Annotated in this window: 46 protein-coding genes and 3 tRNA genes (2 of these 49 cut by a window edge); 26 read left to right on the top strand and 23 right to left on the bottom strand. The window is 58.0% G+C overall.

The window, feature by feature from the left end; genetic code table 11:
• The 3 genes from OXE05_04370 to OXE05_04360 form a co-directional block, all read right to left on the bottom strand.
• A protein-coding gene (locus tag OXE05_04370) for a hypothetical protein (protein ID MCY4436549.1) crosses the window boundary here: on the bottom strand, positions 1–408 show its 5' portion. 273 nt of this gene lie to the left of the window's left edge; the window shows 408 of its 681 coding nt (coding positions 1–408); it begins with the start codon at positions 406–408; its stop codon lies off the left edge, out of view.
• A gap of 913 nt (positions 409–1,321) precedes the next feature.
• The gene (locus OXE05_04365) at positions 1,322–1,636 is read right to left on the bottom strand and encodes a heavy metal-binding domain-containing protein (GenBank protein MCY4436548.1); all 315 of its coding nucleotides are present in this window, start codon (positions 1,634–1,636) and stop codon (positions 1,322–1,324) included.
• Entirely contained in the window at positions 1,633–1,875 is a 243-nt protein-coding gene (locus OXE05_04360; protein MCY4436547.1) for a hypothetical protein, read from the bottom strand. The genes OXE05_04365 and OXE05_04360 overlap by 4 nt, the downstream gene beginning before the upstream one ends.
• A 213-nt stretch (positions 1,876–2,088) precedes the next feature.
• On the opposite strand from OXE05_04360, the gene OXE05_04355 reads away from it, so the two are divergent.
• Positions 2,089–2,385 (top strand): hypothetical protein, encoded by a 297-nt coding sequence (locus tag OXE05_04355; GenBank protein ID MCY4436546.1) that lies wholly within the window; start codon positions 2,089–2,091, stop codon positions 2,383–2,385.
• A gap of 156 nt (positions 2,386–2,541) precedes the next feature.
• Here the strand turns inward: OXE05_04355 and OXE05_04350 are convergent, their stop codons facing one another.
• The 6 genes from OXE05_04350 to OXE05_04325 all read right to left on the bottom strand — a co-directional run bounded on the left by OXE05_04350 (position 2,542) and on the right by OXE05_04325 (position 7,376).
• On the bottom strand, positions 2,542–2,964 hold the full coding sequence (locus tag OXE05_04350) for a YciI family protein (protein ID MCY4436545.1): 423 nt from the start codon (positions 2,962–2,964) through the stop codon (positions 2,542–2,544).
• 219 nt (positions 2,965–3,183) lie between these two features.
• Complete coding sequence (locus tag OXE05_04345; GenBank protein MCY4436544.1) at positions 3,184–4,434, bottom strand: hypothetical protein; 1,251 nt, start codon at positions 4,432–4,434, stop codon at positions 3,184–3,186.
• Positions 4,435–4,640: 206 nt separating this feature from the next.
• Positions 4,641–5,876 carry an MFS transporter gene (locus OXE05_04340; protein ID MCY4436543.1) on the bottom strand — a complete coding sequence of 412 codons (1,236 nt, stop codon included), beginning with the start codon at positions 5,874–5,876 and terminating at the stop codon, positions 4,641–4,643.
• Between the two features lie 251 nt (positions 5,877–6,127).
• On the bottom strand, positions 6,128–6,550 hold the full coding sequence (locus tag OXE05_04335) for a type II toxin-antitoxin system VapC family toxin (protein MCY4436542.1): 423 nt from the start codon (positions 6,548–6,550) through the stop codon (positions 6,128–6,130).
• 4 nt (positions 6,551–6,554) lie between these two features.
• A complete protein-coding gene (locus tag OXE05_04330; protein MCY4436541.1) occupies positions 6,555–6,815 on the bottom strand; it encodes a type II toxin-antitoxin system Phd/YefM family antitoxin in 261 nt (86 codons plus the stop codon).
• A gap of 168 nt (positions 6,816–6,983) precedes the next feature.
• Positions 6,984–7,376: a RidA family protein gene (locus OXE05_04325; protein ID MCY4436540.1), complete on the bottom strand. Its 393-nt coding sequence runs from the start codon at positions 7,374–7,376 to the stop codon at positions 6,984–6,986.
• A gap of 463 nt (positions 7,377–7,839) precedes the next feature.
• On the opposite strand from OXE05_04325, the gene OXE05_04320 reads away from it, so the two are divergent.
• Positions 7,840–9,117: an iron-containing alcohol dehydrogenase gene (locus OXE05_04320; GenBank protein ID MCY4436539.1), complete on the top strand. Its 1,278-nt coding sequence runs from the start codon at positions 7,840–7,842 to the stop codon at positions 9,115–9,117.
• A gap of 34 nt (positions 9,118–9,151) precedes the next feature.
• On the top strand, positions 9,152–9,382 hold the full coding sequence (locus OXE05_04315) for a transposase (protein MCY4436538.1): 231 nt from the start codon (positions 9,152–9,154) through the stop codon (positions 9,380–9,382).
• 869 nt (positions 9,383–10,251) lie between these two features.
• Here the strand turns inward: OXE05_04315 and OXE05_04310 are convergent.
• Both OXE05_04310 and OXE05_04305 read right to left on the bottom strand, forming a co-directional pair.
• Positions 10,252–10,692, bottom strand: a complete 441-nt coding sequence (locus OXE05_04310) for a hypothetical protein (protein ID MCY4436537.1) — start codon at positions 10,690–10,692, stop codon at positions 10,252–10,254.
• 43 nt (positions 10,693–10,735) lie between these two features.
• Complete coding sequence (locus tag OXE05_04305; GenBank protein MCY4436536.1) at positions 10,736–12,142, bottom strand: hypothetical protein; 1,407 nt, start codon at positions 12,140–12,142, stop codon at positions 10,736–10,738.
• A gap of 443 nt (positions 12,143–12,585) precedes the next feature.
• Between OXE05_04305 and OXE05_04300 the strand changes: the two genes are divergently transcribed.
• The 4 genes from OXE05_04300 (at position 12,586) to OXE05_04285 (ending at position 15,864) form a co-directional block, all read left to right on the top strand.
• Positions 12,586–12,659: transfer RNA gene (locus OXE05_04300), tRNA-Arg, on the top strand.
• 152 nt (positions 12,660–12,811) lie between these two features.
• The gene (locus OXE05_04295) at positions 12,812–13,819 is read left to right on the top strand and encodes an ABC transporter substrate-binding protein (protein MCY4436535.1); all 1,008 of its coding nucleotides are present in this window, start codon (positions 12,812–12,814) and stop codon (positions 13,817–13,819) included.
• Positions 13,820–14,341: 522 nt separating this feature from the next.
• A complete protein-coding gene (locus OXE05_04290; protein MCY4436534.1) occupies positions 14,342–15,475 on the top strand; it encodes a histidine decarboxylase in 1,134 nt (377 codons plus the stop codon).
• Positions 15,472–15,864, top strand: coding sequence for an ACT domain-containing protein (locus OXE05_04285; protein ID MCY4436533.1), 393 nt, complete (start codon positions 15,472–15,474; stop codon positions 15,862–15,864). Before OXE05_04290 ends, OXE05_04285 begins: the two co-directional genes overlap by 4 nt.
• 208 nt (positions 15,865–16,072) lie before the next feature.
• Here OXE05_04285 and OXE05_04280 read toward each other — a convergent pair whose 3' ends face one another.
• Positions 16,073–16,549 carry a cupin domain-containing protein gene (locus tag OXE05_04280; protein MCY4436532.1) on the bottom strand — a complete coding sequence of 159 codons (477 nt, stop codon included), beginning with the start codon at positions 16,547–16,549 and terminating at the stop codon, positions 16,073–16,075.
• 1,001 nt (positions 16,550–17,550) lie between these two features.
• Here OXE05_04280 and OXE05_04275 point away from each other — a divergent pair.
• On the top strand, positions 17,551–21,966 hold the full coding sequence (locus OXE05_04275) for a RecQ family ATP-dependent DNA helicase (GenBank protein ID MCY4436531.1): 4,416 nt from the start codon (positions 17,551–17,553) through the stop codon (positions 21,964–21,966).
• Between the two features lie 534 nt (positions 21,967–22,500).
• Here OXE05_04275 and OXE05_04270 read toward each other — a convergent pair.
• The gene (locus OXE05_04270) at positions 22,501–23,247 is read right to left on the bottom strand and encodes an SDR family NAD(P)-dependent oxidoreductase (GenBank protein ID MCY4436530.1); all 747 of its coding nucleotides are present in this window, start codon (positions 23,245–23,247) and stop codon (positions 22,501–22,503) included.
• A 197-nt stretch (positions 23,248–23,444) separates the two neighbouring features.
• Here OXE05_04270 and OXE05_04265 point away from each other — a divergent pair.
• Positions 23,445–23,519, top strand: a tRNA-Gly gene (locus OXE05_04265).
• Positions 23,520–23,564: 45 nt separating this feature from the next.
• Here OXE05_04265 and OXE05_04260 read toward each other — a convergent pair.
• The gene (locus OXE05_04260; protein MCY4436529.1) at positions 23,565–24,086 is read right to left on the bottom strand and encodes a ferritin; all 522 of its coding nucleotides are present in this window, start codon (positions 24,084–24,086) and stop codon (positions 23,565–23,567) included.
• A gap of 498 nt (positions 24,087–24,584) precedes the next feature.
• Here OXE05_04260 and hflK point away from each other — a divergent pair, with 498 nt between their 5' ends.
• From hflK to OXE05_04240, 4 genes are all read left to right on the top strand, one after another.
• The gene (gene hflK / locus OXE05_04255; GenBank protein ID MCY4436528.1) at positions 24,585–25,622 is read left to right on the top strand and encodes an FtsH protease activity modulator HflK; all 1,038 of its coding nucleotides are present in this window, start codon (positions 24,585–24,587) and stop codon (positions 25,620–25,622) included.
• A 12-nt stretch (positions 25,623–25,634) separates the two neighbouring features.
• A complete protein-coding gene (hflC, locus tag OXE05_04250) occupies positions 25,635–26,552 on the top strand; it encodes a protease modulator HflC (GenBank protein ID MCY4436527.1) in 918 nt (305 codons plus the stop codon).
• A gap of 285 nt (positions 26,553–26,837) precedes the next feature.
• A tRNA-Arg gene (locus tag OXE05_04245) sits at positions 26,838–26,913 on the top strand.
• 39 nt (positions 26,914–26,952) lie between these two features.
• Positions 26,953–30,627 carry a tetratricopeptide repeat protein gene (locus tag OXE05_04240; protein MCY4436526.1) on the top strand — a complete coding sequence of 1,225 codons (3,675 nt, stop codon included), beginning with the start codon at positions 26,953–26,955 and terminating at the stop codon, positions 30,625–30,627.
• Between the two features lie 142 nt (positions 30,628–30,769).
• Here OXE05_04240 and OXE05_04235 read toward each other — a convergent pair whose 3' ends face one another.
• The 8 genes from OXE05_04235 to OXE05_04200 all read right to left on the bottom strand — a co-directional run bounded on the left by OXE05_04235 (position 30,770) and on the right by OXE05_04200 (position 44,485).
• Positions 30,770–31,660, bottom strand: a complete 891-nt coding sequence (locus OXE05_04235; protein MCY4436525.1) for a phytanoyl-CoA dioxygenase family protein — start codon at positions 31,658–31,660, stop codon at positions 30,770–30,772.
• A 437-nt stretch (positions 31,661–32,097) separates the two neighbouring features.
• On the bottom strand, positions 32,098–32,988 hold the full coding sequence (locus tag OXE05_04230) for a phytanoyl-CoA dioxygenase family protein (GenBank protein ID MCY4436524.1): 891 nt from the start codon (positions 32,986–32,988) through the stop codon (positions 32,098–32,100).
• 304 nt (positions 32,989–33,292) lie between these two features.
• Entirely contained in the window at positions 33,293–36,130 is a 2,838-nt protein-coding gene (ppc, locus tag OXE05_04225; GenBank protein MCY4436523.1) for a phosphoenolpyruvate carboxylase, read from the bottom strand.
• A 469-nt stretch (positions 36,131–36,599) separates the two neighbouring features.
• The gene (gene murJ / locus OXE05_04220) at positions 36,600–38,168 is read right to left on the bottom strand and encodes a murein biosynthesis integral membrane protein MurJ (protein ID MCY4436522.1); all 1,569 of its coding nucleotides are present in this window, start codon (positions 38,166–38,168) and stop codon (positions 36,600–36,602) included.
• A 455-nt stretch (positions 38,169–38,623) separates the two neighbouring features.
• On the bottom strand, positions 38,624–40,297 hold the full coding sequence (locus OXE05_04215; GenBank protein ID MCY4436521.1) for a DUF4349 domain-containing protein: 1,674 nt from the start codon (positions 40,295–40,297) through the stop codon (positions 38,624–38,626).
• Between the two features lie 167 nt (positions 40,298–40,464).
• On the bottom strand, positions 40,465–41,697 hold the full coding sequence (locus OXE05_04210; protein MCY4436520.1) for a tetratricopeptide repeat protein: 1,233 nt from the start codon (positions 41,695–41,697) through the stop codon (positions 40,465–40,467).
• Between the two features lie 244 nt (positions 41,698–41,941).
• Positions 41,942–43,225, bottom strand: coding sequence for a pitrilysin family protein (locus OXE05_04205; GenBank protein MCY4436519.1), 1,284 nt, complete (start codon positions 43,223–43,225; stop codon positions 41,942–41,944).
• 12 nt (positions 43,226–43,237) lie between these two features.
• A complete protein-coding gene (locus OXE05_04200; GenBank protein ID MCY4436518.1) occupies positions 43,238–44,485 on the bottom strand; it encodes a S41 family peptidase in 1,248 nt (415 codons plus the stop codon).
• Between the two features lie 392 nt (positions 44,486–44,877).
• On the opposite strand from OXE05_04200, the gene tatA reads away from it, so the two are divergent.
• The 12 genes from tatA to OXE05_04140 all read left to right on the top strand — a co-directional run bounded on the left by tatA (position 44,878) and on the right by OXE05_04140 (position 55,685).
• Positions 44,878–45,147 carry a twin-arginine translocase TatA/TatE family subunit gene (gene tatA, locus OXE05_04195; GenBank protein ID MCY4436517.1) on the top strand — a complete coding sequence of 90 codons (270 nt, stop codon included), beginning with the start codon at positions 44,878–44,880 and terminating at the stop codon, positions 45,145–45,147.
• A gap of 6 nt (positions 45,148–45,153) precedes the next feature.
• Positions 45,154–45,882 (top strand): stage II sporulation protein M, encoded by a 729-nt coding sequence (locus OXE05_04190; protein MCY4436516.1) that lies wholly within the window; start codon positions 45,154–45,156, stop codon positions 45,880–45,882.
• Positions 45,883–45,955: 73 nt separating this feature from the next.
• Positions 45,956–47,047 carry a Xaa-Pro peptidase family protein gene (locus OXE05_04185; protein ID MCY4436515.1) on the top strand — a complete coding sequence of 364 codons (1,092 nt, stop codon included), beginning with the start codon at positions 45,956–45,958 and terminating at the stop codon, positions 47,045–47,047.
• Positions 47,048–47,074: 27 nt separating this feature from the next.
• A complete protein-coding gene (efp, locus tag OXE05_04180; GenBank protein ID MCY4436514.1) occupies positions 47,075–47,641 on the top strand; it encodes an elongation factor P in 567 nt (188 codons plus the stop codon).
• Positions 47,638–48,135 (top strand): hypothetical protein, encoded by a 498-nt coding sequence (locus OXE05_04175; protein MCY4436513.1) that lies wholly within the window; start codon positions 47,638–47,640, stop codon positions 48,133–48,135. Before efp ends, OXE05_04175 begins: the two co-directional genes overlap by 4 nt.
• A 326-nt stretch (positions 48,136–48,461) precedes the next feature.
• Positions 48,462–49,001 carry a YdeI/OmpD-associated family protein gene (locus tag OXE05_04170; GenBank protein ID MCY4436512.1) on the top strand — a complete coding sequence of 180 codons (540 nt, stop codon included), beginning with the start codon at positions 48,462–48,464 and terminating at the stop codon, positions 48,999–49,001.
• 227 nt (positions 49,002–49,228) lie between these two features.
• Positions 49,229–50,263 (top strand): ATP-binding cassette domain-containing protein, encoded by a 1,035-nt coding sequence (locus OXE05_04165; GenBank protein ID MCY4436511.1) that lies wholly within the window; start codon positions 49,229–49,231, stop codon positions 50,261–50,263.
• Complete coding sequence (locus tag OXE05_04160; GenBank protein ID MCY4436510.1) at positions 50,260–51,090, top strand: ABC transporter permease; 831 nt, start codon at positions 50,260–50,262, stop codon at positions 51,088–51,090. The genes OXE05_04165 and OXE05_04160 overlap by 4 nt, the downstream gene beginning before the upstream one ends.
• A 127-nt stretch (positions 51,091–51,217) precedes the next feature.
• Entirely contained in the window at positions 51,218–52,090 is an 873-nt protein-coding gene (locus OXE05_04155; protein ID MCY4436509.1) for a hypothetical protein, read from the top strand.
• A 208-nt stretch (positions 52,091–52,298) separates the two neighbouring features.
• Positions 52,299–53,321 carry a hypothetical protein gene (locus OXE05_04150; GenBank protein MCY4436508.1) on the top strand — a complete coding sequence of 341 codons (1,023 nt, stop codon included), beginning with the start codon at positions 52,299–52,301 and terminating at the stop codon, positions 53,319–53,321.
• 33 nt (positions 53,322–53,354) lie between these two features.
• Positions 53,355–54,191, top strand: coding sequence for an amidohydrolase family protein (locus OXE05_04145; GenBank protein ID MCY4436507.1), 837 nt, complete (start codon positions 53,355–53,357; stop codon positions 54,189–54,191).
• Between the two features lie 138 nt (positions 54,192–54,329).
• A complete protein-coding gene (locus OXE05_04140; GenBank protein MCY4436506.1) occupies positions 54,330–55,685 on the top strand; it encodes a hypothetical protein in 1,356 nt (451 codons plus the stop codon).
• Between the two features lie 258 nt (positions 55,686–55,943).
• On the opposite strand, the gene OXE05_04135 is transcribed toward OXE05_04140, so the two are convergent.
• Positions 55,944–56,594, bottom strand: a complete 651-nt coding sequence (locus OXE05_04135; GenBank protein ID MCY4436505.1) for a GPP34 family phosphoprotein — start codon at positions 56,592–56,594, stop codon at positions 55,944–55,946.
• Between the two features lie 318 nt (positions 56,595–56,912).
• Here OXE05_04135 and OXE05_04130 point away from each other — a divergent pair, with 318 nt between their 5' ends.
• A protein-coding gene (locus OXE05_04130) for a hypothetical protein (protein MCY4436504.1) crosses the window boundary here: on the top strand, positions 56,913–57,671 show its 5' portion. Its footprint extends 600 nt past the window's final position; only the first 759 of its 1,359 coding nucleotides appear in the window; its start codon is at positions 56,913–56,915; its stop codon lies beyond the right edge, outside the window.

The raw sequence follows: 57,671 nt of genomic DNA, 5'->3' as shown, positions 1-57,671 counted from the left end.
AGCGGAGCCGGTGTAGTAGACGGGTACGGTCGCCATAACCTGGTCACTGGTTTGGGCATCGGCCAGAATGAAGTCAATGCCGCCGGAGAGAATCCAACCGGTCAGCCCGACGAAGATCATGAAGTAGCCCATCTGCACAAGCGCCTTGCCGTTGCCCTGCAAGGTCACGTTTCGCATCAGCGCGTAGAGGCCCGAGAGGATGAGCGTCAGGCCAAGGATTATGGCGATGTTGGTAACATTGGTCAGTGTGGCGTTGGTGCCCTTGGCCGTAATGGAGCCAACGGCGTCTGACACGCTAGCGCTATCTATCAGTAGTCCACCCGGCTCTATGAGAAAGAAGATGAAGGCGACTATCGGACCGAATATGAGGGACAGGCCCGCTAGCCGATTCACGGATATTGTGCCCATGATTGAGTCTCCTTTTGTGCTGTCATGGGAAGAATCCACTGGGTCCAATCGCTACTAGCATACATTCTGCCGCGAGAGTTGTGGTATTGCAAGGGGAAAGTTTCAGCGTACAGGCAATCTTCGGCAGTGGACTCAGACAGCGCGCAGCAGTTCACAGGCCGGGGGCAGGCCAGCACGCTGCAGGCGCTCCCATGGCCGGCCTTGCCCCCCACTGGGCACAACGGCAACATCGGTACCGCACTGCTCGTAAGCTCGCTGGAGAGAGAGAACAGAGGAGTCTGAAACACGGCGGCTGGCAACCACCTCGCGACTGTCCGCGGCGGTGTTGCTCTACGGACGTACGTAGACGGCGCGCAGGTAGCGGAATCCCCGTCCTTCCACCGTCAACGACGACCTCTCGCTAAAGGATCCACTACAAATCGGCAACGGCCAAGTCGGCCCCTTCAGCAGCAGCCTGAGCGACGTGCACCTCTACAACCGCGCGCTGAACCGAAGCGATGTGACCGCGTTGTTTGAGAAACCGCGTCTGTAAGCTAATAATTGCGTGATTTTAGGCCCACCAATCTATAGTTGAGACCTGAGGGGGGGCTCAAACTTCTCGCCAACTGCTGACCGGGGCCTGAGGGGCAGGCGACGACCGGCGGCTGGTAAAGAGACTGCCCAGCGTGAGTCATATAGCCGAGCCGAAGGCCGCCACCACTTTCGGCCAGCGGTGGAGCTAGGGCTGGATGTCGACTGCTAGCGATAGTGGAACGCCGAAAGGAATAGAGAAGGCCGAGAGAGCGAGGTGGTATGAGATCCCTGAGTGAGCGCAGCCTACTCTCAGGCGGCGAACCGTACCGCTCTGCTTTCAGGTGAATGGAACTTTCCCGCAGCCAGTTTGCGATAATTGCCGCGAATCTTAATCGCCGGGTCAGCCTACCTTGACCGCCGTGCCGTAGGCGACGATTTCGGCCGATCCCTGTGCAACACCCGCAGTGATGAACCTCGTACCCACAATGGCATTGGCTCCCATTTCTTCTGCGCTCTCGACCATGCGCTGCAGTGACACCTCGCGCGCCTCTGCCAGCAGTTTCGTGTACTCCACTACTTCGCCGCCGACGACGTTACGGAAAGCTGCCATAATGTCCTTGCCGATGTGCCGGGAGCGCACGGTGCTTCCGCGCACCATGCCTAACGTCTCGACAATTTCGGCTCCGGGAATTGTATCAGTTGTCGTTACGATCAATTGTCGACCTCCAAGAAATTCTCTTGCTTCTTCTGGATTATTCTGTCCCTCAAAGCGGCGGCCAAGAATACGGCCAGACCAACCGGTAGGGCGAGGAGGGCCGCCTTTATCAGGAGGGGTACATCATCCGCCCTCACGATTGCGTACACCCAGAACCCGCCCAACACCAGCAGTCCCGCGGCAAGGATCGCCCCACCGATCCACAGCCATGGCCTGTTGCTACTCTCGGTTCTAGCCATCGGAGTCCCTCCTTGTACCGAAAAAGCTATCCTTCAATTGACATTATCCCACCCCTGCATGGGGCTGTCATTGCCCTGCTCCCCGGAATCCGTTCCAGCCAAGGTGTCATTTTTCTAGTAGCAGTATGGGAAAGCCGACTCCCCTCCATTGGGAGTTTCCGCCGAGGTGATTGCAGTCCAGTCTTACGAGACCCACAAAGCTAGGAGGACATCGTGCCGTCAGACGTAACCGAACGAACCGCTGAAATCCGCGGTGTCAACGTGCGCTGGATCACCGTCACGGTGGCGGGTCATACCGTCGAGGAGATCCTGTTGTACGACGTTGCCGAGGCGGAAACTGTCTATGACAAGCCCTTCGATGACGAGTTGGACAAACACATTCAGATGGGCATGTTCGCCATTGACCGCATAGCGGTCGGCGGCGCTTTGCACAAGGTCGCCTCGGCTACGAGCTATGTCCTCGACGGCAAGTGCATCCGCACCGCTAAGTTCGACCAAGGGGAGAGGTGATTACTCCTGCGCCAGCAGCCAGGTGAGCAGGGCGTCCGTGAAGGCGTCGCCGGAGGCGGGGGCAGGTCTGCTGCCAACTCCCATCCAGAGTTCGATGTAGTTGCCGTTAGCCGGCAACCGGGCCGAGAAGCGCCAATTTGAGGCGGCATAGTCTGCTCACTGGCCCTCCAACTCTTCCCGCAGGCGCTCTTCCTGTTCCGCCTGCTCCGCGGTCATGGCTTCGGCAAAGTCGGCGATCTCGTACAGCGGCCGGATCTCGATCTCGCTGGGTCCCGGCATGGGATTGGGACAGCGCTTCACCCACGCCACGGCCTCGTCCATGTCCTTCACCTCCCATAGCCAGTACCCCGCCACCAGTTCGCTGACGGCCGGAAAGGGACCGTCAATGACTGTCCGTTCTTCTCCATTGAAGGCCACTCGCTTGCCTGCCGACGTAGGCTTGATGCCGTCGCCGCCGCGCATGACGCCGGCCTCGACCAACTCCTGATTGTACTGCCCCATGGCCTCGATGAGTTCGGCGGAGGGCATAATGCCGGCTTCACTGTCGGCAGTAGCTTTGATCAGGACGATGACGCGCATCTGCACATTCCTTTCGTGAATCCAAGCTTGGAGAGAGATGACCGCTCAAGGGAACATTAGACCAATATAGCAAGATGAATGAAATCTTAAGCAGGGATTCTGCGTTGAGATGACGTACCGCATTGTAAAACATGCCCTGTCGCACGATGTCGCCGCATCGAGTGCTGTCCTTGGGCAACCGAGTGTCGGCGAGCCGGACCGGCACATTCAATATGGTACTTATTCTTGTGATAGCAGCCAGTTGACCAGAGCATCCGCAAAGGAATCTTCGAAACCAGGGGCGTGGCTGCTGCCTTCGCCGCTCCAGAGCTCGATGGTGATGCCCGCGGCGCAGCCCTCCTGTACGCGGTAGGCGTGGGTTTCGGCGCCGGGCACGGCTTGGTCGAGGTCGAGGGTGGCGTAGGGTTGGGGTTCCGCGGGCCACGCGCAGCCGGCGCGCTCGCCCCAATGCCTCACCATATTCTCCGCGCCAAGGTAGAACGCCCGTTCGCCTTCGTCATCCGGCTCGCTCTCGTCGCCCGCATACAGGATAACGCTATCCGCCGTGCCGTGGATGTGCAGCACGGACACGGGCGGCGCGCCCTCGCAACTCGAGTCCTCCACGTAGCTTGTACCCGCCAGACCGGCCACGGCGCGCAGGCCGGGCAGACCTTTGCAGGCCAGGTGGTGCGCCATGAACCCGCCGTTGGAGTATCCGAATACGTACACCGGCCCGAAGGCCTTGACAGCCTTAGCGCTCGCTACCAGTTCGGTCAGATACGCCACGTCGTCCTCGCCGGATTTGCCGCCGTCACAGCACTGGTCGGTGGGATTCCAGAAGCGGTTGCCCGCGCTGTCGGGTATGCCGTTGGGCAGCAGCAGCGCAAAACCGTGGGAGTTCACACGCTCGTGCACCGGAAAGTACCGGCTATGGTCGGCGGAATTGCCGCCAAAGCCGTGCAATGACACGATGAGCGGGGTGCTGCCGTCAACAACTTCCAGCGGCAGTACCAGGACAGACTGGTCCTTGCGCCCGGCGTGTTCCAGGTAGTAGACCTCGCCGCCGGCCTCTTCCGCCAGCCGGGCTGTCCGTTCCAAGACGGTGTCGTCCGGCTGGGCAACCTTGCTGACCTTGTCCTGCGACCACTGCTCCAGGAGGGGGAGAAACTGCTCCATTGTAGCGGCAGCTTCTTCGAGTTCCTGCAGCCGGGCATCCTGCTCATTCAAGCGCTCGCCCATGAGCGCGATCTCAGCGGTGAGGAGCGCGGAGTCGGCCTTCAGTTTCGCGTTTTCAACCTCAAGGCTTGCGAGAGTCTCTTCCAGGGAGTGCACCTGCGCTTCCAACTCAAGCAGGCGCGCGTCCTGCGCGGGATCTGTGTACACAACGGTACATGCAGTTAACGCGGCGGCCAGCAGGACGCAGGCCGCAACTGCGCCAAGGTAGCGCAGAAAACCGTCCCAAAGCGACTGCATGAGCACATTGCTTCTCATAGTCTTTCTCAAGTACTGCAGCGCCCATTTAGTAAATGCTTCGCACTGCTCTATCTGCGGTGATAACTGCCAAACCCATTAGCCTCAAACGCGGATTGGATCATTTTCTTAGCTTACATGGCCCTTACGCACTGTATACGAGCTTTTCTCAACTCCTGGCGCTTCCGATTAGCGCGCCATTTCAAGAAAAGCGTCCGCCGTGTCGGCTAGCTTGCGGCCTGTGCAGTGCGCAGCCGGGCCAGCGGTGTGTCGTTGATCGGCAGGTGGACGAGGGCGGCGAATATGCCGAAGCCGACGCCTGCCCACCACATGGCGTCGTAGGAGCCAGTCTGGTCGTAGAGCAGCCCGCCCAGCCACACGCCGAGGAAGCTCCCCACCTGATGGCTGAGAAAGACGATGCCGAACAGGGTCGCCATGAACCTGAGCCCGAACATCTGCGCCACGATTCCCGTCGTCAGCGGTACGGTGGAGAGCCACAGCAGTCCCATCGCCGCCGCAAAGAGGTAGACGGTCAGTTCGTTGGCCGGGGCGAGCAGCAAAGCCAAGACGATCACCGCCCGACCGGCATAGATGGCCGAGAGGCCGTACTTCTTGGAGTACCGTTGCCCAAACGCGCCCGACAGCAACGAACCGCAGATGTTGAAGAGTCCTACGAGAGAAAGCGCGTAGGCGCCAGCCCGCGCCGAGAGGCCAAGATCGGTCACGTACGTGGGGAAATGGGCGGTGATGAACGCCACGTGGAACCCGCACACGAAAAAGCCCGCCGTGAGGAGTAGATAGCTCCGCTGGCTGAGCGCCTCGCCCAGGGCTGCGGTCAGGCCCTGATTTGAAGCCGGTTCTCCTTGCGCTGCCGTGCCGCGCGGCAGGGTGAACGCCAGCGGCACCAGCACCAATGCCACAACGGACATGACCAAAAGGGAGTCAAACCAGCCGTAGTTGGCGATCAAGATCTGATTGATGGGAGAAAAGAGCACCTGGCCCATAGACCCCGCGGCAGTGCCGAGCCCCAATGCCAAGGACCGCCGCTCCGGCCCGATTATGCGGGCAATAGCCGCCAGCACCAGCGAAAACGAACTAAAGGCGACGCCCACGCCCACCAGGATCCCGCCGACCAAATAGAGCGTAGGTCCAGTGTCGGCCAGCGCCATGCCGGCCACACCGGCTGCATACGCCACCGCCCCCAGCGCGACGACCTTGGACGTGCCGTACCGGTCCGCAATCGCGCCCGCCACCGGTACGCCCATGCCCCACAAGAGATTCTGGATCGCCAGCGCCAGGGCGAAGGTCTCCCGCGACCAGCCGCGCTCGCTCGTAATCGGCTCCAAATAGAGACCAAAGCTCGACCGGATGCCGAACCCAATCAGCGAGATCAAACACGCCGCCACGATCACCGCGATTACGGCAATACGTCCGGGAATAGCGTTTGTGGAAACGGGGTTCACGAGGAATCGCTCTGCAGCAGCTAAACGAGGTTGCAATCACGAGGGTTGAGCGTTCGCCGCTGGCGGCTCATCCGAAGCTAACTATACACGCGTGATGACCGTGGCTGCAGCGTGACCATATGCGGCGGCCGCGTGGCTCTACCATTGCACGTCGCTGGAACGAGACAGGCTTCGCACGCTGGCGCACCCACAAGATCGATACCGCCCATTTCCCGAAGGGTTGCGCCCGGAGACAACTAGGTCCAATCCGCTCACTGAAGGTGAGGACTATTGGTGTCAAAGGGATTCTGCAATTCAACCCCAAGCTGGGAGAAGTCGCCCGCATTCCGGGTGACCACCGTCAGCCGGTGTACTCTGGCGACTGCCGCGATCATGGCGTCTTCAGCCAACGTGTTTGATCTCCGGTGCATGATCCGTGCCCACTCCCTAAAGGCGGGCGCGTCCATTGGCAAAACGGCATAGGAGGCGAGAACCTTGTCCAGCCAGGCTTCCAGTTCTTCCGCCTTCACCTCATCCTGCTCACGGGTAATCTCGATCCCCGCCTGAATTTCCCCAACTGTCACCGCAGACAGGAAGAGTTGCTCAGCCGGTACAGCAATTATCCAATCCAATACTGCGCCATGTGGACGTGGGCGCCGCAGTTCCGAGACCACGTTGGTATCGAGGAGGTACACGGGCCTATTCCATGACCAAGGGTGGTCGGTGGCGATGCTGCCGCCGCGGCGGCGTGAGGTTTTCAGTCCGCGCCTCACTCGCGAGCAGGAGTTCCTTCAAGTCCGGCCTCGTCATCGTCTCTAACCTTCGCCATTGCTCAATGGGAAGGATCACTGCGGTTTCCACCCCACGCCTGGTTACGATTTGCGGTCCCTCGGCGAGGACGGTTTCGATCAGCTCGCTGAATCTTGATTTGGCATCTTGAACCGGCCACTTCTTGCTCATGTCTTGCTCCCACCAATACTATACTGACTAGTGCTCAGACTAGGCTGCTTGAGCTTTTCTGTCAAGTGAGTGGGGCAATCACGCGAAGCATGCGCGGTCAGCCAAGCTCTCGTTGCTCTGTGGTCCACACATTCTTGCAGACCCTAATCTTTCAAGACTGTGAAGCCGTTAGTCCAGCGCGGCTACCGCGTCGATCTCCACCAGCCAGTCGGTGGACGCCAGGGAGCCGATTTGGACCATGGTGGCGGCGGGAAAGGGCGGCTCGAGGATTTCGTTACGGACCAGGGTGATGGTCTCGCGGAAACGGATATCGGTGACGTACATATTCATGAAGACGACGTTGTTGAAGTCCGCGCCGGCGGCCTCCAGGAGAGACTCGATGTTGGCAAAGACCTGGCGCACTTGCGCTTCGATGTCGCCCGCGCCGACAATACTGCCGTCGCCGGCCGTCGGCCCTTGACCGGCAATGTAGAGCATCTCGTTCGCTTGCACGCGCAGGGCCATGGAGTAAGGGGCGGACGGCTGGGACATGCCCGCGCCGAGTAGGGGTTCTTTCTTCATGATGGGGGCTCCTCATCTGATTGAGTGATTTGGGCAGCACTTACACAACGGGCATTATAGCCGCTGTATCGGCATACTCCAACCGCTGCAGCCCCCTGCGGCCCGTGTGCGAGACCGCCGGAACTCTTCCCCACGTAAAACCATTACCGTCGTCGCGCGTACTCCAGGCGTCGCTACCATCCACACGTCCGGCGTTGTTTCAGGGTCCGGCAGCTTGCTTCTTAACGGCGTGGCGCAACCGCTCTGGAGGCTGGGTACTCTCGGCTGCTGTGAGCATCGCCTGCGTGAACATAGTATTCTGACGCTAAGGATCAGGCGACAGAACCAGCCCAACAAACGAAAGTAGCAACGACGGTCCGGCAGCGTGGCCAAGAGCGTCACGCTTGGCACGAAGTGAGCCGGTTTGCGCGGGTACGGACATTCTGCGCACAAGGCTCTTGATCAAACACTAAGGAGCAAAGTAATGGAACAAGACATCGCCTTTGAAATGGCGGCTTCCAGCATCCGCTTCGGCTGGGGTGTCACCCGCGAAGTGGGATTGGACCTGGCGGAGCTCGGCGTTAAGCGCGTGATGGTGGTCACGGACCCGGTCTTGCGGGAGCTGCCGCCGGTCGCGACGGTGCTTACAGCGCTCGAAGAGGCTCGCGTACCGTACGTGCTCTTTGATCAAGTCCAGATAGAGCCGACCGATACATCGTTTCAAGAGGCTATCGCGTTTGCCGTCGCGGAAGAGGTAGACTCATTCGTCGCGGTGGGCGGCGGCTCGACGATCGATACGGCGAAAGCGGCCAATCTCTACGCCACTTATCCGGCCGAATTTCTCGATTACGTCAACGCCCCCATCGGCAAGGGGCTGCCGGTCCCCGGACCATTGAAGCCGCTGATCGCGATACCGACCACCGCCGGCACCGGCAGCGAAACCACCGGCACCGCCATCTTCGATCTCGTCGCGATGCACGCCAAGACCGGCATCTCCCACCGCAATCTCAAGCCCATGCTCGGCATCATCGATCCGGAAAACACCGCCACCCTTTCGCCCACGGCAGTTGCTTCTACCGGCTGCGACGTGCTCAGCCACGCCTTGGAGTCCTATACAGCAATTGCCTACACCTTGCGGCCGTATCCCGAGCGCCCAATCTTACGGCCGGCGTACCAGGGGTCTAATCCCGTGAGCGATCTGTGGTCCGGCCAGACGCTCGAGATGGTGGCGGAGTACCTGCCGCGGGCGATGGCGGACCCGGAAGATAGAGAAGCCCGCGAAAAGATGCTGCTGGCGGCGTCCTTTGCGGGCATCGGGTTTGGCAATGCGGGCGTGCACCTGCCCCACGGCATGTCCTATCCCGTCGCCGGCATGGTGCGCGACTATCACCCGGCCGGCTACGCCGGCGACCAGCCCATCGTGCCTCACGGCATGGCCGTTATTTTGAATGCGCCAGCGGTCTTCTGCTTCACGGCGGCGGCGGGGCCGACGCGCCACACTCGGGCGGCTGAACTGCTGGGCGCAGACGTGAGGGGCGTGATGCCAAAAGACGCCGGCACAGTCCTCGCCAACCGGTTGATCGAACTCATGCAAGTACTCCAGGTGCCAAACGGCCTCAGCGCCGTCGGGTACACCAGCGCGGACATCCCGGCGCTGGTGGAAGGCACATTGCCACAGCACCGCGTCACCAAGCTCTCGCCGCGACAGGCAACGGCGGACGACCTGGCGCGCATGTTCGAGGACGCCATGCGCTATTGGTAATCATTGCCGCACTCACGTCAGACTCTCCGATTGGATGCGGCACCTGCGCATCAACCACAGCAAACAGTACGTGGACGGTGAGGTGCACACGAACACCATCGAGGGCTTCTGGTCATTGGTGAAGCGAGCGATTGCCGGGCAGCACCACCACTACACGGTAGAACACGCCCACCGCTACATTGACGAGACGACCTACAAGTACAACGTGCGGAAGTCGAAGCTGCTCTGGGACGACTACATGCTGCGGGCTGTGGGAGTAGCTTAGTCGTCAAGACACAAGCTGTGTTCTAAGCAGAGGCGAGGAAACGCAAGATATAGGGCGTGCGAGGCCGCAGCTACTTGACAAAAACTCGCATTAATGGTAGGATTCTTGACCAGAATAAGCCGATGGCCGAGAGCCAGTTTTCCCGACTACTCTCGGCCATCTAACGCGGTTTCCGCCACCGCTTGTCATAGATTACCACCAAGAAAGGAGGTAGTCAAGGCGGAGGAAAGCTAATTTTGGACAAGTGCTTCCACGGCCTGGGAAAGCATGGGAGCTAGTTGGAACGGAGATTAGTTCCAATGCTCAGTATGTACCCTTTGACGTATTCCGAAAAGAGAACGTTATACGAAAAGCAGTTCGGCAGGTGCCCCGGCTGCTTGGAGAAGTTCGAACTCTACCGGATGCAGGTGGATCACATTATTCCCAAATCCCGATTTGGGAGCGACCTCAGTTTCAACCTGCAGTTGTTGTGTATGAGTTGCAATCTTCTCAAGGGCGACGGAAACATGATGGAACTTTGGAGAAAACTCGCAGAACAGAAACGCCAAGAAGAGACCTACAGGTTGCCTCGTTGGTACAATCTGTTCTAATAACATGAAAACACAAAGAAGAAAAGACCCCGCCGTTTGGCGGGGTCTTTTCTTGAGTTTTCCTGGATAACCATGTGCCGGGAGTCTGCCTTTAGGTAGCCTCCGCGTTGAAAGAAAGTCTGATCCACAGGTACCCCCAACTTCGGGTTCCCTAAAGATCGGCGCAGCGCGCGCAAAGCCATTCAGCCGTAAGTTGAAAGACGCAGAATTGTCGCTCACAGCCCCGGCATGACGCCATAGACGGAGATTTGACGCGCTGAGGGCACAATTGAGTTTACCCTACCACGAATCAGCACCTTCGGTTTCTTTTTTGGCGCGTTCCAAGAGTTCATGAACCCACCGAGGCCCCCGCCAAAACAGCCTAACCATGTCAATTAAGAGCGTTATTAGCTGACCGCATTCAAAGAACAGGAACCAAAGCACTCCCAAATCAATTGCCACCTCAATCGCTGAGGCCAACGTAAACGGCCTCGAGAATGCGTTGAGAATTCCTGTACCAGCTATGAACCCGCTAGATAGAGCGTACGGTGTTGCTACAGCCAAAAGTAGTACTGCTACACCCGACCGGATTCTGCTAACCGGCTTTTCGTTGTCCAGCATGTACTGCACTGTCAACCGATACGCCACCCATCGGGCAATGCGCAAGGGCAGAAAGACAATCAGCCAAATTAGCAGGACGTCTATAAAGACACCGAATATAAGGCTCAGAATGACTATCATGATCAGGTTCCTATTCTCTCTCTCTCAAACGGTCGAACCTCACCTATTCCACAACCCCGCCCAGGCACTGCACCTGGTAGCTGTCACTGAGCAAGACCCAATCCCGCAAGCCATTGTTCAGCCATGCCCGCATCAGCCCGTTATGGACCCTGTCGTAGCGATTCGTACTCCGCTTGCCGTAGCGCCCGAATCGCTCGTACCACCAACGCGCCTCCAGCCTGAAAGCGGTAACCTCCTCTTGCAGGCAATCGGCGGCTGTCGCTGCCGGACGGTGCCCCCGGATCTGGTACTCCTGGGCATGAAACACCTCGTGGATAAGCGTCGCCGCAAGCACAGCACTATCCTGCCCGCGCAACGTCTCATTGATCGTGATGCGATTGTGCGCTGAGGAATACTGGCCGTAGGTGTACGACGGCAGCGGACCGAACGTAACGTCCACGCCGGTATCTATAAGGGCATAGAGCACTCGTGACCCAATCTCATCATCTCCACCTGTTCTTGCCATACGAAACGCCGACAGCAGGTCAGGGTCAATGTACTGGTTCGGCTCCCCGTTCCGCTCGCACCGCTCCCGAGGCCAATCCAGCACCCACATCCATTTGAGTATCTCGTACCCGTCGGAGCCGAGATCCACATATAGCTCAACCCAATCATTCGCCCATGTTTCCCTTTCTGGTGCCGGATTGCGTTTTCCCTTCCACCCATACATTTGCGACCAGTACAAAACTTCCCTCGTCATTATGGCCGCTTCTAAAGCCATGCACTCTTCAAAGGACTCGACCTCTCCCTCTTCTTGGTAAACCTTCAGCCACATCGTCGGCCAGATGAGCCGCAGTCCCAGCGTTCGTGGATCCTCACGGCGGTACTCTCTGTTGATCGCAACCTCTGCCGGCACCGCTCTCCAGTAGCTGGTGTCTTGGAATGTTGCACTGGCGCTCAATCCAACGAACATATCCGCAACCTTATTCCCCTCATCGGTAGTCCGCATGACGTGGTAGGCCTGTACCAGTGCAGAGTCTACGAACGGGCGCGGTGTGGGCGTTGGATGCGGTAAGGGGGTTGCCGTTGGGGGCGGGGGTATCGGCGCAGGCACGGGCGTAGGCGTAGCGGCGACACCACCAGGCGCATAGTCCGGTTCCCAGGGAAACCGTTGCCAGTTCAAGCGTTCTTGAAGACCATAGGGCCCGTTGATCCAGGTGCGGTGGCCATCGGTGAAGGCTGTCCAATTATCGGCTTTTCGCCAGACAAGCAGGCCACCAGTGGTTTGTTGTACAGCATCACCGTTGGCATTGAGATGCTCATTCTCCAAGCACTCGCCCACGATGTCGTGACCGATCAGATCCCGCAGGGTTTTGAAGCCAAGTACGAACTGACAATGGTCCGAGGCTGTGACCGTGGATGGAATCAGGGCGAGGCAAAGTGCGAGGACAAGAACGCGAAGTGTAAGCACGGTAGAAGCCCCCTTGTAGAGATGAGATGGCGTAATTGCCTAGATTGCACCTTAGCACAGCCCCACAAGGGGACAGGGGCATTACGCCTGTCTTTCTCCCAAGCCGTGAGGCGCACGGCAGAGGGACTGTGCTGTTTCAATCTAGGCAACTGCTACTCTAACAAGGGGAGAAAATCCACGTCAAGACTACATCTGCTGATGGCTGTTGGCACTGCATTTGACTCCCTGTGACTCTTCGCGCAGCCTTGGCCAAATAGCAAACAAGCCCACATCGAAAACATCCCAAAAAAAGAACATCAAACGCACCGATTTCTCCCTTGACAGAGCAATATCTTGTGTTTTAGACTCTCCTCTACACAATATATAGTATGCGGTGACTGTCATGCAGGGATAAGGTGGCTACGGCATAATGGACAGAGACACTCTGGTATGCGTATACATAACTCCCTGTAGCTCAGTTGGATAGAGCAGCAGTTTCCTAAACTGCGTGTCGGGCGTTCGAGTCGCCCCAGGGAGACCGGTTGGGCCGGACTCGCTCCGGCGCAATTGCCCCTTTCGTTCAGAACGATCTTTCGGTTTTCTTTCCGTCTGCCGTTCTCGGCGGCTTGCTCTCTCCTGCACAGTGGCAGTGCCGCTTTGCTGCAGTCCCCACGAGGAGGAAGGGATTCCATGGATTCACGTACGCGCACGCAAGGGCGTACCCGACGCTCGCTGTTAAGTCTGCTCATTGCTTTGGCGGTACTCTTGGCCGGTTGCGCCGTGCAACCGGTCGCCGCGCCAGGGGAGCAAGGAGCCGCGCCCGTCGCGGCGGAAGCAACATCCGCGGACAGCCAGGGCTTTCCGCGCACGATCACGGATGGTCTGGGGAGCAAGGTAACCATCCCCCAGCAGCCGCAACGTATAGTTTCACTCACCTTGGGCACAGACGAAATCCTGCTCTCGCTGGTTGATACGGCACGCGTACGTGGCGTGACCTATCTGGCCGGAGACTCGATGTGGACGAACGTGAGCGAGATTGCCCGGCAGGTCGAGAACACCGTGCAGTCCGATCCGGAGCAGATCATCGCCCTGGAACCGGACCTTGTCTTGGCTGCTACGTACAACAATCCCGACCATATAAAGTTGCTGAGGGACGCCGGGATTCCGGTCGTGGTGGTGTCGCTCTTCGATTCGGTTGGTCAAGTGGCGGACAACATTCGTTTCGTCGCGCACCTCACCGGTGATGAGGCGCGGGCTGAGGAACTGATCGCCGCCATGGAGGAGCGGCTGGCGGCAATTGAGGCACAGGTAGCCAAGGCGGAGACCAAGCCCCGCGTCCTGTTCTACACGGCCTTTGGCAGTTCCGCCGGCAAGGGCTCGACCTTCAGCGACATCGTGCAGCGCGCCGGCGGTATCAACCTCGGCGATGAGGTGCTGGACGGTCCCTTTGGCGAGATATCGCTGGAGAAGATCGTGGAACTCAATCCCGACGTGATCATTACCGACGAATTCGCGCCGGAAGACAATGCCAAGTGGCAGGAAAACTTCAGCAATCATCCCGCTCTGGCGAACGTGAACGCGAAAAAGAACGGCCACATTTACACCGTACCGGCGCGCCACTTGTCTACGCTGTCGCACTATATTGTGGAAGGCGTCTTCGACGTGGCGAAGCTGCTTCATCCCGATCTCGTGCAGTGAAATTGGCTTCGGCGCCGGATGGGTTGGCCTCGCGGCCCAACTAAGTAATGTCGGGGCACTCCCTCTCCTGGAGGAGAGGGTTGGGGTGAGGGGGTCTTTTTGGTACGACGGCCCTTTACGCTGGGCAGTGTCAAGACGTATCAGGGCAGACTCGGTGTGCATATGGAGAGATTTCAGGAGATCCACCCTCACCCCCGTATCACGTACGGGGCAGGCTCTAGCCCTCTCCCGTCGAGGGAGAGGGGACATCCGCGCTGTGGCGAGGGTTATGCAAAGATCTCCGTCGAGGGAGAGGGAACTATTTCGCTACCGCTTGAGTTGCGCAAAGGTCTCCTCCTCTGCGTCTCACACGGCCGGTACCTCTCGCGGCGGGCTTCTCATTAACTCCCCGCTACATCCTTCCCCCCTTTCCCCTGACAGGGGTATGTATTCTATAATCGACTTCACATATCATTCCGAATTGGATTTATTGGCCCGCTTGCACTATGCTCGAATCTGGAACACTGCAGCCAGGAGTCAGCAATGCGGACCATGACCAAGACACAAGAGCGGCTCGACGACCTCTTGCGCGACTTTGCCGATTTGCGAGAGCGCGCGGTAGGCTATCCCTGCAATCTGGACTTCGACTACAGCGCCTTGCTGCCCTTTCTCAGCTACAGCGCCAACAACGTGGGTGATCCCTTTCACGACAGCAATTTTCAAAGCAACTCGCATGAGCTGGAAAGGGAGGTCATCAGGACGTTCGCGGACCTGATGCATCTGCCACGCGACGAGGCCTGGGGCTACGTCACCTCCGGCGGCACCGAGGGCAACATGTATGGGCTTTACCTGGCCCGCGAGATGTTTCCCGATGGCGTGGTCTACTTCTCACAGGATACGCACTACAGCGTGGTCAAGATCCTCCGCGTCCTGAAGGCGCGCAATATCATGATCAAGAGCCAGGATAACGGCGAGATTGACTACGACGACCTGCGCGAGACCATCCGCATCAACCGCGACGCGCCCGTCATCGTTTTGGCGAACGTCGGCACCACGATGAAAGGCGCCGTGGACGACGTGGGCAAGGTGCGCGAGATTCTGGACGACCTGGCGATCACGGGCTACCACATTCACGCGGACGCGGCCCTCAGCGGTATGATCCTGCCGTTTGTGGACGATCCGCAGCCCTATGGGTTCGCTGCTGGGTTCGATAGCGTTTCGATCAGCGGCCACAAGATGATTGGCTCGCCGCTGCCTTGTGGAGTCGCCCTGACGCGGGCCGATTACGTGGCGCGCATCGCCCGCTCGATCGAATACGTCGGCGTGCTGGATACAACCCTGGCAGGATCGCGTAACGCCTTCACACCGCTCATGCTGTGGTACGCTCTGCAGCAGCACGGTCTGGACGGCTATCGCGAGATCGTAGCCGAGTGCCTGGCGGTGGCCGCGTATGCGGTAGGCAGATTCAATGACCGCGGCATCCCGGCGTGGCGAAACAAGAACTCGGTCACGGTTGTTTTTCCCAAGCCGCCGGCAGCCGTGGTGCGCAAGTGGCAACTCGCGCCATACGAGGACATCGCCCACCTCATTACCATGCCCCACGTGACTCGTGAAACTATCGATCTGGTCATCGCCGACTGCCTGGAACAGCAGCCACACGAAAGGACACAGGGATGAATAGGATAACTGTCTTAGCAAAGAACGAAATCGGCGTCATTGCCGACATCAGCCGGGCGCTGGCCGATGCGGGGATCAACATAGAGACCATCAGCGCCGAGGGGCTCGAAGAACGCGGCACCATTACACTTACGACCGACGCCCAAGACGCGGCCCTGCGCGAGCTCACAAATGCCGGCTTCAAAGCAGTTACTGACGAGTCTCTAGTGCTCCGGCTGCCGGACGAACCGGGCGCTCTCGCCAAGGTGGCTGAGCGGTTCAAGCAGGCAGGCGTCAATATACAGAGTCTGCACATTCTCGAGCGCAACGCCGGCTTCACCATCGTGGCGCTCGCCGCCGAAGACCGCGAGAAGGCCGCAAAACTGGTGGATGAGGCAACCCTGGTGTAGCCGACAGGACATGGGTGTTGCAGGCCTAACCTCAGGTCGCATCGTCTTTCGCAATAGACTTCCCGCTATACTCAGCCTCTGTGAGAAGCAACCTTGCGGAAGGCACAAAACGATCGTGACGCGACGGGACTAATGCAGCATGAGCCGTTAGGCGCGGCACCGTACGCCATGCCTGCTCGCGAGGCTGTACCGCATTGCGCATGAACACTTACGTCCCGCTTCGCCCCTCTCCCCCATTCACCGGCCAATGGCCGGGAACAGGATAGGCCTCGTCCTCGCCCGGCCAAGGGGGCATCGTGACAATTATGAAACGCAACGGCCTGTTCCCGGTTGTCCGGAACTGGAAGTGCGTACCAACCGGGAGCGAGAGGCTCGCGCCTGGAGCCACGTTCACAATCCGCTCCCGACTTCCTTCTCGCCGCCACACGTGGCCCGTACCCTCCAAGAAGTACCAGACCTCCTCAACCGTCCTGTGCGCGACGGCCATGGATACCTCCCCGGGGTTTAGCGTACAGTGGACCATGCTGCCGCGGCTGGTTGCCGACAATAGTCGGATTTCCGATCCATCCGGCGCCAGCGTGTCGTAGTTCGCGCCGGCTAGCTTGTAGCCAAAGTCCTCGTTCATGCTGCTCTTTACCTCAACCTGGTCCGTCAGCGCATTCTTCTCTTGAGTCCGTTGAGACACAACCTCGTCTGATTTGAAGACATTCCGATAGGGTGCTAATGCGCTCCGCCAAGGAAAATTCCTAAGATCAAGTTATCTCTCTGTGAAGCCGATAAGCACCTCAGCTTCGTACGGCAACTATGTGGTTTCCCGTCGAGGAATACGCGCAAGGCGCCAACTAACAGAGCAAGAAATGCGTCCGTTCATCCTTTAGTTTGTCTTGTACTATACTATCCATAGGGATAGTGAGTATCCTCTTCGAAGCCAGTGTGACGTCGAGTGAATCCGAGCTTGTATAGACTACGGACGGATTCAGGGTGGTGACTGACGAAACAGGCCGGCCTTTCTTCCGTTGCCTCAGTTTAGACTTGGAAGTTAGCACTCGCGACGACCGCATCTTCGCGTTAGCGGGAGTGCGCCCGGACATCGGCAAGTCTGTTGTCTTCCCCGCAGGCGGCCAAGGATTGTCCGCCGCATTGTCTCAACTGGACATTCTCAGTGGCGGCGCGGACTTTCTGCTCGGCCACAATCTAATCGCCTTTGATTTGCCCAGGCTGCAAGCTGCTAATCCTAGCCTACGGCTACTGCGGCTGCCGGCCGTGGACACACTTCGGCTCAATCCTCTCGCCTTCCCGCGCAATCCCTATCACCACTTGGTTAAGCACTACCAGGACGGGCAACTGCGGCGCGGCAAGATTAACGATCCGGAGCTGGATGCGCGGCTTACGCTGGAGGTGTTTAGCGACCAGCAGAAGGCTCTGCGCGCTGCGCCGACCGACCTGCAACTAGCCTGGCATTGGCTGACAAGCGTACAAGATGGCACCGGCTTTGATTGGGTATTCACGTTGCTCCGGCAGACGGGCAGGCCGACCGATTCTGAGGCGCACGAGGCAATCCGGAGACAATTGGCTGACAACGCCTGTGCAACTCATACGAATGAAGCCATAGCTGATGCGTCCCACCTGAGTTGGCCGTTGGCCTATGCGCTAGCGTGGCTGTCGGTTTCCGGAGGCAATTCAGTGATGCCTCCCTGGGTACGACACCAGTTTCCCGCTGCGGGACTCCTGGTGCGCCGCTTGCGCGACACTGCCTGCGCCGATCCCGCCTGTGAATGGTGCCGGGAACGGCACGACGTCCGCAAGGAGCTTACGCGCTGGTTCGGTTTTCCCGAATTCCGTCCTGAGCCGTCGGACGAGTCCGGCCGGCCCATGCAGCAGTCCATCGTCGAGGCCGCCATGGTCGGGGAGCACGTGCTTGGCATTCTACCCACCGGCGCCGGCAAGTCGGTGTGCTATCAGATACCCGCACTCTCCCGCTACGACAAAACCGGCGCGTTGACCGTAGTGATCTCGCCTTTGGTTGCGCTCATGGCCGACCAGGTGGCAGGCCTTGAGGCACGGGGCATTGGCTCTTGCGTTACCATCAACAGCCTCTTGTCCATGCCCGAGCGGTCCGATGCGCTCGACCGGGTGCGGCTGGGGGATGCCGGCATCCTCATCATCGCGCCGGAGCAACTGCGCAGCGTTTCTGTACAGCGTGTCCTCGAGCAGCGTGAGATCGGCGCTTGGGTGCTGGACGAGGCCCATTGCCTCTCCAAGTGGGGGCATGACTTCCGTCCCGACTACCGCTACGTGGGACGCTTCATCCGCAAGCGGGCAGGGGAAGAGCCGACGCCGCCGGTGCTATGCCTGACCGCGACAGCCAAGCCCGATGTCATAGGGGAAATCGTGGACTATTTCAAGGATGAGATCGGTGCCGCGCTGAAGGTCTGCGACGGCGGCGCCCAACGCACCAACTTGGAGTTCTTGGTGGCGCAGACGAGCAGCGGCGCTAAGTTCAACGACATTCACCAGATTCTCACGGCCGATCTACCCGCTGACGGGCAGGGCGGCGCCATCGTCTACTGCGCGACGCGGCAGCAGGCCGAAGACATCGCACGCCACTTGGACGCAAAGGGAATGGAGGCGGAATACTTCCACGCGGGACTGCCGCCGGAGACGAAGAAGAACGTGCAAAAGCGCTTCATTGGCGGCGAACTGCGCGTCATCGCCGCCACCAACGCCTTCGGCATGGGCATCGATAAGCCGGATGTGCGTTTGGTGATCCACGCCGACGTCCCCGGTTCTTTGGAGAACTATCTACAAGAGGCGGGCCGCGCCGGCCGGGATCAGCAGGGGGCGCGCTGCGTGCTGCTCTACACGATTGACGACGTGGAGCGCCAGTTCGGCATGTCGGCCCGTTCGCGGCTCACGCGGCGCGAAATCCACGGCGTGCTGCGGGCGCTGCGCAACCTGGACCGCAAGGGGCGCCTGAAAGGAGAGGTGGTGGCCACCGCCGGCGAAATCCTGGGCGAGGACGATGAGAAAGCCTTCAGGCGGGACTCTGCCACTGACGACACCCGGACGCGCACCGCCGTGGCCTGGCTGGAAGAGTCGGCACTACTGGAGCGAGAAGTAAACCGCGTCAATGTGTTTCCGTCTTCCCTCCGCGTTAGTTCTGTCAACGAGGCAGAAGCCAAGCTCAATAAAGTCAAGATCGCCGAAACCTACCGCAGCCAACTGCTGAAAGTCGCAGAGGCTCTGATCGACGCGGATGCCGACAAAGGCATCTCCACCGACGAACTCATGGTCGCGTCGGGTCTCAGCCCAGAGGGCGTGCGCGCTGCTATGTACGACCTGGAGCGGTTGGGCATTGCCAGCAACGACACGGTGTTGACCGCCTTCGTGCACGTTGGGGTGCAGCGACACTCGCGGCAACGCTTCGAGCAAGCGGCAAATCTGGAGCAGGCCCTAATCGGCCTCATGCAGGAAACCGACCATGTAACGGAAAAGGGCGATACGTGGCTGCTTCATCTGCGCATGGCCACGCAACGGCTCAAGGACGAGGGGCACGCCTACGCTCTACCCGAACTCGTGCGGCGGATCGTCCGCAGCCTTGCCGCCGACGGGCGGGGCGAGGGCGGCGGCGGTGGTAGCCTTGGCGTGCGGGAGCACGATAGGGAAACCATCTCCATAACGTTGCAGCGCAACTGGGAAAGTTTGAATAAGACTGCCGAACTGCGCCGCGCCGCCGCTAAGCGTCTCTTAAATCACCTGCTGGACAGTCTCCCTCCCGGCAGCCGCGGCACAGACCTACTTGCCGAAACAACACTAGGCAAGTTGCTAGCGGCCATCAAGTCCGACATGACACTAGCGAGCCAAGTCAAGAGTCCCGAGAAACTGATGGACCGCGCCCTACTGTGGCTGCACGAACAGGAGGTCATTCGGCTCAATAGGGGACTTACGGTCTTTCGCCCAGCCATGACCATCCAACTGAAACCGGAGCAACGCGGCTTCGCCTCAGCCGACTATACACCCCTCGAACTCCATTACAATGAGCAGAAGCTCCAGATACATGTGATGGCGGAATATGTACAGCGGGGACTGGAGGCGATGGCCGACGCCCTGCGCATGGTCATGGACTATTTCAGTTTGCGCCGAGAAGAATTCCTGCGCCGCTGGCTGCCCAACCGGGACATCTCCCGTCAAACTACGCCCGAGTCGTGGCAGACTATCGTCGAAAGCCTCCATAACCCTATCCAGCGCCGTATCGTGGCGGACGACCGTGAACAGACGAACGTTTTGGTGCTGGCCGGCCCCGGCTCGGGCAAGACGCGCGTGCTGGTGCACCGCATTGCTTTCCTCATCCGCGCGAAGCGTGAGAACCCCCGCGGCATCCTGGCGCTCGCCTACAACCGGCACGCCGCGGTGGAGATACGCCGCCGGCTGGGAGAACTCATCGGGGATGATGCCAAAGGCGTGCTTGTGCTTACCTTGCACGCGCTCGCCATGCAACTGGTTGGCGCGAGCTTCACGGGGCGCGCGAACCGCCTGCACGAGGGAGATTTCCAGACTATCCTGAAGCAGGCAGTGGACCTGCTCCGCGGCGAAGGACTGGAACCCGATGAAGCAGACGAGAATCGATCGCGGCTCTTGGCGGGCTTCCGCTGGATACTCGTTGACGAGTACCAAGACATTGGCCCGGACCAGTATGAACTAATCTCCGCCCTGGCAGGCAGAACGCTATCCGAGGAAGACGACAAGATAAGCCTGTTCGCGGTGGGAGACGACGATCAGAACATCTACGCGTTCAATGGCTCATCCGTCGAGTTTATTCGCCGCTTTGAAAAGGACTACGCGGCACGACCCATATACCTTACAGACAACTATCGCTCTACTGTTAACGTGATTGAGGCGTCCAACAAGGTCATTGAGGCGGCGCGCCAGCGGATGAAAACCGGTCATCCGATCCGCGTTGATCGAGCGCGGGCGAGGGAGCCATCCGGCGGCGCGTGGGCTAAGAGAGACCCGGTGACTCAAGGCCGTGTCCAGATATTGCAGGCTGGCGATACCGCCATCTCCCAGGCGCAGACGGTCGTTGCTGAGCTCAAGCGCATGTCCGGGCTTGCGCCAGACTGGGATTGGTCTTCTTGCGCGGTAATCGCCCGCGAATGGAGCTACCTTGATCCGGTGCGGAGCCTGTGTGATCTTGAAGAAATACCGGTGCAGATGGCGAACGAAGAGTTCACGGGGGTCTGGTTCTTACGGGAAACGCAAACGCTCATAAGCTGGCTGCGCGGGAGGGAATCCCGTCTAGTCTCAAGCGCTGACCTGAAAGCCTGGGTCGCTGAGCAACCCTTCGGTCCTTGGATTGAACTCTTGCTTGAAGCATTCGATGAATTCGCGTTGGAAACCAGCGGCTCCGAAACCTCAGTGGACCACTGCATCGAATGGCTGGCGGAGTGGGCACGAGACGTGCGCCGCCGCCAGCGCGGCTTGCTGTTGCTGACCGCTCACCGCGCCAAAGGCTTGGAGTTCGATCACGTCGTCGTGCTGGACGGCGGTTGGGATCGCGTTGGCCGCGAGGAGGATAACGACGCACCGCGTCGACTTTACTATGTGGCAATGACCCGCGCCCGGCAGACTCTCGCTCTGGCGCGACTGTCAGAGTCGCAACCACTCCAGGACGCCTTATCTGACATCCCTTCAGTGCAGAATCGCGAACCACTCGCCGACCTGCCGCCGGCAAGGCCGGAGCTGGCGCGCAGCTATCGCCGGCTCAGCCTGCGCGACATCTTTCTCAGCCTCGCCGGATACAGGCGAGCCGGCGCCCCCCTGCATCGCGCCATTGCTGCCCTCTCGCCCGGTGACTCGCTGGGTGTGCGATCAGGCCCAAGACGCTGGGAGCTTTTGGATCGCAAGGGGACGGTCGTCGGCCAGCTCGCGAGCAGCTTTACGCCGCCCGAAGGCATGCGCTGCGTACTTGCCACAGTTTTAGCGGTTGTTAAGTGGAGCAAAGTTTCCTCCGAGACGCAGTTTCAAGACAACCTGCGCTGCGAAGAGTGGGAAGTTGTGGTACCGGAGTTGGTATTCGAACCAGATCACGGCCCGGCGGATTAGGCCTTGACTTGGGAATAGCCACTCAGAACCCAAGCACTCGCAATATGCAGGAACCGTCTAGTCTCTAGGTCATCCTCTAAGTCCACCAGCAGCACCGAGAGGTAGGCCGCGCTGCAAATGGTGAGTCTACCTGGTTGTGGGGCAACCACGGACGCCGTAGCGAATCATCGGTCCCATGAGGTGCAGAAAACCCACTCATTTCATCGCTCCCGAGATTGGTGCAGAACCGAAACTCGAAACAGTGCAAGATGAGGCAATCTGCGACCTCATTATCTCCTGCGCCACGCCCTACTACGGCATCTTCCTGTTAGAAGTGGCGCTCGCGCATTGCAGCTCCGAGACACAGTCAGCATGCGCGACTCTCTCTATGCAACCAAGCACCGGAAAGAACTGTCCAATGGGACGAGTTTATTCGACGATAGGGGCGACGCAACCGGCACTTCCTGCTTCGATCAAATTGAAGGAAATATGCTGGCGCCTGCGGGGTCGGTGGTGCGCAGTCTTGAGGTATCCAAGAGGCTTGAGGGTCTTTGATCAACTGCCGGGCGGGCGGCGAGCAAGACTGAAGCTCTGTCCGGTGGGCCCGCCCGGCGGCTGAGAGGCCAGCCATACGGTGAGATCCGCCACTTCCTCGGGCAGCTTTACGCGCTCGCTCGGCGCGAAAGGTGGCGGCCCGTCCAAAGTGAATCTGTCGGCCGTAAGGGGCGTAAGCACAGGCCCGGGCACAATTTCGTTTACGTCTATGCCGTGTTCCCACACCTCCATGGAGAGGCACTTCGTGAACATCCACACCGCTGCCTTGGCCGTATTGTATGAGGAGCTCCCGGCACGCGCCTCGTGACCCATGCCGGAACCGATATTGATGATCTTGCCGCCGCCGCCCGCAATCATTCCCGGCAAGACAAAGCGCGTACAAGCGTACGTGCCCACCAAATTTGCGGAAATGCATTCGACCCAGAGGTCCGGCGTGCTTGCGGCAACCGGAGCGTTCTCGGTGCCGCCTCCAGCATTGTTGACCAAGATGTCGATGCCGCCTAATGCCGCCGTCGCTTCGTGCACCATGCGTTCAACTTGACTCGTGTCCCCAACATCGCACACATAGGACACGGCAACACCGCCGGCCGCGTGTATCTCCTTGGCTACAGCAGTTAGCTGGTCTTCAGAACGGGCAGTAATTGCCACCTGCGCTCCTTCATTGGCACAGGCGAGCGCAATAGAGCGGCCGATGCCGCGCCCGCCTCCTGTAATGAGCACACGGCGTCCGGCGAGCAAGTCAGACATGCAACTCTCTCCAATTGTACTAATCCTTGCCGAGAAACCCGATTCTCATGAGTCTGTGTCTCCCATCTCCTGTTTTCTTCCGTGGTCATTGAGACGCAGACACTTGAAGGGCGACGATGAAAATGAGCTTGCACAGGAATGGATAAGCTTGACTGAGCTACAGGATTTACCTACAGTAGACGGCAGCATGCACTCGCGCGGGCATGGTGTAGTGGCAACACGCGACCTTCCCAAGGTTGAGACCGTGGGTTCGAATCCCATTGCCCGCTCCAAATCTGAATTAATTCGCGCGACCCAATGTCGCTCAGGCAACGAGGCTATTCTTGTGGGTTCTCTTCCGGCTGACCTTCTTCTGCCGTGCGTCCTGCAAGGTCGCGGTCGAGTTCGAACATGCCGCTTGGCGAATCTTGAAGGAGCCTGACTTTCTTCAGAAGGTCGCGGGAAACGCGCTCTTCTTCCACTTGTTCGAGGAGGAACCACTCGAGTTCTACGAGCGTCGTGTGGTCGCTCTCTTTTTCGGCCAGGTCTGAGAGACCGTGAAACATGCGCGTAACCTTCTGTTCTTGCGCCAAAACCTGCTCAAACACCGCCAAAGGGGACTCGAATGAGCCGGGCGCTTCAATGTCCTGAATCTCTACAGCGCCACCCCGATCCACGACAATACCTATGATGCGCAGCGCATGCTGACGCTCCTCATCGCTCTGCAAACGCAGCCAGTGTCCAAAGCCGCGAAAGGCTAACGAATCAAAGTATGCTCCCATTGCCAAATAAAGATTCGAGGCGTAGAGTTCGGCTGTAATCTGCTTGTTGTACGCTGCTTCGATCTTCTCCGAAATCATCGTCAGATCCCCTTCTAATCTGCGGGAATGCCCCCAAATTGGTAACCGTTCCATCTCATTATACTTGAGAACTAACCGACAACATCATCCCAATGGAAATACACGTGACCGTGCGAGCTGAAGGCAATTCTAGCGGACTCCTGTCTCCTGCCGCACTTGGGAGAATCCACCGCAATTGGAGAAAACTACCGAGTCCGGCAAGTTCTGTAGCAAAGAGAATCCAGATCTCGGTATCTCAGTCGCGGCAACTTTTAGAACCTTGAATTCCAGAAACTTAGCTAAGTATATATAGCTTACGAATTGACCAATCTCCGTGCTCCCCGCTTCGCCCTGCTGCCACGTGTCGGGAACGGAGGGGCTGGCACTCTACAAACAGGGCCAAGAATGGTACGGTAGTAGTAGACAGAGATGTAATGAATCGTCCGGACTGTTGCCGCTTGCGCAGGCGACACCGGCAAGAAAGCAAAGACGCAAGGCAGGCCACAAGGAGGCAGAGGCATGTCAGTCTATGATCGCGGCGGCCCGCAGGGCGGGCCGCCGGATGATGAAGACAATGAAGATTTCGGAGAAATGCTCCGTCAAACCCGAGAACGGGCCCGACGGTTACAGCGTTTCATTTTTCTCGGCGTTATCGTCGCGGTGGTGCTCTGGGTAGGGTCGGGCGTGTACATCGTGGACCCCGCCGAACAGGGCGTCGTGCTCCAATTCGGCCGGCACGTGAATACTTCTTCGCCTGGCGTGAACTATCACCTGCCCTGGCCGATTCAGAACGTGGTGATCGTCGATATTGCGAACGTGCGCCGTGCCGAAATCGGCTTCCGCAACGTCGAAGGTCAAGAGGCGCGGCGCATCCTCGAGGAAGCGCTCATGCTTACGGCTGACGAGAACATCGTCGAGGTCGGACTGCTCGTACAGTACCGCGTGAAAGACGCTGCGGCGTTCGTATTCAACGTGAACAATCCGGAGGCCGTACTGCACACCACTACGGAAGTAGCCCTGCGTAGCGCCGTAGGCAAGATGCCGATTGACGGCGTGATTACCGAACGCCGCGCCGAAGTTCAAGAGAATACGCGCGCATATCTCCAGGAACTCATCGACGAATACGATGCGGGCATCCTGATCACCGACGTACGCCTGCAAGTGGCAGACGCGCCCGATCAAGTGCGGGATGCCTTCCACGAGGTAGTGCGTGCGCGTGAGGACCGTGAGCGCAAGGTAAATGAAGCCCAGGCCTACCGCGAGGATGTGGTGCCGCGGGCACGGGGTGAAGCGGAACGCATTCTGCAGCAAGCCCTGGCTTACCAGGAAGAACGTGTGCGCAGCGCACGCGGTGAGAGCGAGCGCTTCCTCTCGATTCTCGCAGAATACCGCCTTGCTCCCGAAGTAACTCGTGAGCGCATGTACATCGAGGCGGTCGAGCAAGCTATGGCCAACGTGGAGAAAGTGCTGATTTCGCAGTCCGATAGCGGTGTCCTGCCTTTCCTCCCGCTCCGGGGTTTACAATCTGGAACACAACCATCAAGTATTAGCCAATAAGGGAGGTGCCGCATGGGACGCACGCTAACTGTAATAGTTGCCCTCGGGGCACTGGCCTTGTTCGTATTCTCGCAGGTGACGTTTGTCGTCACCGAGACCAATCAAGCCATCATCCTGCAACTTGGCGAATATCAGTACACAGCCAGGGACCCGGGGCTGTACTTCAAGCTGCCCTTTGTCCAGGATGCTGTGTACTTCGATCGACGCTTGCTCTCCAGTGACGCTGAACCACAGGAGTATTTGACTCTTGACAAGAAGCGTGTGCGTGTGGACCACGTTACACGCTGGCGCATCGTTGATCCGCTCACGTTTTTTATTAGCGTACAGAATGAGAACGGTGCCCGGGCACGCTTGGACGACGTGGTGTTCTCAGAGCTGCGACGCACGCTGGCGACATTTAACTTCGACGTGATGATCGCCGGCGAGCGCGAGAATATCATGGAGGCCGTCACGATTGCCAGCCGTGAGCGCGCCCTTGACTTTGGCATCCAGGTGATTGACGTGCGCTTCAAGCGCGCCGACCTGCCCGAGGAAGTCGAGGATAGTGTCTTCGAGCGTATGAAGGCCGAGCGCACGCGGGAAGCCAACCGCTACCGCGCCGAGGGTGAGGAGCAAGGCGCTGAAATCATGGCTTCGGCAGACCGCGAGCGCATCATAATCGTCGCGGAAGCCGAAGAAGAAGCGGCGCAATTACGGGGTGAAGGCGACGCTGAAGCTATCGCCATCTACGCCAATGCCCTCAACCAAGACCCTGAATTCTTCGCCTTCCGACGCCGACTTGAAGCCTACGTCAAGGTGTTGCAGGAAGGCGACATCCTTGTGATTTCGCCGGACAGCGAATTCTTCAAGTATCTCGTCGATCCTTCACCGCAGCGAGACGTGGGAACGGCGCCGCCGGTGCTGAGCCCAGCGCTTGAAGAAGACGAGTAACGGGCACGAGAGTTACTACAGAGTTGACGACGAGAGGGCTGCCGATCATGGGACCGGCAGCCCTCTTCTTATGCCAACGTACCTAGGTGTCGCCACAGGAGACAACCGTCATTCCGGCGCAAGCCGGAATCCAGCCTTTGTTGAGGGATACGCGACGCAACGTACCACCTAACGAATTGGAATAGCCGGCAAATCAAGCGGTGCTCGTGGAACATCCGGTCAGACCCGCCTGACGGCTCTCAACATTCCCACGCGGAGTGCTATACTAGAGACAGCACATAGCATGCCCCGTTAGCTCAGTGGATAGAGCACTGGCTTGCGGAGCCAGGGGTCGAGCGTTCGAGTCGCTCACGGGGTACCAAGTCGAGCCACGCAGTACTGCATAGTGCGGATAAGCACAATGGTGTGCAAAGACCCTTCGATCTACGCATCTGCTCTGGCTTTTCCTCTATTCTCTTGGCAAATTGCGCCTCGATGGATTCCTTTACTTCGATCAGGGCGCTTCAACCTTGCCTTCCTAGTCTGTGGCCTGCTCACGCTTCTCCTACCAAGCTGTGGTTTCACTGAGGCCGAAAGACAGTATAACTCCGGTGTCGAATCACTCCTCGCGGGTAAGTTCAACGATTCGGCTTCAGCATTCAGTGAGGCCATACGGCTTGACCCTCAAGACCCTACAACCTCTTACGCCCGCGGCGTTTCGTACGCGGCTTCGGGTCAACACGCAAAGGCTCTAGCGGACTACACGAGGGCCATTTATTCAAACCCGCATTATTCAAATGCTTACTTCTTGAGGGGCGTCTCATACAGCGCCCTGGAGGAGTTCGGCAAAGCCAAGAACGACTTCACGTCGGCCATCGAGAATGATGAAACACATGCCGCCGCCTACCTCGGCCGCGGAATTTCCCGTGCGGCATCTCAAGATCATCAAGGAGCGATCGCTGACTCAACCAAGTCAATCCAACTCAACCCTCAAAATTCTGCAGCGTATGTTCACCGAGGAGCCTCATACTCTGCAATTGGCGAATACGAAAAAGCCATTGCAGACTTGGACCAAGCAATCGCACTTACGCCAGGAAACTCAGAGGCGTACCTTTGGCGTGGATACATCCACTTTATGCTTCATGAGCTTGACCTGGCTCTCGATAGCTTCAACAAAGCAATTGAACTAAATCCAGATGATCCCAGTCCCTTCACCTTGAGGGGCATTACTTTCGCGGAATTGGGAAGCCAACAGAGTGCGATTGCCGACTTTGATCAGGCACTCTCGAAGAACCCACAGGACGCTGTTGTCCGATACAACCGAGCGCTTTCCTACCTCGCCGTTGGTAATCACCGCAATGCTGTCCCCGACTTAACTCAATTCATCAAATCTAACCCCAGCCATGCGGCCGGCTATTTTAATCGAGGCTATGCTTACGGCGCGCTAGGAGAACACCAAGCCGCGATTGCGGACTTTGAGAAGGCGTCTAAGCTCGATCCTGAGAATTTCACCGCCTACTTCAATCGAGCAGTCTCACACTCTGCCCTAGGAGAGTTTGATTCGGCCATTCGCGCTTACACTACTCTCCTCTCACATCGCCCCAATGACGAAGCAGCTTACCTTGAACGTGGGCTTGCCTACGCAAGCCAAAGAGATTACGAATCAGCGATCGCCGATTTCAATAGTGTTCTAGCTCACGATCCCAGCAATGCCGCAGCCTTTGCCTATCGTGGGTATTCCTATGCAGCGCTCAACGACCACACTCGGGCAATCGAGGACTATGATTTGGCACTCCTGGCCAACCCTCTGTATAGCGCCGTTTACTTCAATCGAAGTGTTTCTTACTCCAGTCTAGGCCAGCATCAGAAAGCCATCTCGGACCTTGAGAATGCTATTCTGCTGGAGCCGGAGAATGCCGCAGCTTACTTCAACAGAGGTCTCCATTTCAGCAACTTGGGAGACTTTGCAGCGGCTCGATCCGACTTAACTGCGGCGTTGAAGTTGGAGCCGAATGATGCCGGCGCGTATGCCTATCGAGGTGTCACCAACGCTGAGTTAGGCGATCACAGAAGAGCTGTCGCGGACTACAGCCAGTCTTTGAACTTTAATCCCGAGGACGCCATAACCTACTTTAACCTTGCTATCTCGCAAGCTGCTCTTGGCCAGCATTTGGACGCGATAAGAAACAACACCCATGCCATTACTCTCGATCCTGACAACTCATCTGCCTACCTCAGTCGCGGGCACTCTTACTCGGTGCTTGGAAGGCATGCTGAGGCTGTAAATGACTATAGCAAGGTCATCGAGCGTGAGCAGGCTAACTCAGATGCCCACTTTGGTCGCGGTTACTCCTATGCGAGACTTGGGTTGCATTCCAGGGCCATTGCGGACTATAGCAAGGCCATAGCGTTTAATTCAGGGGACGCTTCTTCATACTTCAACCGAGCACTCGCCTATACGGAAATCGGCGAGCATGCGCAAGCCATAGAGGACTACAGCAGAGTGATCGAATTAGATGGCAATCACGCCGCCGCTTTCTTCAATCGGGGCGGCTCCTATGCACTGCTTGGTAGAAACTCAAGAGCTGTAAGTGACTATGGGAGTGTAATTGCGCTTGAACCCTTTAACGCAGTAGCCTACTTTCGCCGCGCCCGCGCTTACGCGGAGATGGGGCTGCATCGTAGAGCCATCGCAGACTATAACCGGGCCATTGAACTTAGCCCCGGCTACATTGAGGCCATATATTATCGCGGGCGCTCACATTTTTCTGTCCGCAATTTCCTACAAGCCGCTAAGGACTTCGTAGTTGGCTTCATCAAGGACAAGATCCCGTGGATTCAGGAGTACGTTGAGCCCCAGCAGCAACCTATACAATTGCTTCGCTCCACCCCAAGACCTACTGCCTATCGTCATCACGGGATTGCACACATTCAGATGCAAGATTCTCAATCCGTCCGGCCGGACTATAGCTCTACCCTAGTTCCTGACTTGGCGAGGACTCTTACGGAATACTCATTTGGGATTGGACCTGCAGGTTACCAAGGTCCTCAGCCGACAACTCAAGATCGTACCAATCTCGGAAAATCCAACCTCATAGAGTCCCAATTTGGCTATGACCAATGGATTGCTTACAAGGAACTTCACGGCTTCCGAGGATTTGTAGCAGGCTATGGGTTCTATTCGATAATAGTCTTACTAGTCACTATATTCTTAGGACGCACTTTCATAAAGAGAAGGAGCAAAAAGACGTCCTCTGGCTACTACGGTCGAACGATTATTAGAGAGGAAAAGCAACGGCAAAGAGTCCCGAGCAGGCTGATCTCCGTGGAGAAACCGATAGAGCAAGATCCGCAACCAAACGAACCGAGCAGGCCGAACACAACGGAGAAAACAAAGAAGCAGGAGCCGCAGCCTAAAGAGTCGAGCAGATCGAACACCTATGAGAAAGCGATAAAAGAAGATCTGCAACCGGAAGGACCTAGCAAGCCAAACACCATTGAGAGTGAAGAGAAGCAGCAGCCTAAAGCATCTGGTAGGCCGAACACCTCTGAGAAAACAAGGAAACTAGAGGTGCAACCAACCGCGGCAGGAGCAATGGTCTACCGGCCAAACAGGGACGACTTAGACTTTGCACTAGGCATATTTCGAGATGCAATGAGACCCTTCATCGTCCGGCATCTACAGAAACTAAAGGGGAAAACTGTAAGAGAATGCATTGATGAAGCGCCACTTCATGAGAGGCAGAAGGAAACATTCAAGCGGTTGACCGACGAGGGAAGGGATGTAAGGCTAGCAGCGGAAGATGCGATTGACATTTCGAACTTTCGTTATTTTATTGGTCGATATTGGGAGAACGCTTTCCGCGATGTCTCTAGGGGGGATCTTCGGACCTGGAATGACCACTTGTGGAGAATTGCTAACGCTCGCCATGAAGTGTCACACCCTGGACGGGAAGACATAAAGATTGATTACACCTTAACCTGTCTGGATTCTATCGTCATTGTGCTTGAAAGTATTAACAATTCTCAGGCAGTTGAAACAGTGGAGAATATCAGGACTACGTTGAAAAAGAAGAAGATGAATACAGACGCCTAATGGATCTAGGCAGGTAGTCCAATTTGGTGTCCCTTTTCATGGTGGTGGACAGGCAAGATCGAAAACCTAGCGGCAATTCAATACTAGGAAAGTCTCTCTTGCGCAGCCGAGCGGCGAGACAAAAGACTTGCCGGTGATTGCCTTACATCATGCCGTGGCCGAAGGGGTCGTCGCCGATCCAGCGTTCGTCGGCGGGTTCGCTGGCGAGTTGGTAGCGGGTGTCGGTGGAGAGGCGAATGCGGTTCTCCGGGCTTTCGTTATCAATTGCGCAGTGCAGCGTAAACATGCCGAAGACGAGTAAATCCCCCGGCTCGAATTCCGTAGTAAGCCAGCGCCCCCCGTACCGCTGTTGCGGCTGATTGGGGTTCTTGGTCAGCCAGCCGCCACCATAGGGATTCTTATCCTTATCCTTGTCCACGTCAATCTTGCCGTAAGTATTCTGTAACTCATGCCATTTGTGGGAGCCCTGCAGAATCGCCAGAGGACCGTCAGCCAGCGGCACCGCACCCTGCGGAATCCACGCGGTCATGAGTTTCGGCGTCCCGCGTCCCATGTACACCCAGTCGAAGTGGCAGCCGGTAGCCGCCCCGCGCCGCACGTTCCTTACCCAAATGTAATCAAGATGCAGCACCTCATCACCAAAGAACTGCTCGAAGAACTCCATGACCCGACCGGAGAAGCAGACCTCACTGAGCGCCGGGCCAGTACGCAAGTTTCGTGCGAACTCCTGACGATCCGTCGCGCTGATGCCGCTGGTATCACCTGAGAAGATGGATTCCATGATGGGCTCGGAACGATCAATTAAGCCAATCTCATCGAGCTTGCCGATCAGCTCTCGGCGCGCCGCCAGCACCTTCTCCTTGTCCAAATAACCGCGCAGGAGCAGATAGCCGTCCTCAGCGAACCGCTCGTGGAGGGCGGCAATGTCGCCTAACAGACTCTTAGAGTCTCGTAACTCCCCAAACGTCTCATTCGAGAGGTCGAAGGCATTACCATTGGACGTTAAGGTATCCGGTAGGACCGTCGTCTTCATCGCCACCTTGCCAACCCTCCCGCTGTGCGTCGCTGCCACTAAACTGCGGAGCCGCTCCTGGCCGAAAGCGTGAATTGGCGTATGCCGCAGCTAGATCAATACTACATTTTGCGCACAGCCACCGCAATCCGGCGGCACGCACCGACTAAACGATCACTTCATCAAGTCATCTGACGGGGTGAAAAGCAGAACAACACAGCAGAGGCGCCACTTTGGCCCAAGAGCCGCAGGGCCTTGCCGGCTGACATGCGTCGTCAGCCAAGCCCAGCCGGAAACTAGCTTCGACACCGATGCAAGGCTTGAGTAAGACTCACGAGCGAACCCGGGAATCGTCGCTGCTCCTGCTGCGGCCACTACGTGGATTCAAGTACACCAATGCCCTAACCAATACCGCTAGCACCCGGGTTACTGCAGGCCGGCAATCCAAAAGCCAGGGTCTACATCATGCCGTGGCCGAACGGATCGTCCCCGATCCAGCGTTCGTCCGCCGGTTCGCTGGCAAGCTGGTAGCGCGTATCAGTGGAGAGGCGTATGCGGTTTTCGGGGCTTTCGTTGTCCAGTGAGCAGTGTAACGTGAACATACCGAACATGAGCAGGTCGCCCGGCTCGAATTCTGTAGTAAGCCAGCGCCCGCCATAGCGTTGCTGCGGCTGACTTGGGTCTTTCGTCAGCGAGCCGCCGCCGTACGGATTCTTATCCTTATCCTTGTCTACGTCTATCGCGCCGTAGGTCTGCTGTAATTCCTGCCACTTGTGGGACCCGTGCAGAATCGCCAGAGGTCCGTCACACAAGGGTACTGCTCCCTGGGGAATCCAAGCCGTCATGACGTTGCGCGTACCGCGACCCATATACACCCAGTCGAAGTGACAGGGCGTAGCAGCTCCGCGTCGTCTGTTCCGCACCCAAATGTAATTGAGGTGGAGCACTTCGTCACCGAAGAATGCCTCGAAGAAGCTCATGATCCTGCCGGAGAAGCAAATCTCCTTCAGCGCGGGGCCGGAGCGGAGCTCGCGGGCAAATGCCTTGCGGTCCGAGGCGCTAATGCCGCTGGTATCGCCCGAAAAGACGGCGTCCATAGAGGGCTTACTGCGATCGATCAGGCCGATTTCGTCGAGCTTTGCGATCAGCTCACGGCGCGCCGCCAGCACCTTTTCCTTGTCGAGATAGTTTCGGAAGAGCAAGTAGCCGTCCTCGACAAGCCGCTCATGGATGGCGTTCATATCCCCGAGCAAGCTGTTGGCATCCCGCAATTCGCCAAAGGTCTCGTTGGAGAGGTCGAAGGCGTTGCCATTCGACGTCAATGAATCCGGTAGTACCGTCGTTCTCATTGCCACCTGTCAAAGCCTCCCATTCTAATTCTACGCGACTGCCTACGTCCGGCCACTACAATTGTGCATCTGCATTACGCGTGCCTGCTGCCCCCAAACCCATGCTACGTTCTGCGTGGGCACTCCGCAATCTGTTGGCAGGCAATTACGTTATATCTATTGTGCCGGAGAGTGCCAGCAACAGTCCCGTCGAGAACGAGCCGCTTCCGATTTTGCAGGGCCGCCCACTCCAGGTGAAATGTCACCATCAATTGCCCAAGGCAACTAACCTCACGGCTCCGGCGCTTGCTGCCCGGACACGGCCTCAACCCGACGATTGCACTCCGGCCGCGATGCCGTTGATGGTCTGAAATATGCCTTCAAGCAATCGGCGCGCCTCTGCCGATAGTTCATCCAGCGGCGTAGCTACCTCAGCAGCGAAACTCGTGCGCCACTCCTTCATCATGCGCACCTGCAAGCAGTGGAGCGGATCAACATAGGGATTGCGCAGCAGGATTGACCGTTGGAGGACCGGAGATGACTCCATGATCTGCTCTTGGTCCGTAATCTGCAGAAGCGCCTGCCGCGTCCGCTCATATTCCTCCGCGATAGCGGAATAGACCTTGTCACGCACCGTTTCATCAACCACAAGCCCCGCGTAGAGCTTGGCAACCGACATGTCGGCGGTGCCGATGCTCAATTGGGCATTGTCTACAAGCGAACGGAAGAACACCCAGCTCGTATACATCGCACGCAAGCGCTCCAGATTGCTCTCTTGCGCCTCTATGAATGAATGCAAGGCACTGCCCACACCGTACCAACCGGGCAGATTATGTCGACTCTGTGTCCACGCGAAGACCCACGGTATCGCCCGCAAGTCTTCCACGCGGTCGCCGCCTTTGCGAGACGACGGCCGCGAACCCACGTTCATGCGGCTGATGTGCTCGATCGGCGTCGCCTGCTGGTAATATGTGCGCAGTTCAGGTGTCTCATAGATAAGCGCTCTATACGCGCGAAATGCGGTTTGCGATAGCGTCGCCATGGTGCGCTCCCAGTCCGGCTCCAGGGAGGCGCGCGACTTTAATACACTCGGGCTTAGCCTTGCCAGGAGCATGGCGTGAATGACCTGTTCCAGATTGCGATGCGCCACGGCCTGCCTCCCGTAGCGCGAGAAGATAACCTCTCCTTGCTCCGTCAATTTCATGCCGCCGGCCAGAGAGTCGGGTGGCTGCGCCATGATTGCGCGGTTTGTCGGACCACCGCCCCGGCCGAGCGCCCCGCCACGTCCGTGGAAGAGCTGCACGATCACGTGATGCGCGCGGCACGCGGCAACCACTTGCCGCTGCGCACAGTAGAGTTCCCAGGTAGCCGTCAGAAAACCGCCGTCCTTGTTGCTGTCAGAATATCCCAGCATCACTTCGAAACGGTCGTCCCAGCACCCCACGTGGGACCGGAAGACCGGGATCGAGAGCAGCGCATGGATGAGATCATAACCGCCGCGCAAGTCCCCAATGGTCTCGAGCAAGGGCACGATTTTGAGGCGACTCTCGCTTACCTGACCCTGGGCATCCACGTGCCAGAGTCCCGCCTCTTTGGCCAGTAACGCCACCTCGAGCACGTCACTCACGGCTTCAGTAAAGCTTATGACGTAGGTATTGCAGGCTGCCATCCCCACTTCACTCTGCATACGGGAGATGCTGACAAAGGTCTGAAAGGCCGCGCTGGCAGTGGAAGCGACAGAGAGGTCTTGGAAGCCTATGTTGGCCGGATCCGCAAGCAGGCGTGTGAGCAACGCTACCTTGTCCGCTTCTTCGAGGTCACTGTAAGCCGATGTGACGCCGGCGGCGGCAAGGAATTCGTCCAGCGCGGCTGCATGTACCCCGCTGTGCTCGCGCACGTCGAGATCCACCAGGTGGAAGCCAAACACCTGCACCCGTCGAATCACGTCCCGCAGGAGACCGCGGGCTATGCGGGCGCCACCGTTCTCTTCCAAACTGTCTCGAATGAGCAGGAGGTCGTCAAGCATGGCGTTGGGTTCCTGGTAGGCCCCTGAAGCGGCAGCGCCGCCACCGGCATAGCGCCTTCTGGTGCGTTCCAGGCGCTTCTGCATCATCACAATCTTCGTCCGATAGGGTTCCATGATGTCTGTCTTGCGACCAACGCCAGCGCCCGGTAGAGAAGCGCGGTCTCGCGCAATCGAATCCAGCAACTCCCGTGAAACAGTTGCGTAGTGTACCGAGGGACTGAGCAAGCGCCACAACTCGTCGAGGTCTCGAGAATAGCGGTCGAGTATTAGCGATCGATGCATTCGCAGGGTCTCTTCGGTAACGGCCGGCGTTACAAAGGGATTGCCATCCCGATCGCCGCCCATCCACGAGCCAAAGGTCAGGAATCGCGGCATCGTAAACGTGTAGTCATCCGCGAATTGCTGTAGTGCGTCATCGAGTTCGTGATAGATTCTCGGAATCACGTCGAGCAGCACGTGATCAAAGTAGTAGAGCCCGTCATCAACCTCTCCCAAGACCGTCGGACGCTCCCAGGGTGTAATGTCGGTTTGCGCCAGGATCGTCACGATCTCATGAATCTTCTCGTCGGTGCGTCGATCTATCGAGACATCCTGGCGCTTGCCTTCACGTTCGGCCAAACACGCCCGCAACATTTCAAGGAACACCAACAGGGTCCGACGCCGCACTTCCGTGGGATGCCGCGTGAAGACCGGCCGTATGGAGAGTAGCGCCAGAATTGGCGCAAGTTCCTCCGATGTGACGCCCTCACCCTTTAGGTTCGCCATAGCGGCCGCAATCGACTCATACCGCGGCTTGGGATAGCTGGCTCGCTCATTCTCACGCATGCGGCGCAGGCGGTGCTGCTCTTCCGCCGCATTAATGAGATAGAAGTAGAGCGAGAATGCCCGGGCCACCGCGAACATCTCGTTCTGCCGCAGACCTGCTACGGATTCTGCAAGCGGCTGCAGCGAGACCGTCGCCGTTGTAGTCCGCTGCCAAATCGCGCTGAGGCGTATGTCCTCCACCAAGTCCAGCAGCGACTGACCATGCTGCTCACGCAGCACCTTGCCAAGCACACTGCCAAGGAAATTTACGTCCTCGCGGAGTTGCTCGATTGGCACCCGTCGCAAAACAGTCTGTCTCGGTTCGATTTCCATCGTCTATACCGCACTCATTTTCTACTCAATTCGAAAGCAAGCATCCCCTCTTAGAGAAATCACGGTCAGGCCCGGCATATCCGGCGACATTGTAAAGTCCGCAGAGGAGAGCGTTCAAACCTATGATGCCACACTTGCAAGCCAAATGACCGCACTCCCATTGCAACCCTGCAATGCCAGACATGCGCGTGTGGTCGTGGCTCCCTTGACTAACAGACTCACCGCCAGTTTCTCAAACATAGCCGCGCCGAATCGAGAGACTTTGACGAGAGGCTATCCCATAAATGGATTCGGCATGCCGTTTCGTGCTTTAATCCTTCGTCAAGCTCAGGACAGGCAAGGGCTTCGCGCAGCACTCAACACGAACGGATAGTTGTCCTTCCCGTTCGCCCCCGTATCAAGTACGTGGCGGGCTCTGAGCCTGTCGAAGGGCACATTTGCACAGGGCCAGGCATCTATGAGATCAGTTCTAACGACGCACGGCTGCGCGCAGCGGAGCGGGCACCATCTCGGCCAAGAGTGCGAGTTCCGGCAGCTTGAGCAGGCGCAACACTCCCAGGTATGCCAAGAGCAACACCCCACCGCCGCCCACGACCAATGCCAAGAGGCCCACGGTACCGCCACCCTCAGTCAACACCCGCTGCACGTAGAGCATGCCGCCGGCCACAAGTGCAATGAGAAGTGTAGTAGCGCCAATGGTAGCTATGAAACGGCTAATGCCTTCACCGCCCACGCCCCCTAGCATGCGGCTGAGCAGCCACAGCATTACAAGCGCATGGCCGGAATTCTGCACCGTGTTCGCCAGCACAAGCCCCGGCATACCAAGCGGCTGCAGCAAGGGCAAGGCAACCGCCAGATAGAATCCGATACCCAAGAGGCCGACCAACACAGGGGTACGCGTGTTCTGGCGGGCGTAGAAGGCAAATATGAAAAGCTGGTCCAAGCCGGTGAGCGGGAGTTGTAGGCTATAGAGAAAGAGCGCCAGCCCCGTAGCGCTGGCGTCGGCGGCATCGAACGCGCCGCGCTGATAGACGAGCTCAACGATGGGCCGGTGCCAGATCAGCATCAAGGCGAAGACCGGCAAAATCAGCAGAACGATGAGACGCACACCTTGGTTGAGGATGCGTCGAAAGTTCGCCGTGTCGAGGTTGCGTCCCTCAGCGGCCAGCAATGGGAGCACGGCAAGGGCAATCGCAGAGCCCACCAAACCAATGGGAAGCTGCACCAGCCGGGTCGCATAGTTCATCGCGGCGATGCTGCCTTCTCCTGTTCGCGATGCGAGGTTACGATCCAGCAGGATTGCGAGTTGCGTGATGATAAGCCCCGCAAATACCGGCGCATAGAGTCTCAGGATTTGGCGTACGCCCGGATGACTGAGCACGGCACGCGGACGAATCCCCATGCGCCACAGTCCAGGAGCCTGAAGTACCAACTGCCCCGCAGATCCCACCAATACGCCGATGACAAGACTCACAACCCCAAAGCGGCTAACGAATAGCAACGCCATAAGGATGATGCCAAGGTTGTAGACCGCCGCACAAAAGGCGGGATAGTAGGGTCTGTGCCCAGCGTAGAGCGCAGCATTGACGACACCCGACAGACCAAGAAAGGCAACGGCAGGAGATGCGAGCCGCGTCAGACTGACCGTCTGCTCGAGAGATTCAGGAGAAAAACCAGGAACCAATATGCGGACGAGCGGCTCAGCCAGCAGGACGAGCACAACGACTGAAATACCGAGAACGATGCCCGCCAATGCGAGCATGGCACCGAACAGAGCCGACAGCTCGCGGTTGTTTTTCGCGTAGTCGGCAAATACGGGGACCAGGACCGCGGTAACGGCGCCACCAAGTAAGAGGTCGTAGACCATCGTCGGCACTTGGGACGCCGCCACAAACGAATCAGTGGCAGCACTTGCACCGAAAAGGTAGGCAACTATCTGTTCGCGAACCAACCCAAGAATGCGGCTAAGCACGTTGCCGAGCAGCAACACCACCGCGGCACGAGCCAGGATCGCGTCGGTGGAGACAGACGAGTTCATTTATGGCAGAGCACTTGAGACTGACAAACCTCGCGGCAATCTTGCACTGGCGCGGCGTTCCGCCAGTGGTACAGACCCGAATCTTGCATCAGCTTACGCCCCGCCATCAATCGAACTTTGACGTGCCGAATTGTCCACGGCGAACTGCTCGCTTTCTCTTAGGCAGCGGGCTTGAAGCTTTATGTAACGCAGCCGTCTAACGCCACTCTCGATTGGTGGGCGCCGGAAGCAATTTCGCTTACTTAATACTCTCTAGGAGCACTGAGTCTACGGCGACGTTCCGTGTCGCCGGCTGAGTTTGGCATTGCCTCCAAGTGCGCACCAGAAACCTCGGTCTGTAAGTTTGGGGTTCAGTTCAAGCAATGTCCCACGACGCGAAATGTCAGCAAGATCGATGTCTTGTGCCACAAAGAGGAAGTCGCTCGCGGCTTCGACTCGCCAACATAGCGTTGAGCTTATCCTCCCCGCTTGCGTCGCATGCGGCGAATGCCTGACCACATACCGAGACCAAGCAAACCGACGATTACCAATGGTATGCCGAATACGAGCACCCAAATCGACACGTTGACCGCAGCCTGAGCCACGACGATGAGTGCGGCAATGCTTGATTCAACGGTCTGCCCGGGCTGCCACACGGATCGCGTAGAGACATCCTCTCGCAACGCCGTAAGGATCATTTCGGCCCGGTTGTTGAATGCAACGGCATCAACTTGCTCGGCAGCGATGGAAATGGGAATCTGCAAGCGACCCTCCGCGACGTCTACCCGAGCGTGCATGAGGACCTCATTGCTGGCGCCTGCTTGTAGGAGTCCGAGCTTCCACTCCACAGTGCCTGTATCACGATCGAAGCTGCCTCCAGAATCCGCTCGGACGAAGGTCAAACCTGGCGGCAGTGTCGTCCGAACAGTGACATCGGTGGCATCACCGGTACCGGCATTCGTAAAGTAAATCCAGATGGGTAGGTCGCTCCCCTGGGCGCCAGCAGCCGGGCCTTCGACCTGCAACGTGAGGTCCGGTGCGAATGACAGTGTTAAGTTGGCTGTATTGTTTGCGTTATTCGCCTCAGCGCTTGCCGATTGGATGTGAGCCTGCAGCAGTATGTCGTTTTCTGTAGACTCCACGCGCATGCGAGCAAAAACTGTATTCACGGAGCCGGCTGCGACGTCGGAGAGATTCCAACGGATCTCACGGGCGAGCGGAAGGTAAATGCCCCCCTGGCCTACATCGATCATGCTTAGGAGTTCCGGTACGCGCAGCACCAAGATTCCGTCACGTGCCGAGACACTTCCGTCATTGCGATAAGTCAGAGCAAAAGTGGTAATGGCGTGGGCGGCGGGAAGATCTTGAGCGGCAAGTGTTACGGAAGTGTCCGGTGGCGCATGGAGCAATACAATGATTGTCGCAAGTGCTATGCGGTTTTCGAGGACATTGAAGCGTCCCTGGAGTAGCTCGATCTCTCCCCGCACCTCCGCCAGACGTTTTTCAACCTTCAGCAAGTCGTCTACCGTGTCGGCCTGTTCCACCAGCGTAAGGAGCTGTGTTTCAGCGGCCTGCAGGTTGCGGAGACGCGCATCGAGGTCAGTGTATTCTTCAGTAACGTCGCGGGCAGCGGTTTGCTCGGCCAGAACTTCCTGGGCAAGTGCCCGCAAGGCAGCCATGGCCTGGTCGAAGGCTTCAGCCGGCACCCGCAACGTCAGCGAGGTCGGCTGCAGGTCCCCGGCCTGCCGTACTTCAGCAGTGGCAATAAACGCTCCCGGAATCCCTGCAAGTATCCGCTCGACTTCGTTTACGGCAGTTGCGGGATTGCCCACAACGAGGGTAAGGGCGCCATTGCGAATAACCTTGGCATCGGTGGCAAAACTCGCGACCGAAACCGGGGCAGCCATTGCAAGCTTCTGTGAGCTACTTGCCACTTGAGGCGCAGCCTCTGCCGCCGGTGCCATTTCTTGCCGTTCCGCTGCTTCGCTATCCGCAGGAGCCATGGATTCTTCGGCGTGTTGAGAAGCAGCTCCCAAGAACATCGTTTCCTGGGTAACGCCGGCAAAAGAAAACAACGCGAATATGCCGACAAGCAATGCCCCAGCAAGGGCCGCAATCACCGCTCCCAAGAGCAATAGGGTTCTTTTCATGTGACCTACCTCCGACTTGTGAGATGCAAATTTTGATGCGTCGGTGTCCAACCGCTGCGCTAGCGTGTAACTCTCTTGCTGCCATGCATCGCAATCAGTGCAGCGGGAGTATGGATCAAGCCACGCACATGTGTGAAGAACACCACATCAGTACAGTCGCGCTATGGCTACGGAACTCGGCTACTGTCCAACGCGCGCATGTAGGCCCGCATGGCGCGGTCGGTCTGTTCGATGCCCTGATAGACGTCCCCGAGCCGCTGCCACGCCTGCAGCTTATTGGGGGAGGAGGCCGCAATCGCCTCAAGTTCTTGTGCCAAAGCACTGAGCGTGGCCTCATCCATCTGGGCACCTTCCCGCTCCAGTCTGTGCAGCAGAGTCTCCCAGGTCTCAGAACTCTCCCCGCGATCACCATCGTCAGGAGCAGTCCCCGACGTCGTCGCTGGTTCCGCTACTGCCGTTTCTTCCTTCTCGGTTTCGGTGCTTTGGGCCGGCGTTACTAGGATTCGCTTTTGACCTTCTTGCGCTTCTGCAGCGGCGCGCGCGCTTAGGCGGGCCGCTGCACGTTTGCGTGCGTCAGGCGCTTCCGATTCTTTCTTGGCAGCCAGCGTTGCTTCGATTCGTTGCAGGAAGTCAATCGGCACTTCAATTTCGGCATCGTCGCTCGGCAAGGGTAAGCGTGAAGGGCCATTTGCGGGGTAGAGTGCGCGCGCCAGCGCGAAATCCGGGTCTATCTGGCGGGATCGCTCCAAGAGTTGCCGCGCTTGATCGATGAGACCCATGTGCGCCCGTACGTCAGCCGACAACAAGATCGCCTTTAGACAGTTTGGATGCTCACGGACGATCTCGTCGGCGAGTCTACTGGCCGCCTGCCTGTCCCCATTGAGCCAATGCGCTTCCATCAAGGCGACTTGCGCACTCCAGTGAATCTCGGTCTCTTCCAATAGACGCCGAAACTCCGCAATTGCATGCTCCAGCAGCCCGCTGCGCAGGTGAATGCGCGCGAGGCCGGCCCGGGTCAAGAGCCCGTTTCCGTTCGAATCGCCGTGACCCTCGCGCCCGAGGACCAGCATGCGTTGTTTCACGTCTGTGCGGGTGGGATCATTCTCAAACGCGCGGCGGATCACAACGAGCCGTTCGCTGTCTCTCCCTAGAGACTCCAAGACTTCTGCGAAATTCATGAGAATGGGGGCACTCTCCGGGTCAATGTCAAGCGCCTGAAGCAACTGCTCTTCCGCCTGCGCAGGCTGATCGGTTTCTAAGTAGACTTGCCCGAGCAGGGTTCGCGCCGCCAGGTTACTCGGGGACTGCTTGAGCAAATAGCGGGCTATCTCTTCCGCAAGCGCAAAGTGATTCAGCGCTAGCGCCTGTTCTCCCCATTGCAGGAAATCTCTTAGTTTCATGTGCTCCTATGTTCCTCAGCAGTGGTGCGAGCTTACCACCGGCCAACAGTGTCACAGTGCCGATCGCCCGATCTCGTCAGCCTTGCTCACCGGATTCTCTGGGATCCCAGAATTCACGCACCTACGGACTGCGGCACGGGCATCTCGGTTAGCAGGTCCATCACATCTTAGGATACACTCCGCTGCGCCATTTCGGTTGCTCTCCCCGCGCCTGTAACTGCCGGCTGCCCACTGAAGCCACGACCTAATTCCACAAGCTCACGAGGTCTTCCATGGCTGCGCGATCAAGCCCCGGCCCTACCAGCGCCACGTGAGCCCAACCGGGAATGAAGATGCGTTGCGCCACACGCAAGACATCATCCGCCGTAATGGCATCGATGATAGCGAGCATTTCGTCCAACGTAATCGTCGTGTGCATCAGCACCTCTTGGCTGCCGTACCAGCTTGCAACGTTCCAGCTATCTTCCATGCTCAGCAGCAACCGGCCCTTGGTGAATTCGCGCACCTTATCCATTTCCTCTGCCGGGAGTTTCTCTTGCCGAATACGATCCACCTGCTCCCAAATGGCAGCCAGGGCGCTCCCCAAGTGCCCATCATCTACCCCGGCGGTAATGACGAATGCGCCCGTGTCGAAGTACTGCTCTGCGTACGTAAAAATGTCGTACGCCAGTCCAAGCCGTTCGCGTACTTCCACCGCCAAGCGTGAACTCAAACCATCTCCCAACGCAGCGTTTAGGAGTTCCAGAGCATGGCGATCGGGGTCAGCGTGAGAGAGACCTTTACCGCCAATACAGAGCTGCACGTGGCTATGGTCCTCAGCTTGCGTGATAACGCGATCGACGGGTTGCGTCGCGACGGCAGGCAGCCAAGCGGGGCCGGTTCCTTTGCGCAGACCGCCAAATGCCTGTTCCGCATGCGCAAAGGCATCATCGGCATCCACACCTCCCGCAACCACAAGCACCATATTGTTGGCGCGGTAGAAGTCTTCCACATGCTTGGACAGATCGTCTCGGGTGATGTTCATGATGGACTCTGGACGACCGCCTATATCTTCTCCGAGCGGATGCCCCGGCCACAACAGACGCGACATGAGCACGTGCACCCAGTCGGTTGGCGTGTCTTGGTAGAGCTCAAGCTCTTCAAGAATTACACCACGCTCGCGCTCGACGTCATCGGGATTCAGCGCGGGGTTAAGGGCAATATCGGCGAGAATATCGAACGCAATCGGAAGATGCTGAGACGCCACTTTCGCCCAAAAGACCGTTGCCTCCCGACCGGTGCTCGCGTTCAGGAGACCGCCGGTGCGTTCGATTGCTTCCGCTATCTCCTGGGGATCAGGCCGCCGCAAAGTGCCTTTAAATAGCATGTGCTCCAGGAAGTGGGAGAGCCCCATGAGGTCGTAAGGTTCGTAGCGAGACCCGGCCCCACAGAAGAGGCTGACGGTTGCGGCACGGGTATGGGGCATCGGCAATACAACCACCCGCAGCCCATTGGGCAGGGTGCGCCTACGCAAAGCCTGCTCTTTCATTGATTGCACCCGTTAGGCAACGTTGGGTAAAGAAGCGATCTGCGCAAGCTCTTTCAGGGCACGCTGTACCGCCGCATCCTCTTCGAGGGAATCCATAATATCGGCTTCAATTTCAATGTCAGGAGCAATCCCAACTTCGGAGATAGACTCCCTTCCCGGTGTAAGCCAACGCGCGATCGTTACACGAAGTTGGGAGCCATCGCTCAGGTCGTGGGGAAGCTGCACCGTACCCTTGCCATACGTTCGCTCCCCAATGATTACTGCCCGGCCGTAATGGGACAAGGCGCCGGCAACGATTTCCGATGCGCTCGCGCTGCGCTCGTTTACCAATACTACAAGGGGAATGTTGCGAGCCACACCGCTGCTGCGCACCCGATACGGGCGTTGCTGCTGCGCTTGCTCTTCATAGAGGACCACTGTGCCGCGGTCCAAGAATTCGCTCGTCACGCGTATTGCCGTACCCAGCAGGCCACCGGGATTGTCGCGCAGATCAAGGATCAGGCCGGGCGCCTCGTCATCGATCAGTGATTCCAAGGTCGTGTGCAGTTCGTCAGCCGTGAGGGCGCCAAAGCTCCACAGCCGAATGTAGCCCACGTTTCCTGACAGCGTTTCCGTCGTTAGCGAAGGAATTACCACTTCAGCACGGGTGATTGTCACATCAAACGGCTCGTCATCTCCACGCTTAATCGTGAGCACGACATCAGTTCCGGCTTGGCCGCGAATGCGCAGCGCCGTGTGTTCCACCGTGTCGCCCTCTATTAGGGTTCCATCCACTGCCACGATTATGTCTCCGGACTTTAGGCCGGCGTTCTGTGCGGGTGAATCATTGAATACCGAATGAATCAAAATCTGGCCGTCTCGTTCATCGATCCGCGCGCCGATGCCCTGGAACTTTTGTCGGGTTTGCTCCCGTGCGCGCTGGCTTACGGAGGGATCAAGCAGCGTCGTGTGGGGATCGCCAAGAGTGTCCAACATGCCGCGAATAGCTCCGCGCATCATGGCATCCTGGTCTATCGGCTGCTTATAGAACTCTTGCGATACAATCTCCCAGACCTGTAAGAAGAGTTCCCACTGTTCGTCCTGCCCGACTGGCGGCGAAGCAGGCAAGACGCCGGGGAGGACACCAGAAAGGACTGCGGCCAATGGCTGCAATGGCCCCCCTTTGCCCCCTGCCGCAAAGCCAGCGGCAAAGGCCCCTGAGCCAACCGTCACAACCAGCGAGAACGATAGGACAATCGCTAGGAAATGCTTGCGCTTCATGGGTCAAGCCTTAATTTGGGGTGGCATCCGACCTGGTTATTCCTAGAGTTTCGCAGCACCATGCGTTACCTTCACGATAGCATAGCACTATGCGAGAAACAACCGCCTTTCAACCGCAGGCGCGGGCCTCTTACTTGCCATGGTCGAGACGAATTTCGTGCCGCAGGCACGTCCTTTCTTCACCACAGTGCCGCTCAAGGGGCATCATCGACAAGAGCGGGTACTGGCTCATCGAAAGTCCTGTATTGCACATTTCATACGGGCGTCCGCCGTATCTAATCGGGAAACGCATCCCCCCTGGATGTCTACTCGCGAATTTGATTCTCTGTTGCTGGACGCGTATTATGGAGTGCAGACTATAAGTGACCAATGGCATGAAAGGGTAAACGGGAATGCTTGGGACATTTGGGTGGACAGAGCTCCTCATAATCCTTGTGATTATCGTCATCCTCTTCGGGGGAAGCCGGATCGCAGGTCTCGGCGGTTCGCTCGGCAACAGCATCCGCGAATTCCGCACGGCGATGAAGGAAGAGGACGAACCCAGCGAATCTGATGACGAAAAGAAGGCTACTGATTCTGCGGAATCAAAGAAGGAAGATGACGAGAAGAAGGAGGATTCGGACCAGGCTGCGAGCAGCGAGGGCGAATCCAAGAAAAGCTAGCACATTGTGCTCAAGCGGCAGCGGCTTCGCTGGCTGGGGACTGCCGTCTGTGACTCACACGGCGCCCCCCGTGACGCGAATAGCCGGTTCACTCTGATTCGTGTCTACGCGCAAGATATCCCAGCCCTATTAGAATACAACCGGTGGTTGATGCTTTTCACCGCCGGTTTTTTCTTTGTCGGCATCGTTGCCGGAGCTGCTCTGGGGCAGCTGTACCCTCTTGCGACTGAGTCCCTTCTACGCGTCTATGCCGAGCAAGTCGAGCGTCTCGGTGACATCGAATCTATTTCCACCGCAGCAATTCTCGGCAACAACCTGCGCATTTTGCTTCTCAGTCCTATACTTGCCACGCTCACGTTCGGGCTCTACCCGCTGATCGTCGTCACACTGCCCGGTGTGCTCCTGGGCATGTTGGCTGTGCAAGTGGACTTTGCCGGTCCATTCCAGTTGCTCATTGGGCTCGTGCTCGTGCTGCCTCATGGTGTGTTCGAAATACCTGCAATCATGATCGGCAGTGCCCTCTCTTTGCGCCTCGCGTGGTCCTTTTTGCGACCGGTGCCTTCCCTCAGCTTCTTTGAGAGTGTTGCCTGGGCCGCGATCAACGTCATCAAAGGGTATGTCTTCCTCGTAATCCCTCTTATCGTGATTGCCGCTTGGGTGGAGGTGAACGTGACCGGCCAGATTGCCCGCTGGCTGATTGGCCTCAGTGCAATCATCACCATACCTCAGCCATAGCAGAACTCTGGGCCGGATTGCGTGCTACAATTGAAAAGATACGGTTTCGTCAGCTATCGCAAACGTTGGAACGATGAATTCACCGCCATCTTCAACCGCAAAGCGCCTGCAGAGAGTCCGCGATTGGCTCTCAGAGTCTGAGACGGACGCGCTCCTCGTAAGCAACGACTACAACCGTCGCTACGTCTCCGGATTCACCGGTTCTTCCGGTTGGCTGCTGATTAGCGCTACCGATGCTCTCTTGATCACAGATTCCCGCTACACCGAACAGGCGGGAAAACAGGCCCAGGACTTTACGGTGGCGCCGCAGTCGGGGCAGATTGCTCCCCTGCTTATGGACCTCAGCAAGCAACACGGCATTGGGCGGTTAGCCTTCGAATCGGAGCACGTCAGTGTTGCCACACATGATGCATATCGAGAGGCGTTTGCCGGTGAAGTCGAACTCATAGGGTATCAAGGATCAATTGAGAAACTTCGCGTTTCCAAGGAGCCGGACGAGGTTGCCGCGCTCCAGCGTGCCATAACTATTGCCGATGAGGCCCTCGCTGAGCTTCTCACGTGGCTGCATCCCGGTGTTACCGAGCAGGACGTAGCGTGGCGCTTGGAGATACTGATGCGGGAGGCCGGCGCCGAGGGACTCTCTTTCCCCTCTATCGTCGCGGCCGGCCCGAACGGCGCGATGCCGCACCACAGGCCGGGAAACGACGTTATCCCCCGAGACACGTTCGTTGTTATGGACTTTGGTTGCGTTGCCGATGGGTACTGCTCCGACATGACCCGCACTGTGGTACTCGGCACTCCCTCTCCCGAGATGCAAGCAATTTACAGAATTGTCTTCAAAGCACAAGAGCAGGCGGCGGCGCACGTGCGCGCGGGCATGACCGGCGTAGAGGCCGATGCCTTGGCTCGCGAAATTATTGTGGGCGCGGGACACGGCGACCACTTCGGCCATGGTTTGGGCCATGGGGTAGGTCTGGAAATTCATGAGGCTCCCCGCCTTTCGCCCCTGGCTGGCGATACGCCTCTGCCTGAGGGCGCAGTTGTCTCTATCGAACCCGGCATTTACCTGCCCGGCGTGGGCGGTGTGCGCATTGAAGACCTGGTCTTGCTCCGCAAGGACGGCGCAGAGACACTCACCGGATCGCCAAAGATGACCTTTTCGTAAAAGTGAAATTGCAGGAGGCATTACGCGTTGATCGAAACTGGCAACCTACGACGTGGCGTCGTAATCGAGTATGAAGACACGATTTATCGCTTGGAGGACGTGAAGCACATCAAGATGGGCCGCGGCGGCGCGGTGGTGCGGCTTAAGCTGCGGCACGTGCAAGAAGGCCACATCATTGACCGCACCTGCGATGCCGGCGCCCGCTTTCGCCGAATCCGTCTTGAGCAACGCCCGGCCCAATTCCTCTATCGCGACGGCGACGTCTTTCACTTCATGGATACGGAATCGTACGACGAAATCCTTGTGGACGGCGCTCTGCTTGGCAATGCCGAAAACTTCCTCAAGGATGGCGCTTCCATCGAGCTTGAAATGCATGGCGAACGAGTATTAGACGCCACACTGCCTCCATCCGTAGAACTTGATGTCGCGGACACTGCGCCCGGCTTTAAGGGCGACACGGCCGCGGGTGGCACCAAGCCCGCTACGGTCGAAACAGGGCTGGTCGTCAATGTTCCGCTCTTCGTCAACGTGGGAGAGACTATTCGTGTGGATACTCGAACGAGCAGCTATATCGAGCGGGTGCGTTCATCGTGAGCGGTCAAGGCGAACAGACTGAGCTGCCATCTTCCCGTGAGACAACTCCCCTCTCCCGGGTAATTCACGAGCGTTTGAAGCCGTTGCTCGAACTCATCAGCGATTCTGACGTAGAAGAACTATCGCTTGAGCATGACGGCATTCGCGTGGCAATCAAGCGCACCCCCCACATGATGTCGGTCGTCTCGTCGTCTCCTCCGCCCGAAGTGGAAGAAGCAGAGCCGCAATTGCACGTCGTGCACGCGGGGAGGGTAGGAGTGTTTTCCCGCAGCCGGCGACAGGAGCAACTACCCGTCATCGACGAGGGCGCTGAGATAGAGGAAGGACAGTTGCTCGGCTACATCGAGGTCCTTAACGTGCTCAATGAAGTCCACGCACCCTTTGCCGGTACTCTCGAGCGCTTTCTCGTGGAATCCCGGCAACCGGTTGAATACGGCCAGCCGCTTGCTCTGATCGAACCCGCTCCGGAACCACCAACAGACGACGTGGAGTAGGGCGCATTCGAGGGACGCTGCGTGCTGCGCGCTCAGCACACGTCGACTCGTTCATGTACCGGCGATGCATGTCAGAAGAATGCTCTGGCATTCTGCCCCTCACAAGCTCCCACATGCTATTATTTAATGAGAACTCAACTACTCGACTTCCAAAGAATATCTCACTAGGTGTACCGATCACTTTGTGAGACACGTTATCTGAGAACTGGAGCTGTGCGTAGCGCGGGGGCTTGCCCCCGCTCTTTGAACAGTGTGCAGCCTACATCGCTCTTTCGTTCGCCAGAGCTCCTCATGTAGACGACATTCCTCACAGAGAATCTGAGTATATGGATACGTATTACGCCAAGGATAGGCAAGAATGGCGGGCATGGCTCCACGAGCACCACGCCCACGCCAAGGAGATTTGGCTGGTCTATTACCGCAAAGCCACAGGCAAACCCCGTGTTGCATACAATGATGCCGTTGAGGAAGCCCTCTGCTTTGGCTGGATAGACAGCCAGCAGAAGGGCATCGATGAGGAGCGCTTTGCACAGCGGTTTTCGCCGCGCAAGCCGAGCAGCAATTGGTCGGAATCGAACAAAGCGCGCCTGCGCAACCTTATCGCTCAAGGCAAGATGACTCCGGCAGGACTAGAGGCCGCTCAGGGCGTTGATTTGGATGAACCATTTGTGATCGCGCCGGACATCGAGTCTGCGCTAAGAGCGGACCCGCAAACCTGGCAGCACTTTCAGGATTTCCCGGAAGACTATCAAAGTATCCGCGTAGCGTTCATCGAGAGCGCACGCAACCGACCCGCGGAATTCAAGAAGCGTCTGGATTTCTTTCTCAAGAAGACTGCGCAGAACAAGACCTTCAAATACGGCTAAGCCGGCGCCGGCAGAGCGTAGCATGCACGTTGACACTTTGGATTGCGAGCAAGAGCAACCTGCAACGATTGATTGGGCCTCGATCCAGAATCTCCCGCGCTGGGGTGTGAAAGAATTTTGAGCCAACAGTAGGGCTTCCTCGCGGCCGTTGCGTTTGGCTGGCTGAGTCGAATTGGAATCAACACGTAAACCAGTGAATTAGCATTTATCGCACTAAGGGAATCTTGATGACAGAGACCTTGTCCGCATCGGCTGAGATGGATGCAAATGAAAATGAAATTGAAGATAATGCAATTGTGGTCGCCGGATTACGCAAGTCCTTCAAAGACTTAGAAGTGCTCAAGGGAATCGACCTCACGGTCGCACGTGGGAGCATTCTGGCGTTACTTGGTCCTAACGGCGCCGGCAAGACGACAATCATTCGCATATTGAGCACATTGCTGCCACCCGATGGCGGCCAGGCGCTTGTAAACGGCTTCGACGTGTCCCGGGAAGGGGGCCAGGTGCGCAAGAGCATTGGGCTCACCGGACAGTACGCGGCGGTGGACGAGTATCTCACCGGGGAAGAGAACTTGCTGATGCTGGGCAGGCTCTATCGCCTCAGCATTGCCGATACGAAGCGGCGTACCCGCGACCTTTTGGAGCTATTCGAACTCACCGATGCCGCCGGGCGCACGGTGAAGACCTATTCCGGCGGAATGCGCCGCCGCCTCGACTTGGCGATGAGCCTCATTGCATCCCCACCAGTGCTGTTCTTGGATGAGCCCACCACCGGGCTTGATCCGAGAAGCCGTTTGTCACTGTGGGAGATGATCAAGCGCCTCTCGGCCAGCGACGTCACCATCCTGCTGACAACGCAATATATGGAAGAAGCCGACCAATTGGCAGACCAGATCGTTGTCATTGATCACGGCAGTGTGATTGCTGCCGGCACGGCAGACGAGCTAAAGTCCCGCATCGGCGCCGCACGCTTGGATCTCACCATTGCCGCATCCAGTGATTTCGTAAGGGCTGAGCAAGCGCTGGACGGCCAAGCCCTGCACCTGGATAGCAAGCGGCGCTTGCTGAGCATTGCCAGCCAACACGGCGTCCACGAGCTGAGAGAGGTGCTGCAACGCTTAGAAGAAGCCGACATAGAGGTGGAGAACGTTTCGCTGCATCGTCCCACCTTGGATGATGTCTTTCTCACGCTAACGGGCACCGCGACTACTCCCCAATCCGACGATCAACCGGAAGAGGGCCAGGAGAAGGAGAGGGAATGAAAGAATCAATGTCTTTGCTTGCCAATACGCAACCAGAGGCCCGTCCGGAGATCTTCTGGACGCTCGACAACTCCTGGGTGCTGACCAAGCGCAGCCTCAAACACATCATTCGCAACATCGATCAGTTGCTCTCAACTTTTCTTATGCCCGTGATGTTCTTGTTGCTCTTTCGCTACGTCTTTGGCGGCGCGATCAACACGGGGGACACGAGTTACGTCAACTTTCTGGTGGCCGGTATCCTGGTGCAAACGGCTGCCTTTGGGGCCAATACGACCACCTTCAGCGTGCTCGTCGATCTACAGCGGGGCATTGTAGATCGTTTCCGCGCGCTGCCGATGGCGAGCTCGGCTCTGCTCGCGGCGCACGTCATTGCAGATTTGGTGCGAAATACGATTTCGGCGTTGATAATGCTTGTTGCGAGTTTTCTCGTTGGATTTCGCCCCACGGCAGATCTTTCCGAGTGGCTGCTGGTACTCGGCCTATTGCTCCTCTTTACGCTTGCGATTTCCTGGGTTTCGGCCATTCTGGGCATGGTCGTCAAGTCGCTGGAGGCCGCACAGTGGTCAGGTTTCATGGTGCTGATGCCGCTCACATTTGCCAGCAGCGCCTTCGTGCCTACCGCCAGCATGCCGACCGTGCTGCGCGTCTTTGCTGAAAACCAACCCGTTACCCACGTCATCGAAGCTATGCGCGCCTGGATGGTCGGCACGCCCATTGGCAATAGCGGCTGGCTGGCACTCTTCTGGTGCACCGGCATAATCGTGATTGCCATGCCGGTGGCCACGTGGATATTCCGCAGCCGGACATCGGATCCGCGCCCTGGCTAAGAGACACGCGATCGGTGGCGCCAGAGCGAAGTTCTTCATGTAAACCACGGACAGAGTACATCTTTACGCCGCAACGTAGTATCATGAGCGAGAAGGTGCAGTCTCGAGCAGTTGGGGAAGGCAAGCTATGCGCACCATTCAATTGCCGTGGTGGGACCCGCATGGGTGGACACAGCCGCGAGCGCTCCGCCGCGAGGAGTGGGCGACCGGTACAACCCATGAAACAACGCTGCTCGTCGCCGACAGGCGCATCCCGCTCATCGCCGGTTTCATCGCCGGGGCGGGCGTATTTGCCGGTCTCTTTGCTGTAATCATGATCCTGATCGCCATCTGGCCGATCATGGTCATGCTGTTTACCCTCAACCTCGTGGGTGTCGTTTCGCTCGTCCTTTCCCACACTTTTGGCTGGGTCGCAATTCTCATGGACCTTTGGCCTGCCCTGATTTTGAGCGGCCTTCTCGGCTTGGCCAAGGCCCGTCTCAATCTTCGCAGTGTGGAGCGACGCCTGCGCCCAATGCCCTTTCACTCGCGGTGGGACACGCTACCCGGCTTGCTCCTCAGCCTTATCGGGGTGCCGTTGCTCTTCCTTGGGCTTGCGGTGTGGAAAGAGTTCCCGATCATGGTCGTATACCTCTTGTTTGTGTGGCTCCTCTCTGGTTTAGTCTACGACCAATACTGGAACATCTGGTTTGAAGGCATGCTCCAATCGTGGGTGGGTTCAGCGGTCTGGTTCCGCCGCACACTGAGCCTCTCGTACGTTCTGCACAACGATAGCGACCTCTTCGGCTGCATCATCGCCGATCTTGCCGTGAGCGAAGACGGTCACAAGGCGCACATTCAGGGCTGGTTCCGCACGCCGGAACAGGTGAAGCGAGCGCGTCAAGTGGCTCGCCGCATCGTCGGCATCCGCGAGGTGGAAGTGGAAACGCTCTCGTGGGACTTGCAGGATGATATGTGGGATGAGTACACCGCCACCGGCGTACGTTCCTTGGTCGTCTGACAGGAGCGCGCTCCTGCAGGAACCTCCCAGCGTGTATGCCAAAATGAGAACCAGCAGTTCGAGGAAGTCTCATGACCGCCAGTCTGCCTTTTGCTTCTCTCGAACCGAGAACGACGCAAGACTCCAATGACGAGTCCTTGAGCCAACAACACAGCGCAGCTCGATCCTTGGCCGCAATTCCGGCGAGAACATAGCTTCAGGTGAAGAAATGGCACAGCCGAACAGCCTCGGCGGCGCTGGTGATGATGCGCGCTTCCTCTCGCGCCGTGAGATAGTCTCCGCCACGGTGGCGGATGCGCTGGTAATGATTGCCAGCCTGCGGGTAACACTCCTGGCAGGCTTCATCGGCGGCGCGCTGGCGCCGTTGGCGTTTATCATACCGATCGGACTTGCCGTCGTCCTATGGCCCATATTCAACGCCTTCATGTTGGCGCTGATGGCGGGCGCCTTGCTCTTTGCCATTGTCCTCACTCCGTTGGTGATCCTCTCCGGCTTTTGGGAACGCCTGCGCACCCTCAAGATTCTCGAGATTGCTACGGGGCTCATCCTGCTGGCTGTCCTTGTAGTCGGATTGCTAACTGTGCGGTCTGCGGAGCCTGGGTCTCCTCCAATTAGCCTAGGCATGATTTTGGGAGGTGTACTCACCATAGTGTCGTTGATCTTGAACACGTCGCCTATTACTTTTGGCGCGGGAATTCTGGGCGCGCTCATGGCGCTCTTGCGTCGTTTTCAGGCTGATCGCGACGCTTACTGGCGCATTTCCTTTGGGCCAATCGTCTCCGGTTACTTTGGCCCGCACCAAGTCTTGTCCTTCATTGCCGTGCCCGTAGGCCTTCTGGTAGCCCTCAACGTCTCAATACAGAACGGTTGGGCGTTAGCGTTTCAGGCCTTTCCAGTCTGGATACTCTCCGGCTTTCTCTTCTGGGCGTATTGGGAGATTGCCCACAAGTACATTCTGGGCAAGATCACAGGACAGGCCGCCTGGTTCCGCAAGAGTATGGCTCTTGCGAAGGTGCTTGAAGACGATTCGTACCTTTTTGGATTGCGCTTCGAATCGGTTGGGGTTGATGTGGAACGCGGCGTGGCGCAAATCCGCGCGGAGTTTCGAGACCCCGACCAGGTCTATCGCGCCCGCCAGGCCTGCCTGCGCGTCGCCGATATCGTGGATGCCGAAGTGGTAGATACAAGTGATCCCTTCCAACGAGTCAGGAAGAAGAGTTGGGACTACTAGCCAAGGGGTCAATCGACAACAAAGAGAGGGTTCATGCGCATCGACGCCCACCAGCACTACTGGAAATTAAACCGCGGCGACTATGGTTGGCTCACACCGGACATGGGCGTGCTCTACCGCGACTACCTCCCCGCCGATCTCGAACCAAGCCTTGAACGGCACAGGATCGACAAGACAGTGCTCGTGCAGGCCGCTCCCACCACGGCGGAGACGGACTATATGCTTTCGCTCGCCGCTGAGAACGACTCAATCGGTGGTGTCGTCGGCTGGCTGGACATGGCCGACCCCAAGTTTCCGCAACTATTCGAGGAATACCGCCAACAGCCTGCGTTTGTGGGAATCCGGCCCATGCTGCATGACCTGTCCGATAACGCGTGGGTGACTCAGCCGGTAGTGCTTGAGAATCTCACGCTGCTCGCAGAATGCGACTTTCCGTTTGACTTCCTGGTGCGCCCCCAGCACTTGCCCTATGTATTGCAGGTACTTGAGAAAGTATCAAACCTGCGCGCCGTTATCGACCACATCGCCAAGCCAGACATCAAAGCGCAACAGTTCGAACCGTGGGCGTCAGATCTCAATGCGATTGCGCAGCACGAAAACGTTTACTGCAAGCTCTCCGGCATGGTCACCGAGGCCGATCACGCCAACTGGATGCCTGCCGACCTCCAGCCGTACGTATCGCACACCGTCGAGTGTTTCGGACCGGCGCGCGTGATGTACGGCAGCGATTGGCCCGTCAGTCTCTTGGCGGCACGCTACGACGACGTAATTGGAGCCTTGGAAGAGGCACTGGACCCGGGACTAGGTGAGGTGGGCCTTGCAAATGTCTTCGGCGGCAACGCCGGGCAGTTCTATGGGATCGCCAAATAGCACTTTGCAATTGCCCTTGAGGGTATCCGAATTCGAACCTTGAGTGCGGTTGCTTGGCTTTCACATTTCGCGTTAACGAGTGAGCCGTTGGCCGTCGAACCCGTCACCTCAATGACGCCATCGAGAGGTGGTATTTCCATGGAAAATCAACTAAACGCAGGAGCCGCTTCTGCCAACTTGACACCCTGGCTGGGTATTGCACTCTGCGGCGGCTTTGCGCAGCGTCAGGCCCAAGACGTGCATGACGAGATTCATGCCAAGGCATTGGTGCTTGACAACGGCGATATTCGCATCGGGATCGTCGTTTGTGACTTCGTCTGTATGCCGCGGCGCATTGCGGACGCCGTGAAGGAGCGCGTGGCTCAGACTTGCGGAATACCCCCCAGCCATCTGCTGGTCTGCGCTACGCATACGCACAGCGGGCCGGCAGTTCGCACAGCCCTCGGCGTGCGTGAAGACTCGATGTATGTGGAGCAGGCTCCTGCCAAGATTGCAGATGCCGTCCAACTGGCGGTAAAACGACTGCAGCCTGCCAGCATCGGCTGGGCAGGAGCGCGGGAAGACCGCATCAGCTTCAACCGCCGGTGGTGGATGCGCGACGGTACCGTTCACATGAATCCGGCCAGCGAAAATCCAGAGCCCGTACGCCCTTCCGGCCCTACCGATCCTGCGTTGAGCTTCCTGTACCTGGAGGACGCGACAGGCACACCTCTCGCGGTCCTTGCCTCATTTGCGCTCCACTACGTTGGCACCGACTCGCCGACAGCGCTCTCTGCTGATTACTACGGACACTTCACGACGGAAGTGCAACGCCTGCTCGGGTCGCAGTGCCTGCCCATCCTCATAAACGGCACGTCCGGCGATATCAACAACAATGACTATAGCGGCAAGCGGTCGTGGCACGAGACCGGCCATGCCCAAGCCAAGCGCATGGCCTCCGTGCTCGCGGGACACGTGCTTAGCGAGAGCCAACTGCTGGACTTGCATGACACCTGCCCGCTTAGCGCCGTATTGGAAACCGTTACCTATACCCGCAAGACCATCTTGGCGGAAGACGTCTCTGTGGCCCAGCAGATTCTGCGCAATCCCGCCGCCTTTTCGTACGACTCCGGCCCGTTTAGCTGGGTTGTCGGCCAACCGGTGCATCGACAGTTCTTGCACGTCTATGCCCAAGCATGCATCGATCTCGCCGCCCTACCGCTGGAATTAGACACGCGCGTACAGTCTCTGCGAGTGGGTGATGCCGCTCTGGTAGCGCTCCCGGGCGAAGTCTTCGCCGAGACCGGACTAGCCATCAAGGCACAGAGCCCCTATTACCCTACACTCATCGCCGAGCTTGCCAATGACTATCTCGGCTACATCTGCCCGCAAGAGGCGCTGGAAAGACAGGGCGGCTATGAGACCTGGGCTTCACCCCATTCCATCGCCGCAGCCGGCACGGCCGAGCGACTCGCACAAGTTGCCGGTCAGCAGCTTGCCGGCCTCCGGCTCTAAGTTGAGGGGAAACACTACGCAGCATCAAAGGGCACCGCGCAAACCCGCAGCCAGCCGAGTCGACAAGGGAGAAGCAGCAAACCGCCCACTAATCTAGGCTGACGAGAGCAGGGCAAATGCGGAGCAAACGCCCGCAGTGGGCGACACGACCTTCGCACACGCTCCTAAGCGAGCGCTGCACAACCGGTTTAGCAGTGAGCATCGCCGAGTTCGCGAATGCCGCAAGAGGCTGGGAGTTGCGCGTGCAATTCCTGGGCGCTACGCCATGGGGTGCATGGAAAGCGCCAGCGACGCCTCGATGTTCCACACGACCTGCGAGACAGCCTGGCCGATGAGGTCCAGCTTGCGCACTTGCTCGATGCGCCCTGCTGCTTGTCTCAATTCCTGCTTGGAGAGCAACGTGCGGAAAATGCCGCATGCGTCTGCAAGGCAAATTATCACAATGTCGCGCGGGTCGGGAATGACATCGCTAAAGAGCACTTCCATGATCCGCAGCTTCACTTCGCGCTCGGCCTTCCCATCTACAACAGGGTAGCGCCGCGAACGAAACACCCACAGGAAGCGATCGTCCCGGCTTTCCAAAATTCCATGGGTGATGAGTCGCTTCATCGCTTTATCGCGAATGGAATAGGCATTCTCGGCCGTGTGCTCGATCCAATGGCAGATGTCGTGCTGATCGGTTGATTTTGAAATACTCTCCAGAGTTGGGTCCAGCAAGTCGTCGCCAATAGGCGTAGGATCCAACAAGGATAGCCGCTTGGGATCGGTGTCGATCCTATTCTCCAATGCAATGTCCATCAGCACTGCGCCTGCTAGAGCATAGCGGAGCGACCATTCGGGAATGTGGGCAAATTCGCCACTCTCATCATCAAGCAAGAGGAGCATGATTTCTTCGGCAAATCTCAGCATTGACTTCACTCCTTACTACACTGTAGGGTTTGCAAGTATCGTAAGACGTTGGTGCGGCCGTTGTCAATGGTACGCGTTTCCGGCCATACGTGACTGATCGCATTTTGGTGGAAACCTAGGCTTCGCTCCTTTGCATTGACGCCCTGAATTCTAAGCGTTGCTACCTGCTTGTTCATCTGATCGTCACCCGTTGTGCCCAAGACGAGCAATCCCAGGTGTCGCCGTGCTTCAATATGCTTCCGTTTGACAACATGTTGCGCTATACTTGCGTCTGAAAAGACTGAATTTGTACAAGGCCCACACGAAGGAGTGACGCTCGTGAGTACATTACTGCAGGCCGGCGCTGCCACGGCGAATATCACCCCATGGCTTGGCATCGAGGTTCCGGGAGGCCATCGTACGCGCTATGCCGCAGACGTCGACGACGAGCTTCTGGCAAAGGCGCTGGTTATCGACAACGGTGAAATGCGCATTGCGCTTGTCACGTGCGACCTCATCGTAATGCCTCAAGGGATGGCGGACCGGGCCAAAGAACGCATTGCCGCGCGCTGTGACATTCCTCCCGAAAACGTCATGATCAATGCCACGCATACCCATACGGCCGCCGGCGTTGCCGATCTCCTCGGCACGGGCGAGGACAAGGCGTATGTCGAGTGGGCGCCGCTCAAGATGGCGGATGCCGTGGAAATTGCCACGCAACATTTGCAGACTGCGCGCGTTGGTTTTGCCACAGCCCATGAGGACCGCATCTCGTTCAACCGCCGGTGGCATATGCGTGACGGAACAGTGCGCATGAATCCCGGCGCGGGGAATCCAGACCTCGTTAAGCCTACCTATCCCATAGACCCTGAAGTCACTATGCTTTACGTGGAAGGGACTGACGGCCGGCCCATCGCCGCCGTTTCTAATTTCGTGCTGCACTACGTTGGCACGGACAATGGAACCGCTATATCCGCCGACTACTTTGGGCACTTCCACCGGCTGATTCAACGCTACCTCGATCCGCAGTGTGTCGGTATGCTCTGGAACGGCACCTCAGGCGATATCAATAACCAGGACTACAGCGGCGAGCGCCAA

It is taken from the genome of Chloroflexota bacterium, assembly GCA_026710945.1.
GTDB lineage: Bacteria > Chloroflexota > UBA11872 > VXOZ01 > VXOZ01 > VXOZ01.
This window is presented reverse-complemented; position numbering and strand designations above follow the sequence as displayed.

Bases quoted from the DNA above. Each gene is read 5' to 3' on its own strand.
- OXE05_04215 (MCY4436521.1), bottom strand. From the start codon at position 40,297: ATGAAAAGAACCCTATTGCTCTTGGGAGCGGTGATTGCGGCCCTTGCT.
- OXE05_04145 (MCY4436507.1), top strand. From the start codon at position 53,355: ATGCGCATCGACGCCCACCAGCACTACTGGAAATTAAACCGCGGCGAC.
- OXE05_04170 (MCY4436512.1), top strand. From the start codon at position 48,462: ATGGATACGTATTACGCCAAGGATAGGCAAGAATGGCGGGCATGGCTC.
- OXE05_04230 (MCY4436524.1), bottom strand. From the start codon at position 32,988: ATGAGAACGACGGTACTACCGGATTCATTGACGTCGAATGGCAACGCC.
- OXE05_04325 (MCY4436540.1), bottom strand. From the start codon at position 7,376: ATGAAGAAAGAACCCCTACTCGGCGCGGGCATGTCCCAGCCGTCCGCC.
- ppc (MCY4436523.1), bottom strand. From the start codon at position 36,130: ATGGAAATCGAACCGAGACAGACTGTTTTGCGACGGGTGCCAATCGAG.
- tatA (MCY4436517.1), top strand. From the start codon at position 44,878: ATGCTTGGGACATTTGGGTGGACAGAGCTCCTCATAATCCTTGTGATT.
- OXE05_04240 (MCY4436526.1), top strand. From the start codon at position 26,953: ATGGTGTGCAAAGACCCTTCGATCTACGCATCTGCTCTGGCTTTTCCT.
- OXE05_04270 (MCY4436530.1), bottom strand. From the start codon at position 23,247: ATGTCTGACTTGCTCGCCGGACGCCGTGTGCTCATTACAGGAGGCGGG.
- OXE05_04315 (MCY4436538.1), top strand. From the start codon at position 9,152: ATGCGGCACCTGCGCATCAACCACAGCAAACAGTACGTGGACGGTGAG.
- OXE05_04165 (MCY4436511.1), top strand. From the start codon at position 49,229: ATGACAGAGACCTTGTCCGCATCGGCTGAGATGGATGCAAATGAAAAT.
- OXE05_04160 (MCY4436510.1), top strand. From the start codon at position 50,260: ATGAAAGAATCAATGTCTTTGCTTGCCAATACGCAACCAGAGGCCCGT.
- OXE05_04135 (MCY4436505.1), bottom strand. From the start codon at position 56,594: ATGCTGAGATTTGCCGAAGAAATCATGCTCCTCTTGCTTGATGATGAG.
- OXE05_04350 (MCY4436545.1), bottom strand. From the start codon at position 2,964: ATGCGCGTCATCGTCCTGATCAAAGCTACTGCCGACAGTGAAGCCGGC.
- OXE05_04295 (MCY4436535.1), top strand. From the start codon at position 12,812: ATGGATTCACGTACGCGCACGCAAGGGCGTACCCGACGCTCGCTGTTA.
- OXE05_04275 (MCY4436531.1), top strand. From the start codon at position 17,551: ATGCCTCCCTGGGTACGACACCAGTTTCCCGCTGCGGGACTCCTGGTG.
- OXE05_04360 (MCY4436547.1), bottom strand. From the start codon at position 1,875: ATGGCTAGAACCGAGAGTAGCAACAGGCCATGGCTGTGGATCGGTGGG.
- OXE05_04210 (MCY4436520.1), bottom strand. From the start codon at position 41,697: ATGAAACTAAGAGATTTCCTGCAATGGGGAGAACAGGCGCTAGCGCTG.
- OXE05_04235 (MCY4436525.1), bottom strand. From the start codon at position 31,660: ATGAAGACGACGGTCCTACCGGATACCTTAACGTCCAATGGTAATGCC.
- OXE05_04345 (MCY4436544.1), bottom strand. From the start codon at position 4,434: ATGAGAAGCAATGTGCTCATGCAGTCGCTTTGGGACGGTTTTCTGCGC.
- OXE05_04200 (MCY4436518.1), bottom strand. From the start codon at position 44,485: ATGAAGCGCAAGCATTTCCTAGCGATTGTCCTATCGTTCTCGCTGGTT.
- OXE05_04185 (MCY4436515.1), top strand. From the start codon at position 45,956: ATGAATTCACCGCCATCTTCAACCGCAAAGCGCCTGCAGAGAGTCCGC.
- OXE05_04290 (MCY4436534.1), top strand. From the start codon at position 14,342: ATGCGGACCATGACCAAGACACAAGAGCGGCTCGACGACCTCTTGCGC.
- OXE05_04205 (MCY4436519.1), bottom strand. From the start codon at position 43,225: ATGAAAGAGCAGGCTTTGCGTAGGCGCACCCTGCCCAATGGGCTGCGG.
- OXE05_04330 (MCY4436541.1), bottom strand. From the start codon at position 6,815: ATGAGCAAGAAGTGGCCGGTTCAAGATGCCAAATCAAGATTCAGCGAG.
- hflK (MCY4436528.1), top strand. From the start codon at position 24,585: ATGTCAGTCTATGATCGCGGCGGCCCGCAGGGCGGGCCGCCGGATGAT.
- OXE05_04155 (MCY4436509.1), top strand. From the start codon at position 51,218: ATGCGCACCATTCAATTGCCGTGGTGGGACCCGCATGGGTGGACACAG.
- OXE05_04320 (MCY4436539.1), top strand. From the start codon at position 7,840: ATGGAACAAGACATCGCCTTTGAAATGGCGGCTTCCAGCATCCGCTTC.
- murJ (MCY4436522.1), bottom strand. From the start codon at position 38,168: ATGAACTCGTCTGTCTCCACCGACGCGATCCTGGCTCGTGCCGCGGTG.
- OXE05_04285 (MCY4436533.1), top strand. From the start codon at position 15,472: ATGAATAGGATAACTGTCTTAGCAAAGAACGAAATCGGCGTCATTGCC.
- OXE05_04140 (MCY4436506.1), top strand. From the start codon at position 54,330: ATGGAAAATCAACTAAACGCAGGAGCCGCTTCTGCCAACTTGACACCC.
- hflC (MCY4436527.1), top strand. From the start codon at position 25,635: ATGGGACGCACGCTAACTGTAATAGTTGCCCTCGGGGCACTGGCCTTG.
- OXE05_04260 (MCY4436529.1), bottom strand. From the start codon at position 24,086: ATGATTTCGGAGAAGATCGAAGCAGCGTACAACAAGCAGATTACAGCC.
- OXE05_04150 (MCY4436508.1), top strand. From the start codon at position 52,299: ATGGCACAGCCGAACAGCCTCGGCGGCGCTGGTGATGATGCGCGCTTC.
- OXE05_04310 (MCY4436537.1), bottom strand. From the start codon at position 10,692: ATGATAGTCATTCTGAGCCTTATATTCGGTGTCTTTATAGACGTCCTG.